The 56,382-nt window shown below is 75.1% G+C and carries 47 protein-coding genes (3 of these 47 only partly in view); 27 read left to right on the forward strand and 20 right to left on the reverse strand.

The features are described from left to right. Positions 1-33, forward strand: partial view of an acyl-CoA dehydrogenase family protein gene (locus ACFYUZ_RS15805; RefSeq protein ID WP_389309220.1) — the end only. It extends 1,140 nt beyond the left edge of the window; 33 of the gene's 1,173 nt are visible here — the last part of the coding sequence; the start codon falls outside the window, past its left edge; the stop codon is at positions 31-33. Here the strand turns inward: ACFYUZ_RS15805 and ACFYUZ_RS15810 are convergent. After that, positions 1-418 carry the 5' portion of a hypothetical protein gene (locus ACFYUZ_RS15810; protein ID WP_389309222.1) on the reverse strand. Its footprint begins 5 nt before the window's first position, so only the first 418 of its 423 coding nucleotides appear in the window; it begins with the start codon at positions 416-418; the stop codon falls past the left edge of the window. The genes ACFYUZ_RS15805 and ACFYUZ_RS15810 overlap by 38 nt on opposite strands. A gap of 144 nt (positions 419-562) precedes the next feature. On the opposite strand from ACFYUZ_RS15810, the gene ACFYUZ_RS15815 reads away from it, so the two are divergent. Together ACFYUZ_RS15815 and ACFYUZ_RS15820 are read left to right on the forward strand one after the other, a co-directional pair. After that, the gene (locus ACFYUZ_RS15815) at positions 563-1,684 is read left to right on the forward strand and encodes a hypothetical protein (protein WP_389309224.1); all 1,122 of its coding nucleotides are present in this window, start codon (positions 563-565) and stop codon (positions 1,682-1,684) included. A 10-nt stretch (positions 1,685-1,694) separates the two neighbouring features. Further along, on the forward strand, positions 1,695-2,786 hold the full coding sequence (locus ACFYUZ_RS15820) for a phosphotransferase family protein (protein WP_389309226.1): 1,092 nt from the start codon (positions 1,695-1,697) through the stop codon (positions 2,784-2,786). A gap of 9 nt (positions 2,787-2,795) precedes the next feature. Here the strand turns inward: ACFYUZ_RS15820 and ACFYUZ_RS15825 are convergent, their stop codons facing one another. Next, entirely contained in the window at positions 2,796-3,167 is a 372-nt protein-coding gene (locus ACFYUZ_RS15825; RefSeq protein ID WP_389309227.1) for a hypothetical protein, read from the reverse strand. Between the two features lie 225 nt (positions 3,168-3,392). Here ACFYUZ_RS15825 and ACFYUZ_RS15830 point away from each other — a divergent pair, with 225 nt between their 5' ends. The 4 genes from ACFYUZ_RS15830 (at position 3,393) to fxsA (ending at position 7,447) form a co-directional block, all read left to right on the forward strand. Beyond that, the gene (locus tag ACFYUZ_RS15830; RefSeq protein WP_030691308.1) at positions 3,393-3,833 is read left to right on the forward strand and encodes an Lrp/AsnC family transcriptional regulator; all 441 of its coding nucleotides are present in this window, start codon (positions 3,393-3,395) and stop codon (positions 3,831-3,833) included. Positions 3,834-3,900: 67 nt separating this feature from the next. Next, the gene (locus tag ACFYUZ_RS15835; protein WP_389309229.1) at positions 3,901-5,538 is read left to right on the forward strand and encodes an amidohydrolase; all 1,638 of its coding nucleotides are present in this window, start codon (positions 3,901-3,903) and stop codon (positions 5,536-5,538) included. Between the two features lie 465 nt (positions 5,539-6,003). Further along, a complete protein-coding gene (locus ACFYUZ_RS15840) occupies positions 6,004-6,780 on the forward strand; it encodes a polyprenol monophosphomannose synthase (protein ID WP_389309231.1) in 777 nt (258 codons plus the stop codon). A 73-nt stretch (positions 6,781-6,853) separates the two neighbouring features. After that, positions 6,854-7,447: an FxsA family membrane protein gene (gene fxsA, locus ACFYUZ_RS15845; RefSeq protein ID WP_389309233.1), complete on the forward strand. Its 594-nt coding sequence runs from the start codon at positions 6,854-6,856 to the stop codon at positions 7,445-7,447. 114 nt (positions 7,448-7,561) lie between these two features. Here the strand turns inward: fxsA and ACFYUZ_RS15850 are convergent, their stop codons facing one another. The 4 genes from ACFYUZ_RS15850 to ACFYUZ_RS15865 all read right to left on the reverse strand — a co-directional run bounded on the left by ACFYUZ_RS15850 (position 7,562) and on the right by ACFYUZ_RS15865 (position 11,152). Continuing rightward, positions 7,562-7,936, reverse strand: coding sequence for an RNA polymerase-binding protein RbpA (locus ACFYUZ_RS15850; RefSeq protein ID WP_015032218.1), 375 nt, complete (start codon positions 7,934-7,936; stop codon positions 7,562-7,564). A 255-nt stretch (positions 7,937-8,191) separates the two neighbouring features. Then, entirely contained in the window at positions 8,192-9,562 is a 1,371-nt protein-coding gene (locus ACFYUZ_RS15855) for an MFS transporter (RefSeq protein ID WP_389309235.1), read from the reverse strand. A gap of 43 nt (positions 9,563-9,605) precedes the next feature. After that, complete coding sequence (locus tag ACFYUZ_RS15860; RefSeq protein WP_389309236.1) at positions 9,606-10,370, reverse strand: glycerophosphodiester phosphodiesterase; 765 nt, start codon at positions 10,368-10,370, stop codon at positions 9,606-9,608. After that, a complete protein-coding gene (locus ACFYUZ_RS15865; RefSeq protein ID WP_389309238.1) occupies positions 10,367-11,152 on the reverse strand; it encodes a YitT family protein in 786 nt (261 codons plus the stop codon). The genes ACFYUZ_RS15860 and ACFYUZ_RS15865 overlap by 4 nt, the downstream gene beginning before the upstream one ends. A gap of 64 nt (positions 11,153-11,216) precedes the next feature. On the opposite strand from ACFYUZ_RS15865, the gene ACFYUZ_RS15870 reads away from it, so the two are divergent. Beyond that, the gene (locus ACFYUZ_RS15870; RefSeq protein WP_389309240.1) at positions 11,217-12,719 is read left to right on the forward strand and encodes a PLP-dependent aminotransferase family protein; all 1,503 of its coding nucleotides are present in this window, start codon (positions 11,217-11,219) and stop codon (positions 12,717-12,719) included. Positions 12,720-12,792: 73 nt separating this feature from the next. Here ACFYUZ_RS15870 and ACFYUZ_RS15875 read toward each other — a convergent pair whose 3' ends face one another. Together ACFYUZ_RS15875 and ACFYUZ_RS15880 are read right to left on the reverse strand one after the other, a co-directional pair. Continuing rightward, on the reverse strand, positions 12,793-14,736 hold the full coding sequence (locus ACFYUZ_RS15875) for a hypothetical protein (RefSeq protein WP_389309241.1): 1,944 nt from the start codon (positions 14,734-14,736) through the stop codon (positions 12,793-12,795). 37 nt (positions 14,737-14,773) lie between these two features. Continuing rightward, the gene (locus ACFYUZ_RS15880) at positions 14,774-14,968 is read right to left on the reverse strand and encodes a hypothetical protein (protein WP_030691317.1); all 195 of its coding nucleotides are present in this window, start codon (positions 14,966-14,968) and stop codon (positions 14,774-14,776) included. Positions 14,969-15,276: 308 nt separating this feature from the next. Here ACFYUZ_RS15880 and ACFYUZ_RS15885 point away from each other — a divergent pair, with 308 nt between their 5' ends. From ACFYUZ_RS15885 to ACFYUZ_RS15910, 6 genes are all read left to right on the forward strand, one after another. Then, positions 15,277-15,669: an ankyrin repeat domain-containing protein gene (locus tag ACFYUZ_RS15885; protein ID WP_389309243.1), complete on the forward strand. Its 393-nt coding sequence runs from the start codon at positions 15,277-15,279 to the stop codon at positions 15,667-15,669. Positions 15,670-15,925: 256 nt separating this feature from the next. Next, on the forward strand, positions 15,926-17,341 hold the full coding sequence (locus tag ACFYUZ_RS15890; protein WP_389309245.1) for a HEAT repeat domain-containing protein: 1,416 nt from the start codon (positions 15,926-15,928) through the stop codon (positions 17,339-17,341). A 297-nt stretch (positions 17,342-17,638) separates the two neighbouring features. Next, entirely contained in the window at positions 17,639-18,760 is a 1,122-nt protein-coding gene (locus ACFYUZ_RS15895; RefSeq protein ID WP_389309247.1) for a glycosyltransferase family 4 protein, read from the forward strand. Beyond that, a complete protein-coding gene (locus ACFYUZ_RS15900) occupies positions 18,757-19,941 on the forward strand; it encodes a glycosyltransferase (protein ID WP_389309248.1) in 1,185 nt (394 codons plus the stop codon). The genes ACFYUZ_RS15895 and ACFYUZ_RS15900 overlap by 4 nt, the downstream gene beginning before the upstream one ends. Beyond that, a complete protein-coding gene (locus ACFYUZ_RS15905; protein WP_389309250.1) occupies positions 19,938-20,891 on the forward strand; it encodes an SGNH/GDSL hydrolase family protein in 954 nt (317 codons plus the stop codon). Before ACFYUZ_RS15900 ends, ACFYUZ_RS15905 begins: the two co-directional genes overlap by 4 nt. Further along, positions 20,888-24,481 carry a hydantoinase B/oxoprolinase family protein gene (locus ACFYUZ_RS15910; RefSeq protein ID WP_389309252.1) on the forward strand — a complete coding sequence of 1,198 codons (3,594 nt, stop codon included), beginning with the start codon at positions 20,888-20,890 and terminating at the stop codon, positions 24,479-24,481. The genes ACFYUZ_RS15905 and ACFYUZ_RS15910 overlap by 4 nt, the downstream gene beginning before the upstream one ends. Before the next feature lie 3 nt (positions 24,482-24,484). Here ACFYUZ_RS15910 and ACFYUZ_RS15915 read toward each other — a convergent pair whose 3' ends face one another. The 4 genes from ACFYUZ_RS15915 to ACFYUZ_RS15930 all read right to left on the reverse strand — a co-directional run bounded on the left by ACFYUZ_RS15915 (position 24,485) and on the right by ACFYUZ_RS15930 (position 28,187). Continuing rightward, positions 24,485-25,348 carry a biotin-dependent carboxyltransferase family protein gene (locus tag ACFYUZ_RS15915; RefSeq protein WP_389309254.1) on the reverse strand — a complete coding sequence of 288 codons (864 nt, stop codon included), beginning with the start codon at positions 25,346-25,348 and terminating at the stop codon, positions 24,485-24,487. Further along, positions 25,345-25,965 carry an allophanate hydrolase subunit 1 gene (locus ACFYUZ_RS15920; protein WP_389309256.1) on the reverse strand — a complete coding sequence of 207 codons (621 nt, stop codon included), beginning with the start codon at positions 25,963-25,965 and terminating at the stop codon, positions 25,345-25,347. Before ACFYUZ_RS15920 ends, ACFYUZ_RS15915 begins: the two co-directional genes overlap by 4 nt. Then, positions 25,962-26,726, reverse strand: coding sequence for a LamB/YcsF family protein (locus ACFYUZ_RS15925; protein WP_389309258.1), 765 nt, complete (start codon positions 26,724-26,726; stop codon positions 25,962-25,964). The genes ACFYUZ_RS15920 and ACFYUZ_RS15925 overlap by 4 nt, the downstream gene beginning before the upstream one ends. 180 nt (positions 26,727-26,906) lie before the next feature. Beyond that, positions 26,907-28,187 carry an MFS transporter gene (locus ACFYUZ_RS15930; protein ID WP_389309260.1) on the reverse strand — a complete coding sequence of 427 codons (1,281 nt, stop codon included), beginning with the start codon at positions 28,185-28,187 and terminating at the stop codon, positions 26,907-26,909. Positions 28,188-28,368: 181 nt separating this feature from the next. Between ACFYUZ_RS15930 and ACFYUZ_RS15935 the strand changes: the two genes are divergently transcribed. The 5 genes from ACFYUZ_RS15935 to ACFYUZ_RS15955 all read left to right on the forward strand — a co-directional run bounded on the left by ACFYUZ_RS15935 (position 28,369) and on the right by ACFYUZ_RS15955 (position 36,849). Further along, positions 28,369-29,079 carry a GntR family transcriptional regulator gene (locus ACFYUZ_RS15935; RefSeq protein WP_389309261.1) on the forward strand — a complete coding sequence of 237 codons (711 nt, stop codon included), beginning with the start codon at positions 28,369-28,371 and terminating at the stop codon, positions 29,077-29,079. Between the two features lie 88 nt (positions 29,080-29,167). Then, complete coding sequence (locus ACFYUZ_RS15940) at positions 29,168-30,712, forward strand: hypothetical protein (protein ID WP_389309263.1); 1,545 nt, start codon at positions 29,168-29,170, stop codon at positions 30,710-30,712. After that, complete coding sequence (locus tag ACFYUZ_RS15945) at positions 30,709-31,239, forward strand: hypothetical protein (RefSeq protein WP_389309265.1); 531 nt, start codon at positions 30,709-30,711, stop codon at positions 31,237-31,239. The genes ACFYUZ_RS15940 and ACFYUZ_RS15945 overlap by 4 nt, the downstream gene beginning before the upstream one ends. Then, the gene (locus tag ACFYUZ_RS15950) at positions 31,236-32,138 is read left to right on the forward strand and encodes a hypothetical protein (protein WP_389309267.1); all 903 of its coding nucleotides are present in this window, start codon (positions 31,236-31,238) and stop codon (positions 32,136-32,138) included. Before ACFYUZ_RS15945 ends, ACFYUZ_RS15950 begins: the two co-directional genes overlap by 4 nt. A 43-nt stretch (positions 32,139-32,181) precedes the next feature. Next, positions 32,182-36,849 (forward strand): hypothetical protein, encoded by a 4,668-nt coding sequence (locus tag ACFYUZ_RS15955; protein WP_389309269.1) that lies wholly within the window; start codon positions 32,182-32,184, stop codon positions 36,847-36,849. 78 nt (positions 36,850-36,927) lie between these two features. On the opposite strand, the gene ACFYUZ_RS15960 is transcribed toward ACFYUZ_RS15955, so the two are convergent. Then, complete coding sequence (locus tag ACFYUZ_RS15960; protein WP_389309271.1) at positions 36,928-37,296, reverse strand: hypothetical protein; 369 nt, start codon at positions 37,294-37,296, stop codon at positions 36,928-36,930. Between the two features lie 437 nt (positions 37,297-37,733). Between ACFYUZ_RS15960 and ACFYUZ_RS15965 the strand changes: the two genes are divergently transcribed. The 4 genes from ACFYUZ_RS15965 to ACFYUZ_RS15980 are packed head-to-tail and all read left to right on the forward strand — an operon-like array spanning position 37,734 to position 42,075. Continuing rightward, entirely contained in the window at positions 37,734-40,607 is a 2,874-nt protein-coding gene (locus tag ACFYUZ_RS15965) for a nitrate- and nitrite sensing domain-containing protein (RefSeq protein WP_389309273.1), read from the forward strand. Next, the gene (locus tag ACFYUZ_RS15970) at positions 40,604-41,053 is read left to right on the forward strand and encodes a roadblock/LC7 domain-containing protein (protein ID WP_030691332.1); all 450 of its coding nucleotides are present in this window, start codon (positions 40,604-40,606) and stop codon (positions 41,051-41,053) included. The genes ACFYUZ_RS15965 and ACFYUZ_RS15970 overlap by 4 nt, the downstream gene beginning before the upstream one ends. A 10-nt stretch (positions 41,054-41,063) precedes the next feature. Further along, the gene (locus ACFYUZ_RS15975; protein ID WP_389309275.1) at positions 41,064-41,489 is read left to right on the forward strand and encodes a DUF742 domain-containing protein; all 426 of its coding nucleotides are present in this window, start codon (positions 41,064-41,066) and stop codon (positions 41,487-41,489) included. Then, a complete protein-coding gene (locus ACFYUZ_RS15980) occupies positions 41,470-42,075 on the forward strand; it encodes an ATP/GTP-binding protein (protein WP_389309277.1) in 606 nt (201 codons plus the stop codon). Before ACFYUZ_RS15975 ends, ACFYUZ_RS15980 begins: the two co-directional genes overlap by 20 nt. Positions 42,076-42,149: 74 nt before the next feature. Here the strand turns inward: ACFYUZ_RS15980 and ACFYUZ_RS15985 are convergent, their stop codons facing one another. From ACFYUZ_RS15985 to ACFYUZ_RS15995, 3 genes are all read right to left on the reverse strand, one after another. Next, complete coding sequence (locus ACFYUZ_RS15985) at positions 42,150-43,337, reverse strand: lipid-transfer protein (RefSeq protein WP_389309279.1); 1,188 nt, start codon at positions 43,335-43,337, stop codon at positions 42,150-42,152. Continuing rightward, positions 43,334-43,807, reverse strand: coding sequence for a Zn-ribbon domain-containing OB-fold protein (locus ACFYUZ_RS15990; protein WP_389309281.1), 474 nt, complete (start codon positions 43,805-43,807; stop codon positions 43,334-43,336). Before ACFYUZ_RS15990 ends, ACFYUZ_RS15985 begins: the two co-directional genes overlap by 4 nt. A 65-nt stretch (positions 43,808-43,872) precedes the next feature. Next, positions 43,873-44,694, reverse strand: a complete 822-nt coding sequence (locus tag ACFYUZ_RS15995) for a M15 family metallopeptidase (protein ID WP_389309282.1) — start codon at positions 44,692-44,694, stop codon at positions 43,873-43,875. Here ACFYUZ_RS15995 and ACFYUZ_RS16000 point away from each other — a divergent pair. Continuing rightward, on the forward strand, positions 44,693-45,253 hold the full coding sequence (locus ACFYUZ_RS16000) for an NUDIX domain-containing protein (protein WP_389309283.1): 561 nt from the start codon (positions 44,693-44,695) through the stop codon (positions 45,251-45,253). The genes ACFYUZ_RS15995 and ACFYUZ_RS16000 overlap by 2 nt on opposite strands. Before the next feature lie 28 nt (positions 45,254-45,281). On the opposite strand, the gene ACFYUZ_RS16005 is transcribed toward ACFYUZ_RS16000, so the two are convergent. Beyond that, positions 45,282-47,702: a glycoside hydrolase family 31 protein gene (locus ACFYUZ_RS16005; RefSeq protein ID WP_389309284.1), complete on the reverse strand. Its 2,421-nt coding sequence runs from the start codon at positions 47,700-47,702 to the stop codon at positions 45,282-45,284. Positions 47,703-47,917: 215 nt separating this feature from the next. On the opposite strand from ACFYUZ_RS16005, the gene ACFYUZ_RS16010 reads away from it, so the two are divergent. Further along, complete coding sequence (locus tag ACFYUZ_RS16010) at positions 47,918-49,891, forward strand: acetoacetate--CoA ligase (RefSeq protein WP_389309287.1); 1,974 nt, start codon at positions 47,918-47,920, stop codon at positions 49,889-49,891. 57 nt (positions 49,892-49,948) lie between these two features. On the opposite strand, the gene ACFYUZ_RS16015 is transcribed toward ACFYUZ_RS16010, so the two are convergent. Further along, a complete protein-coding gene (locus ACFYUZ_RS16015) occupies positions 49,949-51,037 on the reverse strand; it encodes a CU044_5270 family protein (RefSeq protein ID WP_389309289.1) in 1,089 nt (362 codons plus the stop codon). After that, positions 51,034-52,032: an RNA polymerase sigma factor gene (locus ACFYUZ_RS16020; protein WP_389309291.1), complete on the reverse strand. Its 999-nt coding sequence runs from the start codon at positions 52,030-52,032 to the stop codon at positions 51,034-51,036. The genes ACFYUZ_RS16015 and ACFYUZ_RS16020 overlap by 4 nt, the downstream gene beginning before the upstream one ends. A gap of 131 nt (positions 52,033-52,163) precedes the next feature. Between ACFYUZ_RS16020 and ACFYUZ_RS16025 the strand changes: the two genes are divergently transcribed. Next, positions 52,164-53,795: a serine protease gene (locus ACFYUZ_RS16025; RefSeq protein ID WP_389309293.1), complete on the forward strand. Its 1,632-nt coding sequence runs from the start codon at positions 52,164-52,166 to the stop codon at positions 53,793-53,795. A gap of 70 nt (positions 53,796-53,865) precedes the next feature. Here the strand turns inward: ACFYUZ_RS16025 and ACFYUZ_RS16030 are convergent, their stop codons facing one another. Further along, on the reverse strand, positions 53,866-55,185 hold the full coding sequence (locus tag ACFYUZ_RS16030; RefSeq protein WP_389309295.1) for an aminotransferase class I/II-fold pyridoxal phosphate-dependent enzyme: 1,320 nt from the start codon (positions 55,183-55,185) through the stop codon (positions 53,866-53,868). 45 nt (positions 55,186-55,230) lie between these two features. Here ACFYUZ_RS16030 and ACFYUZ_RS16035 point away from each other — a divergent pair, with 45 nt between their 5' ends. Then, positions 55,231-56,382, forward strand: the 5' portion of a protein-coding gene (locus tag ACFYUZ_RS16035) for an MFS transporter (RefSeq protein WP_389309298.1). The gene runs 138 nt beyond the window's last position; only the first 1,152 of its 1,290 coding nucleotides appear in the window; the start codon lies at positions 55,231-55,233; the stop codon falls past the right edge of the window.

Here is a 56,382-nt window from a genome sequence, read left to right on the forward strand (position 1 = left end):
GCCCGTCACCTGGTCGGACCAGAGTCCCGCTGACGCGTACGGTGCGGTCCGCCCAGACCGGTCCGGCGGCGAGCCTGGCCCACTCCTGGTCGCGGTGGCCGGGCAGCGTGCGGCCCTGGCTGGCCCAGAGGGAGAGCACGTCCCGGTAGATGGGCGGGTCGGCGGGGGCGGGGGGCTTCACCTGCGGCTGTCCCTGCGTCGGCAGGGGAACCGGGACGGGCGCGGGGGCCGGCGCGGCCACGGGGGCCGGCGCGGACGCCGGGGCGAGCGCGGGTGCCGGGGCGAGCACCGGGGCCGGGGCGGAGGCCGGGGCCGGGGCCCGCTCCGCCGACGGCGACTGATGAACCGATTCTTCACCGCGCGGTTCGGCCTGCCGGTGCCGACCGTAACCGCTGGGAGTGGTGTACAGCGTGGTCATGCCCGGACCAACGCGCCCCGGCGGCCGGGGTCACCGCCGAGCGGATTCGAGCGGCAGTTCACCCGGTACCCGGTGCACGGCCCTGGCCCCCCGGGCAAGACCTGACGTACCGTCAGATCCCACTCGCCGCTCAGGAGGTCAGCCGTGGACGACGACCGGCCCGTCGCGCTCGACGAATACCCCGTGCACCAGGCACCGCTCTCGATGAAGCACCACGTCAGCGGCGACCGGAACGCCTACGACCGGTGCATCTTCCACGTCTTCGACCACGACGGCCGGGCCCTGCTCATCGCCGGCCTCGGCGTCTACCCCAACACCGGGGTCGTCGACGCCTACGCCACCCTGCGCACCGGCGACCGGCTGCACGCCGTCCGCGCCTCCGACGCCCTCGGCGACGACCGGACGAACCTCTCCGTAGGCCCGTTGACCATCACCGTCGACGAACCCCTCCGACGCCTCTCCCTGCACTGCGCGGCCGACCCCGGCGACCCGGACGGGCTCTCCTTCGACCTCACCTGGACCGGTGACTTCCCCGCCGTCTGGGAGCCCCACCACATCCAGCGCCACGGCGGCCGGCTCACCCTCGAAGGCCGGCGCTTCGTCCAGGCCGGACACTGCTCGGGCACCATCAGGGCCGGCGGCGAGGAGTTCACCGTCACGGCGGGGGAGTGGACCGGCACCCGCGACCGCAGCTGGGGCGTGCGCCCCCTCCCCGGCGAGGAACCCGGCCGCGCCGCCGAGTTCCGCCCCGAGGGCTTCCACTGGCTCTGGATCCCGATGCGCTTCGAGGACCGCTTCCTCATGGTCATCGCCCAGGAGGACGCCGACGGCTACCGCACCCTCAACGAGGCCCTGCTCGTGCGGAACGGCCACCGTGACGCCCAGCTCGGCTGGCCCCGCACCGAGATCACGTACCGCCCCGGCACCCGTCACCCCGAGCGGGCCACCGTCCACCTCGTCGACCCGGCCGGAAAACCCCTGGAGATCGGCGTCGAGATCCTCGCCTCCTCACCGCTCGCCGTCGGCGCCGGCTACCCGCCCGCCACCGACTGGCAGCACGGGACCTGGCAGGGCCGAGGCTGGACCGACCGCCGCGTCTACGACCTCTCCGACCCCGCCGCCCACCCCATGGCCGCCTACGGCGTCACCGACCACGCCGCCCGCTTCACCCTCGACGGCCGCATCGGCCACGGCGTCTTCGAGCACGGCTCCTTCGGCCGCCACGACCCCAGCGGCTTCGCCGACCACACGTCAACCGCCCCCTGAGGAGCGCCCCTTGGCCACCGCCCCGCGCCCCCGCACCACCACCCGCGACCCCGAGGAGCTCGGCCGGCGGCTCACCGCCTGGCTGGACCGGCACCTGCCCGGCGCCGGGATCACCGGCCTCGCCGTCCCCGGCTCCAACGGCATGTCCAGCGAGACCCTGCTCTTCGACCTCGACCACCCGGACGCCCCCGTGCGCGGCTGCGCCCTGCGGCTCGCCGCCGACCCCGCCGCGTACACCGTCTTCCCCGTCTACGACATGGCGCGCCAGCACCGGGTGATGCGTCTCGTCGGCGAGCACACCGACGTCCCCGTGCCGCGCGTGCTCTGGCTGGAGGAGGACCCGGAACCGCTCGGGGCGCCCTTCTTCGTGATGGCCCGGGCCGAGGGCCGCGTCCCGCCGGACGTCATGCCCTACACGTACGAGGGGAACTGGCTGCACGCCGCCACGGACGCCGAACGCGACCGCCTGGAGGCCGAGTCGGTCTCCGTACTGGCCAGGCTGCACGACCAGTTCCCCGCGAAGGAGGCCGAGTTCCTGCTGCCCGAAGGCGCCGGGAGCCCGCTGCGCCGGCACGTCGACGCCCAACGCGCCTACTACGCGTGGGTCGTGGAGGGGCTCGCCCCCTCACCGCTCATCGAGTCGGCCTTCGACCGCCTGGAGGAACTCTGGCCGGCCGACGAGGGGCCCGCCGTCCTCGGCTGGGGCGACGCGCGCATCGGGAACATCGTCTACGACGGGTTCACCCCCGCGGCCGTCCTCGACTGGGAGATGGCGGCGTACGTCCCCCGCGAGGTCGACCTCGGCTGGACCGTCTACCTGCACCGCTTCTTCCAGGACCTGACCGTCGGCTTCGGCCAGCCGGGGCTGCCCGGCTTCCTGCGGCGCGACGCGGTCGAACGGCGGTACGCGGAACTGACCGGGCACACCCCGCGCGACATGGAGTTCCACACGCTCTACGCGGCGCTGCGGCACGCGATCGTGATGCTCAGGATCGCGTACCGCCAGGCCCACTTCGGCGAGGTCGAGGTGCCCGGCGACCCGGACGGCCTGATCCTGCACCACGCCACGCTCGCGGCGATGGTGCGGGGGGACTACTGGTAGCCGGAAGGCTCAGGCGGCGCGCCGCATCTGCGGCACCCGGATCGGACGCGAGCCCGGACCGCCGACGTGCGAGAAGGGCTGCGTGCGCCAGTCGAGTCCCTGGGGGAGCGTCAGGAGCAGTGCGGTGTCCTGCTCCTGGACCCCCAGGACGTCGTCGTCGGCGGGGCGGGCGTCGGCGGCCGGGAGGCCCGTGCCCGGGCAGACCGTCAGGACGAAGGGGTTCCACGGCGACGGGCAGAGCGCGTGCTCCGGCAGCGCGTCCTCGTCCGCGAGCAGCGCGATGGGCTGCACGCACTCCGGGCAGACGACCCGGAACATCTCAAAGGTGTCGTACGCGTCGAGCTCGTCGGACGTGTCGACCGAATCAACAGGCTCCTGCATTGGGAATCTCCCCCTCGGCTGGGTCGGCCGGATCTGTGCGGCCTCGACCACAGCAAGCACTTCCCATGCGGAACTCCGCATAACCGTGAGGCGGCACCTCGGGCCGGACGCAAACCTGTGGCGTTCGTCACATGCCCGTCGCAGGTGCCCCGTGACGGCCCATAGCGCCCCATACGGGCCGCCCCCGGCTGTGCCCCCGGCCCCGCGGAGCAATAGGGTCACCGCATGGAGGAGCTGGATCGTCAGATCGTGGAGTTGCTCGTCAAGGACGGGCGCATGAGCTACACCGACCTGGGCAAGGCCACGGGCCTGTCCACGTCGGCGGTGCATCAGCGCGTCCGCCGGCTGGAGCAGCGCGGGGTCATCCGCGGCTACGCCGCCGTCGTCGACCCGGAGGCCGTGGGCCTGCCGCTCACCGCGTTCATCTCGGTCAAACCCTTCGACCCCAGCGCCCCCGACGACACCCCCGACCGGCTCGCCGACATCCCCGAGATCGAGGCCTGCCACAGCGTCGCGGGCGACGAGAACTACATCCTCAAGGTCCGCGTCGCCACCCCGCTGGAGCTGGAGCACCTGCTCACCCGCATCCGCTCCCAGGCCGGGGTCTCCAGCCGCACGACCGTCGTCCTGTCCACCCCGTACGAGGCCAGACCCCCGCGCATCTGACGCGCCGAGGCCGCACAGGAGGGACCTGCCGGACAAACCGCGTCCCGGCAGGTCCTAGCCTGGTGCCATGAGTGAGTCCATGCCGCTTGCGTCTCCCGGCGAACACCGCACCGTGCTGCTGCGCGGTGGAGAAGTCCACAGCCCCGCCGACCCCTTCGCCACCGCCATGGTGGTGGAGCGCGGTCACGTCGCCTGGGTGGGCTCGGAGGGCGCGGCCGACGCCTTCGCGTCCGGCGTGGACGAGGTCGTCGACCTGGAGGGCGCGCTCGTCACCCCGGCGTTCGTGGACGCGCACGTGCACACCACCGCCACCGGCTTCGCCCTCACGGGGCTCGACCTGTCCTCCGCCGCCTCGCTCGCCGAGGCCGCGGAGCTGATCCGGGCGCACGCCGCCGCCCGCCCCGAGGACCGCATCCTCATCGGCCACGGCTGGGACGCCTCCCGCTGGCCCGAGCGCCGCCCGCTCACCCGCGCCGAGCTCGACGGGCTCACCGGCGGCCGTCCGCTCTACCTGACCCGCATCGACGTCCACTCGGCCGTCGTCACGACCGCCCTCCTCGACCTCGTGCCCGGCATCCGGGACCTGGACGGCTTCCACGACGGGCAGCGCCCGCTCACCGGCGACGCCCACCACGCCGTGCGCGCGGCCGCCTTCGCCGCCGTCTCCCCGCTCCAGCGCACCGAGGCGCAGCGCGCCGCCCGGCTGCGGGCCGCCTCCCTCGGCATCGGCACCCTGCACGAGTGCGGCGGTCCGCGGATCTCCTCCGAGGAGGACTTCACCGGACTCCTGGACCTCGCGCGCGAGGAGGCCGGCCCCCGGGTCGTGGGCTACTGGGCCGACCTCGACGTCGAGCGGGCGAGGGCCCTGGGCGCCCTCGGCGCGGCCGGCGACCTGTTCGCCGACGGCTCCCTCGGCTCCCACACGGCCTGCCTCCATGAGCCGTACGCCGACCACGCCGGGCACAGCGGCTCGGCCCACCTGGACGCGGCCACCATCGCCCTGCACGTCGTCGCCTGCACCGAGGCGGGCCTCCAGGCCGGTTTCCACGCCATCGGGGACGCGGCGGTGACCGCGGTCGTCGAGGGCGTCAGGGCCGCCGCCGAGAAGCTCGGCCTGGCCCGCGTCCGGGCCGCCCGGCACCGCGTCGAGCACGTCGAGATGCTCACCCCCGAGACGATCGCCGCCTTCGCCGAGCTGGGACTCACCGCCTCCGTCCAGCCCGCCTTCGACGCCCTCTGGGGCGGCGAGGAGGGCATGTACGCCGACCGGCTGGGCGCCGAGCGGGCCCGCACCCTCAACCCGTACGCCGCGCTGCTGCGCGCCGGGGTGCCGCTGGCCTTCGGCTCCGACAGTCCGGTCACCCCGCTCGACCCGTGGGGCACCGTCCGGGCCGCCGCCTTCCACCGGACCCCCGAGCACCGGATCTCCGCCCGGGCCGCCTTCACCGCCCACACCCGGGGTGGCTGGCGGGCCGTGGGCCGGGACGACGCGGGGACGCTGGTCCCCGGAGCCCCCGCCGACTACGCGGTCTGGCGCACCGAGGAACTCGTCGTGCAGGCGCCCGACGACCGGGTCGCCCGCTGGTCCACCGACCCGCGCTCCGGGACGCCCGGTCTGCCCGATCTGTCGCCCGGTGTCGATCTCCCCGTCTGTCTGCGGACGGTGGTGTACGGGCAGACGGTCTTCGTACGGCCGAACGACTGATACAGGGATATTTCGGACTCGGGCGGCCGTCCCGCACGCCTGTCCCCGACCTGCGGATTCTCCCCTCCGGCCTGGCCTTTTGAAGGGTTTCCGCAGGTCAAGAGGGTATTGACAGTCGCCCGCAGGGGGCGGGTAGGTTCACCGCGTCCACCACAGGACGTCCGACCGGACCGCCCCCACGCCGTAGCCGAACGCCGCCCGCGCCTCGGCCGCGAGGGAAGGCTCCTCCGGCGGAAGGTGCGACCCGGGTGGGGCCCGGACGTTCAGTAGACAACGGCTCTCGGTCGACCCGCAGCCAGCGGATCCCAGGTCGGACCGAAGGACGCCGGGCCCCGCACCGCACGTCACCCGTCCCCGTGGCCCCTTCCGTCCGGCCCGTCACCCGGACCATCCGACCCGCCGCGCCGGAGCACGCGGGGGACCTCGCTATGGTGGGGTCCTGCGTATGTATCCGAAGGGGCAGTAGTGAACGACGGTGGCCAGAGGCGTTACGGCCCGCTCGGCAAGGCCTTGGTGATCATTCCGACCTACAACGAGGCGGAGAACATCAAGCCGATCGTGGCACGGGTGCGGGAAGCCGTGCCCGAGGCGCACATTCTCGTCGCGGACGACAACAGCCCCGACGGCACGGGAAAGTTCGCGGACGAGATCGCGTCCGAGGACGACCACGTGCACGTCCTGCACCGCAAGGGCAAGGAGGGGCTCGGCGCCGCCTACCTCGCCGGCTTCCGGTGGGGCATCGAGCACGGCTACGGCGTCCTCGTCGAGATGGACGCCGACGGCTCCCACCAGCCCGAGGAGCTCCCGCGGCTGCTCACCGCCCTCAAGGGCGCGGACCTGGTCCTGGGCTCCCGCTGGGTGCCGGGCGGCCGGATCGTGAACTGGCCGAAGTCCCGCGAGTTCATCTCCCGGGGCGGCAGCCTCTACTCGCGCGTGATGCTCGACGTGCCGATCCGCGACGTCACCGGCGGCTACCGGGCCTTCCGCAAGGAGACCCTGGAGGGCCTGGGCCTGGAGGACGTGGCCTCGGCGGGCTACTGCTTCCAGGTCGACCTGGCCCGCCGCGCGGTCGCCGCAGGCTTCCACGTGGTCGAGGTCCCGATCACCTTCGTGGAGCGCGAGGTCGGCGACTCGAAGATGAGCCGCAACATCGTCGTCGAAGCGCTGTGGCGGGTCACCGGCTGGGGCCTGACGGCGCGCGCGGAGAAGGTCGGCAAGCTGCTCGGCCGCAAGCCCTCCTGACGTCCGTACGGCCCCTCCCGCACTGATCCTTCCTTTACGACGTTCCGGCGGGGTGCCAGGCACACTGGGGTCCATGACGACCGGCGCAACGCCTTCCCCCGCCCCCAAGCGCTCACGCGCGCGTACGTTCCTCCCGCTCGCCGTCGCCGCCTGGCTGGTCCTGGAGATCTGGCTGCTCACGGTGGTGGCGGACGTGGCGGGCGGACTGACCGTCCTCGCCCTGCTCGTCGGCGGTGCCGTGCTCGGCGCCGCCGTCGTGAAGCGGGCGGGCCGCCGCGCCTTCCGGAACCTCACCTCGACCTTCCAGCAGGCCCAGGCGGCCGCGCGGACCGGTGCGGCGCCCTCGGCCGCCGACCGGGCCGGCGCGGACGACCGCAACGGCTTCCTGATGCTCGGCGGCCTGCTCCTGATGATCCCCGGCCTGCTCTCGGACGCGGCCGGTCTGCTCCTGCTGATCCCGCAGGTCCGCTCCTTCCTCGGACGGTACGCGGAGAAGGCCGTCGAGCGCCGGATGGGCGCCGCGCCTCCCGGCAGCCTCCAGGACGCCTTCCAGCAGGCCCGTATCCACCGGCCGGACGGAAAGGTGGTCCAGGGTGAGGTCGTCCGCGAGGAGGCGCCCCAGGGGCCCCGTCGGCCCGAAGCGCCCCGTCCGCCGCTGACGCCCTGATCCCACGCCCTGCCCCGCTCCCTCCCGGAGGGAGCGGGGCAGGGAAACGCCGCGGGGCCCGGTACACGATGTGTACCGGGCCCCGCGGCGTCGTGGTGCTCCTGCGGCGGTCCGCTAGGCGGACTTGCGGCTGTCGCGCGGATGCACGGCGATGTTCATGGCGCCGGAGCGCAGGACGGCCAGCCTCTCGGCGAGGACCTCCTCCAGCTCCTCGCGGGTGCGGCGCTCCATGAGCATGTCCCAGTGCGTACGCGCAGGCTTGCCCTTCTTCTCCTCAGGTCCGTCCCCGTCCACCAGGAGTGCCTGGATTCCGCAGACCTTGCACTCCCACTCCGGCGGAATCTCCGCCTCGACCGAGAAGGGCATCTCAAAACGATGTCCCTTCTCGCATGCGTACTCCACCGCCTGGCGCGGGGCCAGATCGATGCCGCGGTCGGTCTCGTAGCTCGTCACCACGAGGCGCGTGCCGCGAAGAGCTCGCTCACTCATGAATCGTGCCTCCCGGGCTTGTCGCCCACAGGACAGGTGTCGCTGTCGTCGTTATCCGGTCAACGTCCGGTCGGCGGTAAAGATTCCCGTGCCGGGTCATGCGTCGCCCGTCGTGCCGCCCCTTGTTGTACCCACCAGTGCCCGTTTTGTCACATCTGACGGCAGATGTGACCCGGTGTCTTCACCAAAGCAGCACGCAGTAACGGTCCGCCTGGCAGGCCAAACGCGTACACTACCGCCCTTTCATCGCCACGTCTAAATACGCTCGGGTATCGGGTTCCCCGCGGCCTCCACCGCACGCCTGACCGGGACCCGGGCGAGCAGCGCGAAGCCGACGGCGAAGAAGATCACCAGGGAGATGATGGCATCCCGGTAGCTTCCGGTCAGCTGGTACGCGAGCCCGAACACGAGCGGACCCAGCCAGCTGAGCCCCCGGTCGCTCATCTCGTAAGCCGAGAAGTACTCCGCCTCCTTGCCGCGCGGCACCAGGTGCGAGAACAGCGAGCGCGACAGGGCCTGGCTGCCGCCCAGGACCAGACCGATCGCGGCCGCCAGACAGTAGAAGAACACCGGTGAGCCGGCCGGCAGGAAGTACCCCGCCGCCAGGATCAGCGTCCAGACCGCCAGCGAGCCCAGAATCGTTTTCTTGGCGCCGTACGACCGGGCGAGTCGCCCCATCCCGAGGGCGCCCGCCACCGCCAGCACCTGGACGAGCAGGACCGCCGTGATGAGCGTCGTCTGGTCGAGGCCCAGCTCCTCCGAGCCGTAGATCGAGGCCTGCGAGATCACCGTCTGCACGCCGTCGTTGTAGATGAGGTACGCCAGGAGGAAGGAGAGCGTCAGCGGATGCCGGCGCATGTCCTTCAGCGTGGCCCGCAGCTGGCCCCAGCCGCTGCCGACCGCGCCCTCGCCGGGCCGCTGGGACCCCTCCGGCCGGGCCCGCCGGTCGCGCAGCCGGCGCAGCGGCACCAGCGTGAAGGCGCCCCACCACAGACCGGCCGAGGCCAGACAGACGCGGACCGCCTCGCCCTCCGTGAGGCCGAAGGAGTCGTGCCCCGAGTAGAGGACCAGGTTCAGGACGAGGACCAGCGCGCCGGACGTGTAGCCGAAGGCCCAGCCGCGCGAGGAGACCGCGTCCCGCTCGTCGGGCTCCGCGATCTGGGGCAGATAGGCGTTGTAGAGCACCATCGAGACCGACAGCGAGGCGTTCGCGACGATCAGCAGGAAGGTGCCGAGCAGATACCGGTCGCCCGCGAGGAAGAACATCCCCGTCGTGGCCGTGGCCCCCAGGTACGCCGCCGCCGCGAGCAGCGGCTTCTTCCGGCCCGTGCGGTCGGCCGCCGCGCCCGCCAGGGGCATCGCCAGGATCGCGACCACCAGCGAGGCGGACACGGCGTACGCGAAGAGCGAGCCGGCGCGCACCGGGATCCCCAGCGGGTGCACGAACCCCTCGGCGTCGGCCGCCGCCCGTGCCACGGACGTCAGGTACGGGCCGAGGAACACGGTGATCACGCTCGTCGAGTACACCGAGCACGCGAAGTCGTAGAAGTACCAGCCCCGCTGCTCGCGCCGCCGCTCGGCGGGGCCGGCGGCGTACTCCTCCGGCTCGGTGGTGTCAGCGGTCACGGCCGCGCCCTCCTCGTTCGTCCCCCCGTGGCCGGGACGCGGCTCAGATCCACGCTCCCCGATCGATGAGCACGCCGCGCAGCGTCTCCAGGTGATCGGTCATGATGCCATCCACCCCCAGGTCGAGGAGAGAGTTCATCCGGGCCGGATCGTTCACCGTCCACACGTGGACCTGGAGCCCGCGCGCGTGCGCCTCCCGGACGAACCGGCGGTCGACCACGGGGACCCCTGCCTGGCGCTCCGGGACCTGCGCCGCCACCGCCCCGGCCCGCAGCGCCGCCGGGATGCCCCAGGAGCGCAGCCGCAGCCCCACGACCCCGCGCACCCCGTACGAGGTGGCCAGCTCGGGGCCGGCCGTCCGCTGGGCCCGCGCCACCCGGGACTCGGTGAAGGAGCCCACGCAGACCCGGTCCCAGGCCTTCTTCCTGCGGATCAGGTCGATCAGCGGGTGCAGGGCCGACTCCGTCTTGAGGTCCACGTTCCAGCGGGCCTCGGGGAACTCCTCCAGGAGGTCCGCGAAGAGCGGCAGCGGCTCCTCGCCGGCCACGCGGGCCTCCCGCACCGCCGACCACGGCAGGTCGCGGATCCGGCCCGAGGCGTCCGTCACCCGGTCGAGGGTCGCGTCGTGGAACGCGACGAGCACCCCGTCGGACGTGGTGTGCACATCGGTCTCGAAGTAGCGGTAGCCCGCCGCGGCGGCCTGGCGGAAGGCGGCCGCGGTGTTCTCCAGGCCGTTCGCCGTGCCGCCGCGATGGGCGAACGCGAGGGGGAAGGGGTGGTCGAGGTAGGGGTGGCGTACGCGAGTCACGGCCGCAGTATGGCGCCTTCCGGTGTCCCGGCGGCGACCGAGGGGGGGACGGGGCCCGGCTCGGGGGTGAGCACGGGGCCGCCGGAACCGGACCCGGGGGCGGTCTCGGAGGAGGATGTCGTGCCGGCGGGGCCCGGCTCCGGGAGGGCGAACCGGCGCAGGAAGAACTGGGCCAGCGGGCCGATCGCCAGCGCGTACAGGACCGTGCCGACGCCGACCGAACCGCCGAGCAGGAAGCCGGTGGCGACCACCACGACCTCGATCGCCGTCCGCACCAGCCGGATGGACCGGCCGGTGAGCCGGTGCAGACCGGTCATCAGGCCGTCGCGCGGGCCCGGACCGAACCGCGCCGCGATGTACAGGCCGGTGGCGACGCCGTTGAGGACGATGCCGAGCACGAGCAGCGGCACCTGCCCGGCCAGGCCGTGGACGTCCGGGACCAGGGCCAGGGCGCCGTCCATCGCCAGACCGATCACGAACACGTTGGAGACCGTGCCCAGCCCGGGCCGCTGCCGGATCGGGAGCCACAGCAGCAGCACCACCGCGCCGACGACGATCGACACCACGCCGATGGACAGCCCGGTCTTCTCGGCGAGGCCCTGGTGCAGGACGTTCCAGGGCTCCAGGCCGAGCCCGCTGCGCACGAGCAGCGCCGAGCTGACCCCGTACAGCGTCAGTCCGACGTACAGCTGGACGAGCCGACGGGCGAGGTGCCGGCCGTGGAGGCCGGAGGCGATGGACAAGGGACTGCCCCCCAAGGTGGTGGTAGTGGACTGACCCATGACACTCTGTGGCGGGAGATCGGATGTCAACCATGGCCAATTCGAGGAAGGTGGACTGATTTCCATGGCTCAGTGGACTTCGGCGGTGGGACCGGCCCAGCTCGCCCGGCAGCTCCAGGCGCAGCAGCCCCGGCCCGCCGGACCCGGCACCCGCAAGCCGCCCGCCTACCGCGCCCTGGCCGACGGCATCCGGCTGCTCGTCCTGGAGGGCCGCGTCCCGGTCGCCGCCCGCCTGCCCGCCGAGCGGGAACTCGCCCTCGCGCTCACCGTCAGCCGCACCACGGTCGCCGCGGCCTACGAGGCGCTGCGCACCGAGGGCTTCCTGGAGTCGCGGCGCGGCGCCGGCAGCTGGACCGCCGTGCCCGCCGGGAACCCGCTGCCCGCGCGCGGCCTCGAACCGCTGCCCCCCGAGTCCCTCGGCTCGATGATCGACCTCGGCTGCGCGGCGCTGCCCGCGCCCGAGCCCTGGCTCACCCGGAGCGTCCAGGGCGCGCTGGAGGAGCTGCCGCCCTACGCCCACACGCACGGGGACTACCCGGCCGGACTGCCCGCGCTGCGGCAGATGCTCGCCGACCGGTACACCGCGCGCGGGATCCCCACCATGCCCGAGCAGATCATGGTCACGACCGGCGCCATGGGAGCCATCGACGCCATCTGCCACCTCTTCGCCGGGCGGGGCGAGCGGATCGCCGTCGAGTCTCCCTCGTACGCCAACATCCTCCAGCTGATGCGCTCGGCCGGTGCCCGGCTCGTGCCCGTCGCCATGGCCGAGGGCCTCGGCAGCTGGGACCTGGGCCGCTGGCGGCAGGTGCTGCGGGACGCGGCACCCCGTCTCGCGTACGTCGTCGCCGACTTCCACAACCCGACCGGCGCGCTCGCCGACGAGGACCAGCGGCGGCAGCTCGTCGAGGCGGCCCGCTCGGCCGGCACGGTCCTCGTCGTCGACGAGACCATGGCCGAGCTGCACCTGGACGAGGACCTGGAGATGCCCCGGCCGGTCTGCGCCTTCGACCCGGCGGGCGCCACCGTCCTCACGGTCGGCTCGGCCAGCAAGGCCTTCTGGGCGGGCATGCGCATCGGCTGGGTCCGGGCCGCCCCCGACGTCATCCGTTCCCTGGTGGCCGCGCGCGCGTACGCCGACCTCGGCACCCCCGTCCTGGAGCAGCTCGGCGTGAACTGGCTCATGGGGACGGGTGGGTGGGAGGAGGCCGTGAGCCTGCGCCGCGAGCAGGCCAGGGAGAACCGCGACGCGCTCGTCGCCGCCGTCCGCCGGGAGCTCCCGGAGTGGGAGTTCGCGGTCCCGCGCGGCGGTCTGACCCTCTGGGTCCGCACCGGCGGTCTGTCCGGCTCCCGGCTCGCCGAGGCGGGGGAGCGGGTCGGCGTCCGGGTTCCCTCCGGCCCCCGCTTCGGTGTCGACGGCGCCTTCGAGGGCTTCGTCCGGCTGCCCTTCACGGTCGGCGGCCCGGTCGCCGACGAGGCGGCCGCCCGGCTGGCCGCCGCGGCCCGCCTGGTCGAGTCCGGCGTCGGCAGCGGGGGAACGGAGCCGCCGAGGTCGTTCGTGGCGTAGCGGTCCGCACGTACGTCGGGAGGGCTCCACGCGCGCGTGGAGCCCTCCCGACGTACGCGGTCCGTCCTCCTCCTCAGCCCTCCGCCGGGACGGGCGTGTGGAACGGGGCGGGGCCGGAGTCCGGTTCGGCGCGGGGCGCCGGCGCCGGTTCGGGGGCCGAGCCGGGGAGCGTCTCCACCGCGGCGGCCGAGATCGCCACCGCGTCCTGGGAGGTGACCGCCACCGGGGCCGGGGCCTTGACGGTGGCCGTCTCGTGGGTCGGGACCGGGGCGGTCGCGACCGTGACCGTCTCGTGGGACGTGACCGGGGCCGGCGTCCTGACCGTGACCGGGTCCTGGGACGTGACCGGATCCTGGGACGTGACCGGGGCCGGGGCCTTGACGGTGACCGTGTCCTGAGCCGCGACCGGAGTCGGCGCCCTGACCGCGACCGCGACCGGATTGGCCGCGACCGCCACCGGGGTCTTGGTCGTGACCACGGGCGGGTGCGCGGGCGGGGCCGGGGCCGTGATCGCGCGGCGCTCCGGGAGCAGGGCCAGGACCGCCTGCCGGTGCGCCTCGCTCGTCGCGTCGTCGTACGGGTCGGGCGTCGCCGGCACCTGGAGCCGCAGGACCGGCCCGGTGCCCAGGCGCGCGTAGCCGCGGCCCGCCGGGACCTCGGGCGTCGGGGTGGTGTGCGGCCGGGCGCCGAGGACGGCCGCGATCTGCTCCGGGGCGGCGGGGCCGAGGACGATCCGGGCCCGGGTGTGGGTCAGCACCGCCTCGCTCAGCGTCTCCGTGCTGTCGAACTGCTCGGCCACCACCACCGTGACCTGCGCCGTGCGCCCGTGCCGCAGCGGCACCTGGAGCAGCTCCTGCGGGTCTGGGCGGCCGTCGGCGGCGGCCAGGTGGCCCAGGACGCTCGGCCGGTCGAGCAGGATCCACAGCGGACGGCGGGTGTCCTCGGGCGCGGGCTGCCCGGCCTGCCGGGCCCGGTTCGCGGCGATCAGCCGCCGCTCCGTCTCGTGCGCCGCCCACTCCAGGGTGGCGAGGGCCCCGGAGAGCCCGCACTCGACCGCGAGGACGCCGGCGCGGCCGGTCAGGCAGGCGTACTCGCCGGTGCCGCCGCCCTCGACGATCAGCACGTCCCCGTGGGGGAGGGCCTGGAGCGCGATCGAGCGCAGCAGGGAGGTGGTGCCGCTGCCGGGCTGCCCGACGGCGAGCAGGTGGGGCTCGGCGGAGCGGGGGCCGGTGCGCCAGACGACGGCCGGCGCGTCCTCCGTGCCGTCCGCCGAGACGACCGGCACGGTCCGCTGCACGGCGTCGGCGTCGGTGAACCCGAGGACGGTCTCGCCCGGCACGGTGACGAAGCGCTGGGCGGCGATGGTGGTGGGCAGGGCGGGCAGCACGCTCATGACGAGCCGGTTGCCCTCCTCGTCCCAGTCGAAGCGGTACTCGCGGCCGCGCCCCGACTTGGCGTGCAGCAGCTGCTCGATGCGGGCGCGGGCGGCCGGTTCGCCGTCGGTGAAGTACGGGGGGTAAGCGATCTGCAGCCGGGTCAGCCGCCCGTCCTCGTCGAAGGCGTACTCCCCGAAGGCGCCGCTCCACTCGCCGCCGTGGGCGAAGAGCGGTGCCGGGTCCTCCGGCACGGAGAAGTACGGCACCAGCGCCTCGTACAGGCCCTTGAGCCGGGCGATCTCCGCGTCGTCGGGTCCGGTCTTCACGACCGGGCGCTCCCGGCCCAGCCAGGCGGCCACGGCCATGAGCAGGACGAGCGCGAGGAGCGGCCCGTACGGCATGAGGGCGACGACCAGGACGCAGGCCGCGACCAGGAGCAGCGTGGGACCACGCCGCTCCTTGGGGGTCGCGGCCCACCTGGCGCGCGCGGTCGCGGCCAGCTTCCGCAGACCACGGGAGACCGTGATCAGCGGATGGAGCACGTCGGTGGCGCTGTCGGCGGCCGTGCGCGCGATCTCTCGACTGCGAGCGATCTGTGCGCTGCCGCTGCTCAGAATGCGGGGGAGTGGTCGCCGGGCCACGAAGTACTCCTGAATCGGTGGAAGGGACTGAAGGGCGTCAGAACTTGATCCCGCCCAGGAGGCCGGCGAGGCTCTGGCCGCCCGCCGTGATGCTCGGGGCGATGGCGGTGCCCGCGAGGTAGAAGCCGAACAGCGAGCTGACGAGGGCGTGTGAGGCCTTCATGCCGTCCTTCTTGAAGAACAGGAAGCAGATGATGCCGAGCAGGACCACGCCTGAGATGGACAGGATCATTGGTTGTTCTCCTGGTTGAGGGGACAGTCACCATGAGTTCTTCCAGGTTCACGGGAAGTATCTATGTGATAAAAGGTGCATTAGAGTGAAAAACTGCCGATTTCACTTGACCGGCGGACGGCGGACGCCTCGCCGGGTGGCGAAATGCCCGGCGTGCGCTAGGGGCGGATCCCGGGGCGGGACGACGTGATCTTTGCCTCGGTCGGGCGCGGTCATGTCGCCGGACGGGCAGTACCCTGTCGATTCACTCGTACGGCCGCGCTTGCCGTGCACAGGCCGACAACGCAGGAGAGAGGCGGTTCCACCCGATGAGCGAGACTCCGGACCCCGAGGTCGTCGAGCTGGCGTCGAAGGTCTTCGACCTCGCGCGCACGGGTGACGCCGACGCCCTCGCCGCCTACGTCGACGCGGGCGTCCCCGCGAACCTCACCAACGACAAGGGCGACACCCTCGTCATGCTCGCCGCCTACCACGGCCACGCCGCCGCGGTCGCCGCCCTCCTGGAGCGCGGCGCCGAGGCCGACCGCCCCAACGACCGCGGCCAGACCCCGCTCGCCGGCGCCGTCTTCAAGGGCGAGGACGCCGTGATCCGCGCCCTCCTCGCCGCCGGCGCGAATCCGGAGGCAGGGACTCCGTCCGCGCTCGACACCGCCCGCATGTTCGGCAAGACCGAACTCCTGGAGCTCTTCGGAGCCAGGTGAACGGCGGCTGAACCCCAGGTGGGAGCAGGGTCGTAAATGTGGTCGCGGTGGCGAAATGGGTGGGTCATCATGACGTCGGGCCCGGCAAAACGGGCCACCGACGAGAGGCTGAGGAAGATGGTCACTGGCAGGCGAACGACGACGGGCGGCCCCGAATGTTGCCGCGCGGCCTAGGCGTACGGGCGATGTACCGCCCGACCGGGTTCCCCCCGGTATCCCCCGGTCGTGTCGACAGCTTGATGTGAGGCGTCTTCCCATGTTCGATCCAGTCATAGCGCCGAGCGGCACCCTGCTCGGCCTGCTGCAGCGGGGCCGCGGCGACGGCACCCTGCACGCGCTCGCCGCGCCACGCGCCGAGGCCCTCGCGGCCCTCAACCACTGCGTTCTCGACGACCCCCGCCACGACTGGCAGGTCGAGAACCGCTCCCTCTACTACGCCCGTCTCTACCTGGACCTCCACGGAGGCCTCGACGAGATCGAGGCGCACCTCCTGGGTGCCGAGGACCACCTCGACACCGAGGAGTCCCGGACCGGGCTCGCGCTCGCCGTCCTGGGGCACCTCGCCTCCTACGGCCGTCAGGACGCCCTGCTGCTGCTCCGGCGGTACGCGGCGACCGGCGCGAACTGGGCCTGGGCCCTGGACGAGCTGGCCCTCCGCGACGACGACGCCGGACTCCGCGCGCTCGCCCTGCCCGTACTGGCCCGCTTCCCGGCCGACGCGGACGGCGACGCCGAGCTGGCGCGCACCGTCCGCGACGCCTTCGAGCCCCGCCCCTGGCGGCTGTGGGCCGAGGACCCGCGCGAGGCCGTCGGCGCCCGGGTCAGGGCCGCCCGGGAACAGGGCTCCTTCGACCGCTGGCAGCGCCAGATGCGCCCCGCAGGGCCCCGCCCCGGCTGGAGCGTCCGGGCCGTCCTCGACTGGGCGCAGGAGGGGTACGAGCGCGGAGCCGTCCTCTACGGCCCCGCCGCCCGCTGCCTGACCGCCGTCGCCGGACCCGAGGACCGGCCCGAGCTCCTCGCCGCCGCCCGGCACGGCGCCACGGGAGCCCGCGGCGCCGCCCTGCACCACCTCGCCGAGTCGCAGGACCCCGCCGTCCTCGACCTCGTCGAGGCCGCGGCCGACGGCGACTCCCGCGAGGTCGCCGACGCCGCCGTCGCCGCCTACCGGCGGATGTGCGGCGAGGACGCCGTGGCCCGCGCCCGCGCGTGGGTCCGGCGCGCCGACGCCCTCGGGACGGCCGCCGCCGAGGTCCTCGCCTGCCGCGGCACCGCCCAGGACGTCGGCCTCGTCCTCGGCGCCCTGCGCGACACCGTGCGCTCCGCGGGCCCCGACGCCCCCGAGCTCGCCTGCCTCGTCGACGGCGCGGGACGCCTCGGCATCGTCTGCGCGGCACCCGTGCTGCGCCACGTCTACCGCGAGACGACCTCCTCCCGGCTGCGCGGCCACGTGGCCCGCGCCCTCGCCGTCACCGACCCCACCTTCGCGACCGGCTTCGCCGTCGAATGCCTCTGGGACTGCGAGGAGACCACCCGCGAGATCGCGGCCCAGCACGCCGAGACCGGTGACGTGCGCGTCGCCGAGCGATTGCGCCGCCTCGCCGCCGACCCGGCCGAAGAGGTCGAGGTCCAGGCGGCGGTACGCAACCGGATAGGGCCGGACCTCCAGGTCTGACCCCGGCTCCGGGGCAGCGACAGGTCCGACCAACCCCTCCCGGCCCGACCTCGCGCACCCGAGCCACCCGCCACCCGGCCCCCGGGGCGGCGCGGCCTGCGGCGGAGACCCCGCCGACCGTGGCCCCGCCCCGGGGGCCGGGGCGTCCCCGGGCCGGGGCGGGGGCCCGTGTTCGAGCCCGGCCTTCTCCGGGCCCGGCCCCCGCCCCACGCTCCCGGGGGAAACGCTCACGGGACGTTCCCTCCCCGTCCAGATCCACGTCGGCGGGGGCACGCCGAGCGCGACGACAACACCCGTATGCGTGTCGTCATCGTCACCGAATCCTTCCCTCCCGACGTCAACGGTGTGGCGCACTGCGCCCTGCAGACCGCGCGCCACCTCGTCCGGCGGGGGCACACCCCGCTCGTCATCGCCCCCGCCGTCGCCGACCCGGCCGCGGACGCCGACGCCCCCTGCGCCGTCGTCCGGGTGCCCTCCCTCCCCCTGCCCGGCTATCCGCAGGTGCGCGTCGCCCTGCCCAGCCGCCGGGGCGCCGCCGCCATCGCCGCCCACCGCGCCGACCTCGTCCACCTCGCCGGGCCCTTCGTGCTCGGCGTGCGGGGGATGACCGCCGCCGCCCGGCTCGGCATACCCGCCGTCGCCGTCTACCAGACCGACCTCGCCGGCTACGCGCGCACGTACGTCGGGACCGGCGAGGGCGCCGCCTGGCGCCGCCTCCGCGCCGTGCACGGCGCCGCCGACCGCACCCTCGCCCCCTCCTCGGCCGCCGCGCGCGACCTGGAGGCCCACGGCATCGGCCGCATCCGGCTCTGGGGACGCGGGGTGGACACCGCCCGCTTCCGCCCCGGACTGCGCGACACCGCCCTGCGCCGGGAGCTCGCCCCCGACGGAGAACTCCTCGTCGGCTACGTGGGCCGCCTGGCGCCCGAGAAGCGGGTGGACCTGCTCGCCGGAGCCCGCGCGCTCCCCGGCGTCCGGCTCGTGGTCGTCGGGGACGGGCCGAGCGCGCCCGCCCTGCGCGCCGCCCTGCCGGACGCCCGGTTCCTGGGCCGCCGCACCGGCACGGACCTGGCCCGGATCTTCGCCTCGCTCGACGTGTTCGTCCACACCGGCCCGTACGAGACGTTCTGCCAGACCGTCCAGGAGGCCATGGCGAGCGGGGTCCCCGTCGTCGCCCCGGCCGCAGGCGGGCCCCTGGACCTGGTCGACCACGGCCGCACGGGCCTGCTCGTCCCGCCGGGCGACCCGGACGCGCTGCGCGAGGCCGTCGCCGCGCTGGCCGCGGCGCCCGGGACGCGCGCCGCCCTCGGCCCGGCCGGGCGTGCCGCCGTGGAGGGACGCACCTGGGAGGCGCTCGGCGACGAACTGATCGGCCACTACCTGGAGGTGCTGCGCGAGCGGACGGCGGTGGCGGCGTGAACGGCGCCCGTACGGCGGACCGCACCGGGCTCCGGATCGTGCGGCTCGCGAACTTCGTGACGCCCACCTCGGGCGGCCTGCGCACCGCCCTCGACCAGCTCGGCCGCGGCTACCTGGCCGCCGGGCACGAGCCCGTCCTCGTCGTCCCCGGCGACGCCGCGAGCGACCGCCGCACCGAGCAGGGCCGGGTCGTCACGCTCCCCGGCCCCGTGCTGCCCGGCACCGGCGGCTACCGGGTCCTCGCCGACCGGCGCCGGGTCCGCCGGCTCCTCGACGAACTCGCCCCCGACCGGATCGAGGTCTCGGACCGCACCACGCTGCGGTGGACGGGGGAGTGGGCGCGACGCGCGCGCGTGCCGTCGGTCATGGTCTCCCACGAGACCGCGGACGGGGTGCTGCGCACCTGGGGCGTGCCGCCCGCGCTCGCGGCCGGCGCGGCGGACCGGCTCAACCGCCGCACCGCGTGGGCCTTCGCGCGGATCGTGTGCACGACGGAGTGGGCGGAGCGCGAGTTCGTGCGGATCGGGGCCCGCAACGTCGTACGGGCCCCGCTCGGCGTGGACCTGGACCGCTGCCGGCCCGGCCGCCGCGGCGCCGTGCCGCGCGCCCGGTACGCCGGCGGGGAGCGGGTGCTGCTCCTGCTGTGCTCGCGCCTCTCGGTCGAGAAACGGCCGGGCACGGCCCTGGACGCCCTGGAGGAGCTGCGGGCCTCGGGGACCGCGGCGGCGCTCGTGGTCGCCGGGGACGGGCCGCTGAGGGGCGCCCTGGAGCGGCGGGCGCGCGAGCGGCGGCTCCCGGTGCGGTTCCTCGGCCACGTCGCCGACCGGGAGGACCTGGCGGACCTCCAGGCGGCGGCCGACGTGTGCCTGGCGCCGGGACCCGCGGAGACGTTCGGCCTCTCCGCCCTGGAGGCCCTGGCCTGCGGGACCCCCGTCGTGGTCAGCGCCTCCTCCGCCCTGCCCGAGGTCGTCGGCACGGCCGGGGCGGCCGCCGCCGACACGCCGGGCGCCTTCGCCGACGGGGTGCGGAGCCTTCTCGCGGTCCCGGAGGACGTCCGCCGGCGGGCCGCACGCACGCGTGCGGAGCTCTTCTCCTGGGACCGCGCCGTCACCGCCTTCCTCCGCGCCCACGACGCCCTCCCGGCAGTCCGGCCGCGCCTCCCCGAGGAGGCCCGCCGATGACCGGGGAGAGGGCGGGGGCGGGGACGGCCACGAAAGCCGCCGGGGCCGTTCCGGGGACCGCGCCCGGGGGCCCGGCCGCGCGGGGCGGTGCCACCGTCCCGCGCGGCTCCGCCGGCCCCCTCCGGTTCGCCGTGGTCGGGGACTCGTTCAGCGAGGGCGTCGGGGACCGGGTCGGCGGGACCTGGCGGGGGTGGGCGGCGCTGCTCGCCGAAGGACTCACGGCCGAGGGACGGGGGACGGCCTTCCTGAACCTCGCCGTCAGCGGGGCGCTCAGCGCGGACGTCGCCGACGAACAGGCGCCCCGCGCCCTCGCGTTCCGGCCGCACCTCGCCTCCGTCGTCGTCGGCGTGAACGACACCCTGCGCCACACCTTCGACATCGGGCTCCTCGCCCGCTGCCTGGACCGGGTCTGCGCCGACCTCGACGCCGTCGGAGCCGTGCTCCTGACGGCCTGTCTTCCCGATCCCGGCCGGATGCTCGGCCTCCCACCGCCCCTGGCGCGCCCGCTCGCCCGCCGCCAGCGCTCCGTCAACGCCGTCGTGCACGCGCTGTCCGACCGGTACGGAGCCGTCCACCTTCACCTGGCCGATCCCGTCTGGACCGAGGACCGCGCCCTGTGGAGCGCCGACCGCCTGCACCCCGGCGAACGCGGCCACCGGGCCGTCGCCGCCGGCTTCCACCGGCTCCTCGCCGCACGGGGACTCGCCCACGGCGCACCGCCCCGGACGGAGCCCGCCCAGCCGTCGCCGACCCGTAGCGAGGCCCTGCTCTGGCTCGCCACCGCCGGCACGGGCTGGGTCCTGCGCCGCAGCCGCGACCTGCTCCCGCAGCTCCTCCTGCTCGCGGGCGCCGAACTGCGCCATTGGGCGGACGGAACCGGCACGGAACCCCTCGACGCGCGCGCGGACGCGGCCCTCACGGCCGCGCTCGCGGCCACAATGGGGAGATGAGCGGGCGCTGGGAGTTCTGGATCGACCGGGGCGGCACCTTCACCGACGTCGTCGGGCGACGGCCCGACGGCCGGCTCGTCAGCCGCAAGGTGCTCTCCCACGACCCAGCCCGCGGCCAGGACGCGGCCGTCGCCGGCATCCGCCTCCTCCTCGGCCTGGACCCCGGCGAACCCGTCCCCGCCGACCGCGTCGCCCTCGTCAAGATGGGCACCACCGTCGCCACCAACGCCCTCCTGGAGCGGCGCGGCGAGCCGACCGTGCTCCTCATCACCGAGGGCTTCCGCGACGCCCTCCGCATCGCGTACCAGAACCGGCCCCGGCTCTTCGACCGGCACATCGTGCTGCCCGAGGCGGTGTACGCGCGCGTGATCGAGGTCCCCGAGCGGGTCGACGCCCGGGGCCGTGTCGTCCGTCCGCTGGACGAGCCCGCCGTCGCCGGAGCGCTCGCCGCCGCGCACCGCGACGGCTTCCGCGCCGCCGCCGTCGTCCTGCTGCACGGCTACCGGCACCCCGAGCACGAGGCCCGGGTCGCGGCGGCGGCCCGCGCCGCCGGCTTCACCCAGATCAGCTGCTCGCACGAGGTCAGCCCGCTCATCAAGCTCGTCCCGCGCGGCGACACCACCGTCGTCGACGCCTACCTCTCGCCGATCCTGCGCCGGTACGTCGACGAGGTCGCCCGCGAACTCGCCGGAATCCGCCTCATGTTCATGCAGTCCAACGGGGGCCTCCGCGAGGCGGCCCACTTCCGAGGCAAGGACGCGGTCCTGTCGGGCCCGGCGGGCGGCGTCGTCGGCATGGCCCGCACCTCGGCGCAGGCGGGGCACGACCGTGTCATCGGCTTCGACATGGGCGGCACCTCCACCGACGTGTCGCACTACGCGGGCGCCTTCGAGCGTGAACTCGGCACACAGGTCGCCGGGGTGCGGATGCGGGCGCCCATGATGAGCATCCACACCGTCGCGGCGGGCGGCGGCTCCGTCCTCCACTACGACGGGCGCCGCTACCGGGTCGGCCCCGACTCGGCCGGCGCCGTCCCCGGACCCGCCTGCTACCGCCGCGGCGGCCCCCTGACGGTCACCGACGCCAACGTCATGCTCGGGCGCGTCCAGCCCGACCACTTCCCCGCCGTCTTCGGCGAGACCGGCGACCGTCCGCTCGACGCCGAGGTCGTACGGGAGCGGTTCACCGCCCTCGCCGAGGAGGTCGGCGGCGGCCGCACCCCCGAGGAGGTCGCCGCGGGCTTCCTGGAGATCGCCGTCCTCGACATGGCCAACGCCGTCAAGAAGATCTCCGTGGAGCGCGGCCACGACGTCACCCGGTACGCCCTCACCAGCTTCGGCGGCGCCGGCGGCCAGCACGCCTGCGCCGTCGCCGACGCCCTGGGCGTCGACACCGTCCTCGTGCCCCCGCTGGCCGGAGTGCTCTCGGCGTACGGGATCGGGCTCGCCGACGCCACCGCCATGCGGGAGCGGTCCGTCGAGGCCGAGCTCGACGCCGCCGGCACCCCCGAGCGCGTGACCGCCCTCTGCGCCGAACTCGCCGACCGCACCCGCGAGGAGCTCCGCGCCGACGGACTGCCGGACGAGGCGATCACCACGCACGCCCGCGTGCTCCTGCGGTACGCGGGCACGGACGCGAGCCTCCCCGTCGACCTCGCACCGCCCGACGAGCTGAGAAGCGCGTTCACGGAGGTCCACCGGGCGCGGTACGCCTTCACCCTGGACCGGCCGCTCGTCGTCGAGACCGTCACCGTCGAGGCCGTCGGAAGCGCCGGCCCGCACGGACCGGTCCTCGTCGACACCGCGGAGCGGAGCGGCCCCCTCGCCCCCGTGGCCACCGTCCGGATGCACAGCGCCGGCACGCCCCGCGACGCCCCGCTCCACCGGCGCGAGGACCTGCGGCCGGGCGACGCCGTGGACGGGCCCGCGATCCTCGCCGAGGCCGACGCCACGACCGTCGTCGACACCGGCTGGCGGGCCACCGCGACCGACAGCGGCCACCTCCTGCTGCGCCGTGTCGCCCCCCGCCCCGCGCGCACGGCCGCCGGCACGGACGTGGACCCCGTCCTCCTGGAGGTCTTCAACAACCTCTTCATGTCCATCGCCGAGCAGATGGGCGTCCGCCTGGAGAACACCGCCCAGTCGGTCAACATCAAGGAACGCCTCGACTTCTCCTGCGCCCTCTTCGACGCCGAGGGCAACCTGATCGCCAACGCGCCCCACATCCCCGTCCACCTCGGTTCCATGGGGGAGTCCATCAAGGAGGTGCTCCGCCGGCGCGGGGACGACCTGCGCCCCGGCGACGCGTACGCGATCAACGACCCGTACCACGGCGGCACCCACCTCCCCGACGTCACCGTCGTGACCCCGGTCTTCGACGACACGGGCGAAGAGCTCCGCTTCCTCGTCGCCTCCCGCGGCCACCACGCCGAGATCGGCGGCATCACCCCCGGCTCCATGCCCGCCTTCAGCCGGACCGTCGACGAGGAGGGCGTCCTCTTCGACGACTGGCTGCTCGTCCGCGACGGACACCTCCGCGAGACCGAGACCCGCGCCCTGCTCACCGGCGCCCGCCACCCCTCCCGCGACCCGGACACCAACCTCGCCGACCTGCGCGCCCAGATCGCCGCCAACGAGAAGGGCATCGAGGAACTGCGCCGCACGGTCGAGGAGTTCGGGCTCGACGTCGTCCAGGCCTACATGCGGCACGTCCGCGCCAACGCCGAGGAGTCCGTACGGCGCATCGTCGCCCGCCTCCACGACGGCGAGTACCGCTACGAGACCGACGGGGGCGCGGTGATCCGGGTCGCCGTCCGGATCGACCGCGAACGGCGCTCCGCCCTCGTCGACTTCACCGGCACCTCCGCCCAGCTGCCCGGGAACGCCAACGCGCCCACCGCCGTCGTCATGGCCGCCGTCCTGTACGTCTTCCGCACCCTGGTCGACGAGGACATCCCGCTCAACAGCGGCTGCCTGGAGCCCCTGGAGGTCCGCGTCCCGCCCGGCTCCATGCTCGCCCCCGTCCACCCGGCGGCCACCGTCGCCGGGAACGTCGAGACCTCCCAGGCCGTGACGGGCGCGCTCTACGCGGCCCTCGGCGTCCAGGCCGAGGGCTCCGGCACCATGAACAACGTCACCTTCGGCAACGCGCGCGTGCAGTACTACGAGACCGTCGCGAGCGGGTCGGGCGCGGGCGACGGCTTCGACGGCGCCGACGCCGTCCAGACCCACATGACCAACTCCCGGCTCACGGACCCCGAGATCCTGGAGTGGCGCCACCCCGTCCGGGTCGACGCCTTCGCAGTACGGGAGGACAGCGGCGGGCGCGGCCGATGGCACGGCGGCCGCGGCGTGGAGCGGCGCCTGCGCTTCCTGGAGCCGATGACGGTGGCCCTCCTCACCGGCCACCGCAGGGTCCCGCCGTACGGGATGGCCGGCGGCGAGCCGGGCGCCCTCGGCGAGAACCTCGTGGAACGCGCCGACGGCACCGTCGAGCACCTCGAAGGCGCCGCCACCACGGAGGTGGGCCCCGACGACGTCCTGGTCCTGCGCACCCCCGGCGGCGGGGGCTACGGCCCGCCGCCCCCGTGACCCTCACCGCACCGGCACGAACCGCACCGGCGTCCCCGGCACCGCCTGCGCCGCCGCGCCCAGATCGGCCTCCCGCACCACCGCGACCACCGGATAGCCCCCGGTCGTCGGATGGTCCGCCAGGAACACCACAGGGCGCCCGTCCGGCGGCACCTGCACCGCGCCCAGGACCATGCCCTCGCTCGGCAGCTCGCCCGGCACGGCCCGCTCCAGGGCCGGGCCCTCCAGACGCAGCCCGATCCGGTTGCTCGCCGGCGACACCCGGTACGCGCGCGTGGAGAAGGTCCGGACCGCGTCGGCGGTGAACCAGTCGTCACGGGGACCGAGCCGGACACGCAGGACGAGCTCGGCCGCCGGGCCCGGCCACGGCGGGGCGTCGACCGGCACCCGTACGCCCGTGTCCGCCCCCAGCGGCAGCACCGCCCCCTCCGCGAGCGGCGCGGGACCGAGGCCCGACAGCAGGTCGGAGGAGCGGCTGCCGAGCACCGGCGCGACGGCGATCCCGCCGCCGAACGCCACGTACGAACGCAGTCCGCGCACGGCCGCGCCCACCTCCAGGACCGACCCGGCGCCGACGCGGACCGTCGTCCCCCAGGCGGCCGGGCGGCCGTCGACCCGGACCGGGCACGGCGCGCCGCCCACCGCCACGGTCACCGCGCACCGGGGCCGCAGCGCGCACCCGCTGACGGTGGTCTCCAGGACCGCCGCGTCCTCCGCGTTGCCGACGAGCCGGTTGACGAGGCGCCCGGCCGCCGGGTCGAGGGCGCCCGAGCGGGGCACGCCGAGGTGCGCGTACCCCGTGCGCCCCAGGTCCTGGACGGTGGTCAGCGCCCCGGCCCGGACCACGGCGACGGCCCGGTCGCTCATCGCCCGCCCTCCGCCGTGAACCGGACCCGGGTTCCGGGCGCGAGCAGCGCGGCCGGGTCCCGTCCGGAGTCCCACAGCACCACGTCCGTGGTGCCGATCAGCTGCCAGCCGCCGGGGGAGGAGCGCGGGTACACCCCCGTGTACGGGCCGGCCAGGGCGACCGACCCGGCCGGGACGGCCGTCCGCGGGGTGGCCCGGCGGGGCACCCCGTACCGCTCGCCGAGCCCGGTCAGATAGCCGAAGCCGGGCGCGAACCCGCAGAAGGCGACCCGGAACTCGGCCGCCGTGTGGATCCGCACCGCCGCCTCCACGGACACCCCCCAGAGCGCGGCGACCTCCGGCAGGTCGGGCCCGTCGTAGCGCACCGGCACTTCGACGGCCTCGCCCGCGCGCGCGTGGAGCGGTCCCGGCTCCCAGCCGGTCAGCTCGGCCGCCAGCCGCTCCGGGTCGTCCACCCCGTCGAGGAGCACCGTCCGCGCCGCCGGCACGATCTCCCGTACGGCGGGCAGCGCACCGGCCGCCCGCCGCCGCAGCAGCTCGGCGTGGAAGGCCTCGGTGGCGTCGCCGCCCTCCAGCTCCACCAGGAGGGCCCGGTCGCCCGCCCTCAGCACCCTCACGCGAAGGCCTCCACGCGCACGCCGGAGGCTTCGAGCCGCTCCCGGACCCGCCGGGCGAGGCCCACCGCCCCCGGGGTGTCCCCGTGCAGGCAGAGCGACCGGGCCCGCACGGCGACGGGGCTCCCGCAGTGCGCCGTGACGACCCCGGACCGGGCCATGGACACCGAGCGTTCGACGACCTCGTCCGGGTCCGTGACGACGGCTCCCTCCTGCCCCCGTGGCAGCAGGGAGCCGTCCGCCCGGTAGGCCCGGTCGCCGAAGGCCTCGGTCACGACCGGCAGTCCGGCCGCAGCGGCGGCCTCGTGCAGCCGGGACCCCGGCAGCCCGAGGACGGGCAGCGTCCGGTCGGCGAGCAGCACGCCCTCGACGACCGCCGCCGCCTGCTCCGCGTCCCGGACCACCCGGTTGTAGAGCGCCCCGTGCGGCTTCACGTACGAGACCCGCGAGCCGGCGGCCCGGGCGAAGACCTCCAGGGCGCCGATCTGGTACGCCACCTCGGCGGCCAGCTCCGCCGCCGGGACGTCCATCGCCCGCCGTCCGAAGCCGGCCAGGTCGCGGTAGGACACCTGGGCCCCGATCCGTACCCCGCGGGCCGCCGCGAGCTCGCAGACCCGCCGCATGGTGACCGCGTCCCCGGCGTGGAAGCCGCAGGCCACGTTGGCGCTGGTGACGACGGACAGGAGCTGCTCGTCGTCGGTCAGCGTCCAGCGGCCGAAGCCCTCTCCGAGGTCGGCGTTGAGATCGATCGGGACCGGGGTCATGCGGTGCTTCCTCTCCCACCCGGTGGTGCGGTGGTGCTCAGGGACGCGCCGTGCGGTTCACACGGCGACGCGGTAGTGGTCGTCCCGGACGCCGGTGACGGACGTCCGGTCCGGGGGCGTGGGTGAGCGCGAACGGCGGGCACGCGCGCGCCTCGCGCGGATCGAGAACCGCCGTCCCGCTCATACGAGTTCCCTCCCCCGGGTCTCGGGCAGTCCGAACAGCGCGAGCACGGCCAGGCCGTAGCCGACGGCGCCGAAGACCAGCGCCCCGCCCACGCCCCAGCTCCCGGCGAGGAAGCCGACCAGGGTCGGGAAGACGGCTCCGACCGCGCGCCCCGTGTTGTACGTGAGCCCCTGCCCCGTGCCGCGCACCGGCGTCGGGTACAGCTCCGCGAGGAAGGAACCGAAGCCGCTGAAGATGGCCGACATGCAGAAGCCGAGCGGAAAACCGAGCAGCAGGAGGAGGGTGTTCGCCCCGGCGGGGAGGTGGGTGTAGGCGAGGACGGACACCGCGGACAGCACGGCGAAGAGGGCGATGTTCTTCTTCCTGCCGAGCCGGTCGGTGAGGTGTCCGCCGGTCAGGTAGCCGGTGAAGGCCCCGGAGATCAGCAGGGTCAGATACCCGCCGGTGCCCACCACGGTCAGGCCGCGCTCGGTCTTCAGGAAGGTCGGGACCCAGGTGGCGAGCGTGTAGTAGCCGCCCTGGACGCCGGTCGAGAGCAGGGTCGCGAAGAGCGTGGTGCGCAGCAGACCGGGCCGGAACACGGCCCCGAGCGAGCCCCGTCCGGCGTCGGCCCTGCGGGCCTCGGCGGCCCGCGGGGCGTCCTCCACGTTCCGCCGCACGTAGACGACGAGGAGAGCGGGCAGCGCTCCCGTCCAGAAGAGGATCCGCCAGGCGAGGTCCGGGTCGGCCCACCGGAACACCAGGGTGTAGGCGAGCACGGCGAGCGCCCACCCGGCCGCCCAGGCGCTCTGGACGGCGCCGAGCGTCCGGCCCCGGTGCCTCGCGGAGGCGTACTCGGCGACCAGGATCGCGCCGACGGCCCACTCGCCGCCGAAGCCCAGGCCCTGGAGGGCCCGGAAGACCAGCAGCGTCTCGTAGTTCGGGGCGAAACCGCACAGGACGGTGAAGACCGCGTAGGTGACGACCGTGATCATCAGCGCCCTCACCCGCCCGACGCGGTCGGCCAGGACGCCGGCGAGGACGCCGCCCACCGCGGAGACGACGAGGGTGACGGTGGTCAGGAGGCCGGTCCGGCCCTTGTCGAGGCCGAAGTGGGCGGCGATGGCCACCATCGACAGCGGCAGGGTGAAGAAGTCGTAGGAGTCCAGGGCGTATCCGCCGAAAGCGCCGCCGAAGGCGCGCCGGCCGCGGGGCCCGAGGCCGCGCAGCCAGGCGAACGCGCCCGTGTCGTCGGGCCGTTCGCCCTGGGAGTGCTGCCGGGTCTGTGTCGTGCTCATCTGCACCTCGCAGGAGTGGGAGGCGTGCCTGAGAGACGTACGAGGGAACCGTGCGGTGCCGTCAAGGTAGAGGATTGTTCAACGATCCGACAAGAGGCGTGTTGTCGCCTCCCCGTTTCTGCGGTTGACTCGGCCGTTCCGCGGTCGACCCGGCCGCGGGCGACGGAAGGGGCGAGGCGCTGTGGACGTGAGCGGGACCGGCGGGCTGACGGACGACCGCGTGCTGCTCGGACGCACGAGCACGGCCGAGCGGGTCGCGGACATCCTGCGCACCCGGATCGCGGAGGGCTACTTCCCGCCCGGCGTCCGGCTCTCCGAGGAGAACATCGGCGGTGCCCTCGGTGTGTCCCGCAACACACTCCGCGAGGCCTTCCGGCTCCTCACCCACGAGCGCCTGCTCGTGCACGAGCTCAACCGGGGCGTCTTCGTCCGCGTCCTGGCGGTGGGTGACGTGGACGACATCTACCGCACCCGGCGGCTCGTCGAGTGCGCCGTCGTACGGGGTCTGGGGCAGCCGCCGTTCGCCGTCGAAGGCCTCGCCGCCGCCGTGGCCGAGGGCGAGGCCGCGGCCCGCGCCGCCGACTGGACGGGCGTCTCCACGGCCAACATCCACTTCCACCGCGAACTCGTCGCCCTCGCCGGCAGCGCCCGTACCGACGAGCTGATGCGCGGCGTCCTCGCCGAACTCCGCCTCGCCTTCCACGTGGTCGACGACCCGCGCGCCCTGCACGAGCCCTATCTCCGGAGGAACCGGGAGATCCTGGACGCCCTGCGCGCCGGTGAACGGGCCTCGGCGGAGCGACTCCTCGCCCGCTACCTCGACGACTCCCGCACCCGGGTCGCCGCCGCCTACGCCCGGGCCGTCGACGACCCGTCGGGCTCCGCCGGCTGACGGCAGAGGCCGTACGAGGCTACCGAGGGGGCCGGTCGTATCTGCGCCGTTTCGACCGTTGTCAGGGTGAGGACCTAATCTGTGCACCGTGACTTCGCCTGCCTCGACGGACCTCGCTCCGCCCCAGCTCAGCGCGGGGCCGCGCCCCGCGCAGGGCCCGGCCGCCGACGAAGGGCTCGCGCGGCGGCTCCGCGCGCTCGCGTGCACCGCCCCGCTGCACGACCTCGACGCGCGCAAGGCGAACCTGGCCGGCGAGTACACGGTCTACGCGATGGCCGAGGTGGCCCTCGCCGCGATCGACCTCATCACGCTGAACATGGACTTCGACACCGGCGCCGACCACGAGCAGATCGTCGCCCGCCTGCTGCCCCGCGTCGCCGCCCAGGCACCCGCCCGCCCCGCCGCCGAGCACGAGCGCGTCGCCCGCTGGGTCCTGGAGAACCTGATCAACGTCGGCAGCGTCGACCGCGGCTTCCGCGCCGTCTACGGCACCTTCGGCACCGACGGCGTCTACGTCCGCCGGGACTACGACTTCAAGCTCATCGAAGAGGTCCCGGGCTACGGCGGCGGGGTCTACCTCCGCACCACCGACGAAGCGGTCAACGTCCTCGTCGGAGCCCTCGACACCGACGTCACCAGCGCCCAGATCGCCGCCGAGGTGAAGCTGGAGGTCCTCATCAACCGGGGCCGCCTGGCCGACGCCCAGCTCGCCGCCGAGCAGGCGCGCTACCGGACCGTGCAGTACGCCGAGACCCTCCGCAAGACCCTGGAGGCCACCCGGCGCAACGTCCGCGCCGTCGACTGGCTCCACACCGTCCCCGACATGATCGCCGAGGCGCTCGACCACGTGGCCGACCGCTACCGCCACGAGAACGCGATCCTCACCAACATCCGCAAGGCCCGCGACGAGGCCGAGGCCACGAACGACGCGAAGACCGCGGAGCACAAGCGGCGCGCGGCCGAACTCGTCGACATAGTCAAGGACTGCATCCGCCGTCACACCCAGCTCCAGTCCCGCCTCCTCGAGGCCGGGCCCCTCTTCCGCGCCGAGCAGGACCGGCAGGCCTTCGCCGCCCCCACCGCGTACACCGGACTCGACCTCTACGGTCAGCTGGTCGCCCCCGTCCTGCCGCTCCCCGTCGAACAGGCCACCCGCGTCACCGACGCCTTCTTCGCCCGCGGCACCGGACTGCGCACCCCCGCCTCCGTCCGCCTCGGCGACCTCGTCGACCTGCTCCTCACCCCGCCCGTCGAGCGCGAGCACCTCGGCGCGGAGATGCCCGAGCCGGACCTCATCGCCACCCCCGACGACTCCCGCTTCAGCGAGGAGCAGCTCGCGAGCGCCATGCGCCTGCTCGACCTGGAGCACGACGCCCCGCGCCGCCTCTCCGGCCTGCTCGCCGAGGCCCGCCGCCTCGACCCCGACCTTCCGTACCTCGTCGCCCTCCTCGCCGTCCACGCGGCGAGCCCCCCGGTCGGCACCGCCTACCGCCAGGGAGAGGAGCGGCTCCTCTTCGCCGTCGACGACGGCACCCCGCTCGACGACCCCGAGTTCGGCGGCGCCGACCTCATCGTCGGTACGGCGATGCTCGACGCGGCGGGCATGGCCGCGGACCGCACGGAGGCCTCGTGACCCTCGTCCCCCAGGCCCCGGCGACAGCCACCGACCCGACCCTCCCCGACCCGCCGGCGACCGCCACCGACGGGGCCGCTCCGGTGCCGGAGCCGCTGCCGGAGTCCGAGCCCGTACGACCGGAGTCCGAGCCCGTACGAGAGGCCGGACCCGTACGCGCGTCGGTGCCGGCGCCCGCGCCGGAGTCCGAGCCGGTACGAGAGCCCGCACCCGAGCCCGTGCCCGTGCCCGTCCCCGTGCCCGAGCCCGTACGAGAGGCCGAGCCCGGCCGGGAGGCGCCCGCGGCCGTCGGGCGGCCGCGGTTCGGGACCGTGTCGGTGCCGGAGCCGGCCCGCACCCCGCCCGCGCGGCGCCGGGACCTGCCGTCCGTGCGCGCCGTGCGGCTCACGGACGAGCCGTCCGCGCCCGCCGACCGCCCCGGCCCCGCCGCCGCGCCGGCGTCCGTCACCCCCGTCCCGCTGCCCGTACCCCGACCCGCCGCCCGCGCCGTACCGACCGAGAGCCGTACCGAGGAGCCCCAGCCGTGAGCGAAACCCACGCCGAGTACACCGACGCGTGGAGCGAGCAGGAGCCCCCGCAGCCCCCGGCCGCGTCCGCCGCCTCCGCCGTCACCCCCGCGGACGCCGCCGACGCGGCCCGGCTCGTCTCCTTCGGCCTCCAGCCCAAGCTGCTCCCGGCCCGCGACGCCGAGTACACCGATCTCCTGCGCCGCTACCGCGAGGACCCCGCCTTCGCGCGCCTCGCCGACGCCGTCGCCACCGGCCTCGGACTCGTCGTCCTGGAGGTGTCCCCGCGCGCGGGGATGGCCGTCACCGCGGGCGAGGACTCCGTCTTCGCCGTCCGCATGGGCGACTACGCCCGCCGCGCCTCCACGGACTCCGCCGACCGGTTCCTGCACGGCCTCGCCCACCTCGCGGTCGCCGCCATGGCCTTCCCCCGGCCCGAGGACCTCGCCGACGACGCGTACATCGGCCGGCTCACGGTCAACGGCGTCGACGCCTTCGTGCGCCAGGCCTGTCTGCGCCTGGAGCAGCGCGCCGAGGAGCAGGGCGAGAACACCGACCCGGCCTCCGACGCCCCCGGCCTGGAGGCCGCCTGGCGGACCTACGCCCGCCGCAGCGCCACCGGAGCCACCAAGGACGCCCGCCGCCTCGCCGGTTCCACCACCGGCATCGTCGGCAAGGCCGCCGCCTTCCTCACCGACTCCGGTTTCCTCCAGCGCACCGGCGACGAGGGCGGCGGCTCCTACCGCACCACCGCCCGCTACCAGCTCCAGGTCCGCGACATGGCCGGCTCCGCCGCCATGGCCGAGCTCCTCGACCTCGGCGTCGTCCCCGTCAGCGACGGCTCCGCGACCCTCCTGCCGCCGCCCGAGGGCGACGACCTGGAACTCGCCGCCGACGCGGGACTCCCGTTCCACGCGTAACCGCCCCGCGCCACCGACCACTTCCAGTACGAGAGTCCGCCGCATGTACGAGCTGTCCCGGGTCCGCCTCTACTCCATCGGTCCCGCCGGTGCGCGCTACGCCGACACCGTCCTGGACCTGCGCGGAGTCGGCGCGCCCGTGCCCCACCCCGCCCCCACCCAGGCGGAGTTCTTCGAGGAGGAGCCGGTCGGCCCGCCGCGCCGCCCGGCCCCCGCGGGCGTGCTCTTCCTGGAGAACGGCGGCGGCAAGTCCGTCCTCCTCAAGCTGATCTTCTCGGTCATGCTCCCCGGCCACCGCAACACCCTCGGCGGCGCCAGCTCCGGCGTGCTGCGCAAGTTCCTCCTGGCCGACGACTGCGGCCACGTGGCCCTGGAATGGCAGCACACCCTCACCGGCGAACTCGTCGTCGTCGGCAAGGCCAGCGAGTGGCGCGGCCGCCAGGTCTCGAACGACCCGCGGAAGTTCGCCGAGGCCTGGTACTCCTTCCGTCCCGGCCCCGGACTCAGCCTGGACAACCTCCCCGTCGCCGAGGCGACCTCCGTCCGCCCGCCCGTCGAGGGCGCCTCCGGCGCCACCGGCCGCCGCCGCACCATGAAGGGCTTCCGCGACGCGCTCACCGAGGCCGGGAAGGCGTACCCGCACCTGGAGGTGGTCTGGGAGGAGATCCACGACCGCTGGAACGAACACCTCGGCGACCTCGGCCTCGACCCCGAACTCTTCCGCTACCAGCGCGAGATGAACGCCGACGAGGGCGAGGCCGCCGGCCTCTTCGCGGTCAAGAAGGACTCCGACTTCACCGACCTGCTGCTGCGCGCCGTCACCGACACCCGCGACACCGACGGCCTCGCGGACCTCGTCGGCGGCTTCGGCAACAAGCTCGGCCGCCGCGCCGAGCTGACCGCCGAGCGCGACTTCACGGCCGGCTCCGTCGACCTCCTCGGCCGGATCGTCGAGGCCGCCGGGACCCGTGCCCACGCGCGCGAGGTCCACACGGGCGCCGAGCGCCGCACCCGCACGCTCGCCCGCCGGCTCTCCGCCCGCGCCGCCGAGGAGCGTGGCCGCGCCGCCGAACTCGCCCAGCAGGTCACCTCGGCCGGGCACGCCGTCGCCGAGGCCGAGACCGCCCGCGGCCGCAGCTCCCTCATCGCCGCCGAACTCGCCTACCGCCACGCCTCCCTGGCGCTGACCGCGGCCGAGAAGGGCGCCGCCGCCCAGCGCCGCGAACTCACCGACGCCCGCACCCTGCACTCCGCCTGGCAGGCGGCCGAGGCGGTGCTGCGCCACCGGGCCGCCGGCGACCGCTCCGCGCGCGTGGCCGCCGCCATCCGCGAGGCCGAGCGCGACGCCGCCCCCGCCCTGGCCGCCCGCGCCAAGGCCGCCGCCGACCTCGTACGGGCCCTCGCCGCCGCCGCCGAGGAGGGCGAGCGCCACGCGGCGGAGGAGGAGGAACGCTCCACCGCCCTCCAGGACGCGAGCGAGACCGCCCACCGGGACGCCACCGCCGCCGCCACCGAGGCCCAGCGGGCCCGCAGCGAGGCCGGCCACCTGCGCCAGCGGCTCGCCGAGGTCGAGCAGGAGACCGCCGAGGCCGTCCGCGCCGGCTGGCTCGACGACACCGCCCCGGACGCCGACCCGGCCCGCGCCGCCCTCGCCGCGAGCGACGCCGAGAAGACCACGGTCGCCGCCTGGGACACGGCCCGCGAGGCCGCCCGCACCGCGGCCGAGCGCGCGCGTGAGGCGGCCGGCGCCGAGTCCCGCGCCGAACTCGCCGCCGCCCGCGCCGCGGACGCCGCCGAGGCCGCGGGGAACGCCTACGACGCGGAGCGCCGCGCCGCCGAGTCCCTCGCCTCCGAGGAGCGCCTCGCCGAACTCCTGAGCCTGCCGTCCTCCGGCTCCCCGCTCCCGGGACAGCGCGCCGCCGGTCCCGGCGCCGAGGCCCCCGAGGAGGACACGGGCGCCGGGAGCACGCCCCAGGGCCCGCTCACCGTCACCGACTTCGACCGGTACGCCGACGAGCTGCGCGGCCTGCTCGACCAGGCCGTCGCCTCCGCCGAGAGCCGGCTCTTCGAGCTGCGCACCGCCGCCGCCGACGACTCCCGCATCCTCGGCGCCCTCGGCGACGGCGGCCTGCTGCCGCCCGGTCCCGACGTCCTCGCCACCGTCGAGTACCTCGGCGAGCACGGCATCCCCGCCCTCCCCGGCTGGCGCTACCTCGCCCAGGCCGTCGACCCGGCCGACCACGCGCGCGTGCTCGCCGCCCGCCCCGAGCTCGTCGACGGCGTCGTGATCACCGACCCCGTCTCGTACGGCCGCGCCCGCGAGGTCCTCGGCACCGCCGCCCTGCTGCCCCGCTCCGCCGTCGCCGTCGGCACCGCCGCCGCCCTGCTCGCCCCCGTACCCGCGCAGGAGGCGGCCGACGACACCGGCGTCTTCCTGGTGCCGCCGAACCCGGCCATGCACGACGAGCACGCGGCCGACGAGGAGCGCCACGCGCTGCGCGCCCGCGCCACCGCCCGCGACGAGGAGATCCGCACCCTCGCCGCCCGCCTCGCCGGCGACCGCTCCCTCGCCTCCCGGATCGGCGCCTGGCGCGCCGACTGCCCCTTCGGGATGCTCGCCGAGCTCGCGTCCGTCGCCGCGACCGCCCGCGAGACCGCCGAGGCCGCGGCCGCCGCCCTCGACGCGGCCCGCACGGCCCGTACGGAGGCCGACGAGGCCGCCTCCGAGGCCGCCCGGCTCCGGGACGAGCGCCAGGAGGCCGCCCAGCGGGCCCGCCGGGTCGCCGACGCGCTCGCGGGTCTCGCGTTCCGGCTGCGCGAGCGGTCCGCCTGGCAGGCCAAGCTCCGCGAGCTCGCCGACGACGCCACCGAGGCCGAGGCCCGCGCCCAGACCTGCCTGGAGCGCGCCCGCGCCGCCGACGAGGACCGCCGCGCCGCCCAGCGCGCCGCCGACGACGCCCACCGTACCGCCCGTGCCCTGCGGGCCGAGCGCGCCGAGATCGCCGGCGCCCCCGATGCCCTCCCCGAGGAGGACCCGGCCGCGCCCCGCGCCGCGCTCCCCACCCTCCGCGAGGCCTACCGGGCCGCGTCCCAGCTGTACGAGAAGGTCGGCGTCGGCGCCGACCTGCGCGCCGAGCAGGCCCGTGCCGAGAGCGACGAGTCCGCCGCCCTCGCCGAGCTCGACCGCCTCACCAACAAGGTCCGCACCCGCGCCGAACAGCTCCTGGAGTCCACCGACGGCGCCGACGGCCCGTCCCGGCAGGCGGCCGTCGCCCGCGCCGAGGCCCTGGTCCAGATGCTGGAGACCCGCGCCTCGGAGGCGAGCGAGAAGCTCGGCCGGCTCCGCGGCGAGGCCGAGCGCCTGGCCCCCGAGGACGGCGAGGCGCACACCGAGCTGCCCGAGGAACTGGTGCCCGCCGACGCCGAGCGGGCCCAGGCCCTGCTCCGTACCGCCACCGCCGAACTCGCCTCCCGCACCGACGCCCTGGAGGCTGCACGGGCCGCCCACGCCGGCCTGCTCCGGGACCACCGGACCGCCGAGGACGCGGCCGGCGGCTTCGACGAGACGGCGGCCCTGCTGCGCGACCTGCTCCGCGACCACGCGGACGAGGAGCGGGAGGAGACCGAGCCGTACCCGGGCAGCCTGGAGGAGGCCCGCACGACGGCCGCCGAGGCACGCCGCGCCCTGCGCGCCTGCACGGCCGAGCTGTCCGCCGCCGACGCCGCGGTGCGCGAGGCGAGCGACATCCTCGTCCGGCACGCCAACTCCACTCGCTACGAGCAGGTCCGCACCCCCGCCCGCCAGCAGATCCGCGAACTGCCCGCGTCCGCGCTGCCCGAGCACGCCGCCAAGTGGGCCGAGGCCTTCGCGCCCCGGCTGCGGGTCCTCACCGACGAGCTGGAGCAGCTGGAGCGCAACCGGGACTCGATCGTGGACCGGCTGAGGGGCCTCGTGGAGTCCTCGCTCGCGACGCTCCGCTCCGCCCAGCGGCTCTCCCGGCTCCCCGAGGGCCTCGGCGAGTGGTCGGGCCAGGAGTTCCTCCGCATCCGCTTCGAGGAGCCCGACCAGGCCACGCTCGCCGAGCGGCTCGGCGAGGTCGTCGACGAGGCGACCCGTGCCGCCGTCAGGAAGAACTCCGACCTGCGGCGCGACGGCATGTCCCTGCTCCTCAGGGGCGTCCAGGCGGCGCTCGAACCCAAGGGCGTCTCGGTCGAGATCCTCAAGCCGGACGCGGTGCTGCGCGCCGAGCGGGTCCCCGTCGGGCAGATGGGCGACGTCTTCTCCGGCGGCCAGCTGCTCACCGCGGCCATCGCCCTGTACTGCACGATGGCGGCGCTCCGCTCCAACGACCGGGGCCGCGACAAGCACCGGCACGCGGGCACGCTGTTCCTCGACAACCCGATCGGCCGCGCCAACGCCACGTACCTCCTGGAGCTCCAGCGGGCCGTGTCGGACGCGCTGGGCGTCCAGCTCCTCTACACGACGGGCCTGTTCGACACGACCGCGCTCGCCGAGTTCCCGCTGGTGATCCGGCTGCGCAACGACGCGGACCTGCGGGCCGGACTGAAGTACATCAGCGTGGAGGAGCACCTGCGCCCCGGGCTGCCGCAGCCGGCCGCGGAGGGGGAGACGATCCACGGCGAGATCACGGCGACGCGGATGTTCCGCCGCCACCAGTCCGACGACGCGGCTCCGGCGGACGAGGCGTAGTCCCCGGTCGTACGCCGTGCAACGGCGAGCGGCCCGGCCCCCTCTCGGGGGCCGGGCCGCTCCTCTTCGCCGCTCTGCTCACGCCGCTTCGGACAGCGGCGCCGTCTCCGTCCGGCCCTCGTCGTGCCGCGCCCGGATCTGCGGACGGGCCGCGCTGCTCGGCTCCGACACCACGCCGTTGCGCTGGCGCCACACCTGACGGGTGATCCAGACGTCGAGGACGCTCCAGGTGGCCACGACCGTCGACGCCACCGCGGTGACCGTCACCGGAAACGCCAGCCACGCGCCCGCGACCGTGCAGAAGAAGGCCACCACGGCCTGAATGAGTGTCACCGACGTGATCATCACGGCCCGCACGGCGGCGTTGCGCACCGGATCGGGCATCCGCCGTCGGCCCCGCTCCTCCTCCACCCACAACTGCCGCGCCGACCGCGCCTCGTGTTCCATTGTCCCGTCACTCCCCACCACTGAACGACCTCAGGGACGGCTGCCCGTCTTGAGCGCCTTTACACGGACAGGACCCTCCCCGTACTCATTGACGCACGAGAGAGGGAAAAGGTTTCGCCCGGGTGGGGGCGAGCGGGACCCACGCACCGGCGGAACGGACAGTTCCAGCCATCTGCGCAGGCCGGAGAAATGGCACGCCATCAGGTGTCCTACGCCACAGTGGTCAATCCCAACTCCAGCAATACCAGGACATCTCATGATCAAGACTCACTCGACAGGCTGAAAATCGCTCGGACACGCCTTCGGAATGGCCGTGATGCAGTAGTAGGCTCGCGCCGCCGTTTGTTGAAATTCAAGGTTGACGCCGCGTGTTGACGCCGGCGGTCACGAACGTGAAGGTCCCCCGTGGCGCAACGGGGGCCGAGCTGGGGGAGGCCATGCGCTTTCGCGGGAAGTCCATCCGCAGGAAGATCGTGGCGTTGCTGCTCGTACCGCTCGTCTCCCTCACCGGCCTGTGGGGCTTCGCCACGGTCCTGACGGGCCGCGAGGCCGACCAGCTCCTCGACGTCGGCTACATCGTCGACAAGGTCGGCTACCCCCTGGAGGACACCGCCCGGGTCATCCAGATCGAACGCCGCCAGTCGCTCATCTACCTCGCCGACCCGCGCGGCTCCAACGCCCTCGCCTCCCTGCGCGAGACCCGCCGCGCCACCGACCGGCAGATCGCCCGCATCCGCGCCAACGCCGCCGACCCCGGCGTGCGCGAGGAGATGCGGCCCGTCACCACCCAGCGGCTCAACTCCCTCCTCGACGCCCTCGACGGCCTCGCCTCGCTGCGCCGCTCCGTCGAGGGCCGCGACATCGGCCGCATGCAGGCCCTCGAGTTCTACAACCGGCTCGTCGACCCCTGCTACAGCTTCCTCATCACCCTCCACGCCCTCGAGAACGTGGAGATGGACAAGCAGGGCCGCGCCCTCGTCGGCGTCACGCGCGCGCGGGAGCTGCTCTCCCGCGAGGACGCCCTCGTCCTCTCCGCGCTCGTCGCGGACCGCGTCACCTCCGAGGAGATACGCGCGATATCCGACCTCGTCGCCAACCGCGTGGCGTTCTACGAGGTCAACCTCGAACTCCTGCCCTCCGCCGAGCGCGAGCGCTTCGAGAAGTACTGGCGCAGCCCCGACACCCAGCCGCTGCGCACCGCCGAGAACGCGCTCATCGAAGAGGGCCCCACCGACCACCCCCGCGCCATCACCGCCGAGCGCTGGCAGGACCAGGCGAGCCCCGTCCTCGACGACCTCGCCCGCGAGAACACCGCCGCCGGCGACCGCTACCAGGAACGCGTCCAGCCCGCCGCGTACAGCGTCCTCCTCAAGGTCGGCGTCGCCGGCGTCCTCGGCTTCCTCGCCCTGCTCGCCTCGATCGTCATCTCCGTCCGCGTCGGCCGCGAACTCGTCCGCGACCTGCGCCGCCTGCAGAAGGAGGCCCAGGAGGTCTCCGGCGTCCGGCTGCCCAGCGTCATGCGCCGCCTCGCCGCCGGTGAACAGGTCGACGTCGGGACCGAGGTGCCCCACCTGCGGTACGGGGAGGACGAGGTCGGCCAGGTCGGCCAGGCCCTCAACACCCTCCAGCGCGCCGCCGTCGAGGCCGCTGTCAAGCAGGCGGAGCTGCGCCGCGGGGTCTCCGAGGTGTTCGTCAACCTCGCCCGCCGCAACCAGGTCCTGCTCCACCGCCAGCTGACCCTCCTCGACACCATGGAGCGGCGCACGGAGGACACCGACGAGCTGGCCGACCTCTTCCGCCTCGACCACCTCACCACCCGCATGCGCCGGCACGCCGAGGGCCTCGTCATCCTGTCCGGCGCCGCCCCCTCCCGCCAGTGGCGCAAGCCCGTCCAGCTCATGGACGTGGTCCGCGCCGCCGTCGCCGAGGTCGAGGACTACGAGCGGATCGAGGTGCGCCGTCTGCCCCGCCTCGGCGTGGGCGGCCCCGCCGTCGCGGACCTCACCCACCTCATCGCCGAACTCCTCGAGAACGCCACGGTGTACTCGCCCCCGCACACCGCCGTCCAGGTCCTCGGCGAGCGGGTCGCCAACGGCTTCACCCTGGAGATCCACGACCGCGGCCTCGGCATGAACCCCGACGCCCTGCTCGACGCCAACCTCCGGCTCGCCGAGACCCCCGAGTTCGAGCTCTCGGACACCGACCGGCTCGGCCTCTTCGTCGTCAGCCGGCTCGCCCAGCGCCAGAACGTCCGGGTCTCGCTCCAGACCTCCCCGTACGGCGGGACCACCGCGGTCGTCTTCATCCCGGCCGCGCTGCTCACCGACGCGCCCGAGACCCAGGGCGCCGGATTCCGGCTCGACCGCAAGACCCTGGAGGGCCCGGGGCGGACCGACGACGCGTCCGCCGCCGGCGCCCTGCCCACCCGCAGGCCGGCCCTCACGAAGGTCCCCGACGTGACCGAGGCGCCCGGACCGCTGGACGGCCCCGTCGAGCTGGAGGCGCCGCTCGGCACCGAGGACTTCGACGTCCTCCTCGACCGGTCCGCGGACCTCCTCGACAGCGACAGCGAGCGCGGCGGCCTCTTCCGGCCCCGCGACCGGCGCCGCACCGGACTCGCGCCCGCCGGCGAGCAGCACGAGCAGGCCCCGGACCGGACGACGGGCCGCGGCGAGCAGGACGCGCCCGCCGACGGCACGCTCCGCGGGCCCGCGCAGCTGCCGCGCCGCCGCACCCCGACGCTCGTCGTGGACCACGGCCGCCGCCTCGACGAGCCGGACGGCGCCCACGCCCAGGCCGACCGCGCGCACCCGCAGCCGGGCCGCGCCCACGCCCAGGCCGACCGCACCCAGCCGCAGCAGGACCGCGCGCATCCGCAGGAGCACCGGGCGGACCTCCCGCAGGACGACCGGCGCGGAGTCCGCCCGGGACACCCGCACGGCGACGGGCGCGCCACCCCGCCGGGGCCGGGCGCCGGTCCCGTCCTCGTCCCCGTACCACCGGAGGGGCCCGTGCCGCCGGAGAACCCGGAGCCGTTCGGCGGCCTGCCCCGCCGCGTCCGCCAGGCCAGCCTCGCGCCCCAGCTGCGCGAGGCCGAGGGCCCGGCCGGCCGCGGTGCGGGAACCCGCGCCGAGGCCCGTACGGGCACCGGAGCGCGGTCCGAGGGGCCCGACTCCTTCGAGCGCGACGCCGAGGAGGTACGCGCCCGCATGGCCGCCATGCAGCGTGGCTGGCAGCGGGGCAGGCGGGACACCACAGAGCCGGACGACCCGACAGCACCAGGAACGACACCCGAGGGGGACGGTCGATGACCGCACCGAACGCCGCAGCACCCAGCACGACCTCCGGACCCGGACGCGGAAACGGCGAGCTGAACTGGCTCCTCGACGAGCTCGTCCAGCGCGTCGGCTCCATCCGCAAGGCCCTGGTGCTCTCCAGCGACGGACTCCCCACCGGTGCCTCCCAGGAGCTCACCCGGGAGGACGGCGAGCACCTCGCCGCCGTGGCCTCCGGCTTCCACAGCCTCGCCAAGGGCGTCGGCCGCCACTTCGAGGCGGGCAAGGTCCGCCAGACGGTCGTCGAGCTGGAGGACGCCTTCCTCTTCGTCACGGCCGCCGGCGACGGCAGCTGCCTGGCGGTGCTCGCGGACGCCGACTCGGACGTCGGCCAGGTCGCCTACGAGATGACGCTGATGGTGAAGCGGGTGGGGGCCCACCTCACGACGGCTCCCCGGACCGGCCTGCCCTCGGGAGGGTGAGTGGGACGGCATGAGTGACGAAGCCGAGCGCGGCCGGCGGGAAGCGGGCCAGACCCCCGGCCCCCACCACTGGTTCGACGACGAGGCCGGCCCGGTGGTCCGTCCGTACGCGATGACCCGCGGCCGGACGAGCGCCGCCGGCCGCCATCGGCTCGACCTGATCGCGGTGGTCGTTCCCGAGCCCGCCGCCGACGACCCCGGCCGGGACCAGACGCTCTCCCCGGAACACGTGGAGATCGTCGAGCGCTGCTCCGAGCAGCCCCAGTCGATCGCCGAGCTCGCCGCCGGACTCGACCTCCCCGTGGGGGTGGTACGGGTCCTCGTCGGCGACCTCGTCGAGGACGAACTCGTCCATGTGACCCGCCCCGTTCCGCCGGCCGAGCTGCCGGACGTGAGCATCCTTCGCGAGGTGATCAATGGCCTTCGGGCGCTCTAGCCGCAAGAAGCCCTTCGTCGAGCCGGTGACCCTGAAGATCCTCGTCGCGGGCGGGTTCGGGGTCGGCAAGACGACGCTGGTGGGCGCGGTCAGCGAGATCAGGCCCCTGCGGACCGAGGAGATCCTCAGCGAGGTGGGGCGGCCCGTCGACGACCTGCACGGCGTGGAGACCAAGACGACCACCACGGTCGCCATGGACTTCGGCCGGATCACCCTCCGCGAGGACCTCGTCCTCTACCTCTTCGGCACCCCGGGGCAGGACCGCTTCTGGTTCCTGTGGGACGAGCTGGCCCAGGGAGCCCTGGGCGCGGTCGTCCTCGCGGACACCCGCCGCCTGGAGGACAGCTTCGCCGCCATCGACTACTTCGAGCGGCGCGGCATCCCGTTCACGGTGGCCGTCAACTGCTTCGAGGGCGCCCAGCGGTTCCCGGCGGAGACGGTGCGCGGCGCGCTCGACCTGGACCCCGAGGTGGAGCTGCTGATGTGCGACGCCCGGGACCGCGAGTCCGTGAAGAACGTCCTCGTGGCGGTCGTCCAGCACGCCCTGGTCCTCGCGGACCGCGGCCCCGCCGCCGTCACGACCTGACGGCGGGGCGCCCGGCCCGCTCGCCGGGGGCCCTGCCGAGCGGGCCGGGCCCGCGGGGCACGGTCCCGGCCGGCTCAGCGCACCGCCACCACCGCCGAGCCGTGGCCGAACAGGCCCTGGTTCGCGGTGATCCCGACCCGTGCCCCCGGCACCTGCCGGTCGCCCGCCGTGCCGCGCAGCTGCCGGGTCAGCTCGCAGACCTGCGCGATCGCCTGGGCGGGCACCGCCTCCCCGAAGGAGCCGAGGCCGCCGCTGGTGTTGACCGGCAGGCGCCCGCCGAGGGCCGTGGCGCCCTCCCGCAGCAGCTTGGCGCCCTCGCCCCGCGGACAGAGCCCGATGTCCTCGTACCACTCCAGCTCCAGGGCGGTGGACAGGTCGTAGACCTCCGCGAGGGACAGGTCCTCGGGTCCGATCCCCGCCTCCTCGTAGGCGGCGCGGGCGATCGAGGCGCGGAAGGCGTGCGGGGCGGGGGAGACGGCCGCCGCCGAGTCGGTCGCGATGTCGGGGAGGTCGAGCACCGCCTTGGGGTACGTGGGGGAGACCGTGGACACCGCCCGTACCCGGACCGGGTCGGGCTGCCCGTGCCGACGGGCGAACTCCATGCTGGAGAGCACGAGCGCGGCGCCCCCGTCCGAGGTGGCGCAGATGTCGAGGAGCCGCAGCGGATCGGCGACGACGGGGGAGGCCGCGACCTCCTCGGCGGTCACCCGCCTGCGGTAGCGGGCCAGCGGATTGAGCGCGCCGGCCGCCGCGTTCTTCACCTTCACCCGGGCGAAGTCCTCGGCCGTGTCGCCGTACAGCGCCATCCTGCGGCGCGCGTAGAGGGCGAAGTACGCCGGGTTGGTCGCCCCCAGCACCCGGAACCGCAGCCAGTCCGGGTCGCCGGGCCGCTCGCCGCCGGCCGGGGCGAGGAACCCCTTCGGCGTCGAGTCCGCCCCGACGACCAGGACCGCGTCCGCGAGCCCCGCGAGGATCTGGGCCCGGGCGGTGCCGATGGCCTGGGCGCCCGAGGCGCAGGCGGCGTACACGCTGGTGACCCGCGCCCCCTGCCAGCCGAGGGCCTGCGCGAAGGTCGCCCCCGCCACGTATCCCGGGTATCCGCACCGCATGGTGTCGGCGCCGACGACCGAGTCGATGTCGGACCACCGCAGACCTGCGTCGGCGAGCGCGGCGCGGGCGGCGGCCGTCCCGTACGAGACGAAGCTCCGGCCCCACTTCCCCCAGGGGTGCATCCCGGCCCCGAGCACGGCGACGTCGTTCACGACCGCTCCTCCCGCCGCTCCCCGGCCACCGGCCGCCAGTTCCAGGTGGTCCAGGTGTGCCGCTCGTCCTCGTCGAGGACGCCCGGCACCACCTCGACCTCGGTCCCGACGGCGAGGTCGGCCGTCGTCACGCCCGGCGCCGCCTGCCCGAGGACCACCATCGCCTCGGCCGCGAGCTCGACGGCGACGAGGGTGTACGGCTCCCAGGGGGCGTCCGGGTCGGAGACGTACGGGGCGGGCGGACGGTACCGGCCGTCGGTGTACGACCAGACCCGGCCGCGCGGCGAGAGCGGGACCTCGGCCAGCTCCCTGCCGCCCGGGCAGCCGGGGTTGCGGCACCAGTCGTCCTCCCGCGGGAAGAAGACCGACGCGCAGGCCGTGCAGCGGGTGCCGAGCAGCCGGAACTCCGCCTCCGGCACGGTGTCGTCGGTGAACCATCCGGCCACCACCGGTCTGCGCGTCCGTGCCATCGGGACCTCCCGTGATCTGACGAAGCGTCAGAAGTCTGCCACGGGTGCCCGGTGCTGAGAAGGGCTCAGTGCCCGGCCACCGACCTCCGCGCCACGGGGAAGTCGAAGAACGTGCCCGGGAACGGCTCCGGCTTGAAGGTGAAGTGCCACCACTCCTCGGGCAGGTTCACGAACCCCTGCTCGGCCAGCGCCCCCTTGAGCAGCTGCCGGTTCGCCCGCTGCGCGCCCTGGATCCGCGGGTCGTCGGTGTGCGAGCGCGTGTCGAAGCAGTCGTACCCGGTCCCCATGTCCACCGAGTTGTCCGGGAACCGCTCCGCCTGCGGCGCCCAGCACTCCACCAGCTCCTCGCCCGGCACGTACGCGCGCGTGGGCGCCGCCGGCAGCCGCACGATCGTGAGGTCCACCGTCGAACCCCGGCTGTGCCCCGACTTCTCCGCGATGTAACCGTCCGCGAACAGCCTCGACTTGTCGACGAGCGGATAGAACTCCTTCTTCATCCGCTCGTCCTCCAGGTCCTTCGCCCAGCGCCCGAAGTGGTCCACGGCCCGCTGCGGCCGGTAGCAGTCGTACACCTTCAGCGTGTACCCCCGGGCCAGCAGCCGGAGCTGCGCGCGGTGCAGCGCCTCGGCCGCAGGACGGGTCAGGATGCACAGCGGCTGCCGGTAGCCGTCCACCGGTTCGCCGACGAAGTTGTGCCCGGTCGTGTAGCGCATCTCCTGGAGGATCGTCCGGTCCACGGAGCTCAGGGCCACGAACTCCCGCGGCGCCTTGGGCTCCGGCGCGGCCGAGGCCGGGGGAGCGGGCGCGACGACGGAACCGGTGACGGCGAGGAGTCCGGCCGCGGCCACGACGGCGAGGGTGCGGAAAGCGGTTGCGAGTCCAGTCATGCGCACCGTCTATCAGTTCCGGCAGCGCCGGGAAAGGGCGATCGCATACCGTCGGGCCGTGAAGGACTCCCACTGCTCCTCCTGCGGCGCCGCCCACCTCCCCGGCGCCGGCTGGCCCCGCACCTGCCCGGCCTGCGGCCACACCGCCTACCGCAACCCGCTGCCCGTCGCCGTCGCCCTCCTCCCCGTCACCGACGCGGAGGGCACGGGCCTCGTCGTCGTCACCCGCACCATCGAGCCCGCGCGGGGCGGGGTCGCCCTGCCCGGCGGCTTCATCGACCACGGCGAGGACTGGCGCGCCGCCGTCGTCCGCGAACTGCGCGAGGAGACCGGCATCCCCGCCTCGGCCGAGGAGGTCCGCCTCGCCGACGCGCTGAGCTCCCCGGCCGGCCACCTCCTCCTCTTCGGCCTCCTTCCGCCCCGCCCGGCCGCGCAACTCCCCCCGTCGGCCCCGACGGACGAGACGAGCGGCCACCACGTGCTCAGGGCACCCGGGGAGCTGGCCTTTCCGCTCCACACGGAGGCGGTACGGAAGTGGTTCGACGGGGCTTACGGGTGATCGGGTGCCGGAGGCTGGAGCCACCCCCTCACAGCCCCCGCACCCGCACCGGCAGCCCCGGCTCCTCCACCCCGTCGTCCGTGACGCGCTCCACCACCACCCGGCCGTCCACGAGCCGCGACTGGTACCGCTCGATCGAGGCCGACTCCCAACCGTCCCCGGTGTCCCGCACGACGAGCCCGCCACCGGTCCGCCCGGCGGCGGGCGCCCACACCTCCAGGACGAGCTCGTCCCCCTCGCCCCGCACGGGCAGCACGGCCCCCGCCCGGGCCAGGACCGGCAGCCGGGAGAGCGGCGCGTCGAGCAGCCCCTGCCCCGGGCCCTCGTACGCCCGCCCCGTCGCCGTGTCGTACCAGCATCCGCGCGGCAGCCGCACCGCCCGCCGGTCCGCGCCCCGCGTCAGCACCGGCGCCACCAGCAGCCCGTCGCCGAGCAGGAACGCGTCCTCGCAGTCGCGCAGCGCCCGGTCCTCGGGCGTCCCCCACCACACCGGGCGGACGTACGGCGCGCCCGTCATCCGGGCCAGCCGGGCCAGCGTCGTGAAGTACGGCCGCAGGCGCTCCCGTTCGGCCAGCGCCACGCGCGCGTGCTCCAGGACCTCGGGACCGAACTCCCACGGCTCCCGCCGCCCGGCGTCGATCGCCGCGTGCGTACGGAAGAGGGGGAGCCACGCGCCCAGCTGGTACCAGCGCAGGAACAGTTCCGGCGAGGGACTGCCGTCGAAACCGCCCACGTCCGGCCCCGAGTAGGGCACCCCGCACAGCCCCAGGCCCAGGACGAGGGCGAGCGAGGCCCGCAGCCCCGGCCACCCCGTCGCCACGTCGCCGGACCACGTGCCCCCGTACCGCTGCATGCCCGCCCAGCCGGAGCGCGAGAAGAGGAAGGGCCGTTCGTCGGGGCGCAGCCGGCGCAGCCCCTCGTACCCGGCCCGGGCCATCGCGAGCCCGTACACGTTGTGCGCCTCCCGGTGGTCGCCGCCCCGGCCCTCCAGCGCGTGCCGCGCCGAGCGGGGCAGCGTCGGGTCGCCGAAGGGGACGAAGGACACCGGCTCGTTCATGTCGTGCCACACCCCGGCGAAGCCCTGCCGGAGGCGCTCCTCGTACAGGCCGCCCCACCACTCCCGCACCGCGGGGTCCGTGAAGTCCGGGTAGGCGCACTCGCCGGGCCACACCACCCCGCGCACCTCCTGGCCGCGCGCGTCCTTGACGAAGGCGTCCACCGCCGCACCGCCGTCGTACACCGGGTCGCCGGGTTCGGCCCTCACCGCCGGGTCCACGATCGACACCAGGCGCACGCCCTGCTCCCGCAGCTCCTCCGCGAGCCCCGGCAGGTCGGGGAACCGCTCCCGGTCGACCGTGAACACCCGGTGCCCGTCGTAGTGATCGATGTCCAGGTGCACGGCGGACAGCGGCAGCCCCCGCTCCCGGTACCCGGCCACCACCCGCCGCACCTCCCGCGCGCTGCCGAAGCCCCACCGCGCGTGCTGCGGCCCGAGCGCCCAGGACGGCGGCAGCGCGGGCGCGCCCGTCAGCGCCGCCCAGCCGTGCAGGACGCGCGCGGGGGTGCCGACGACCACCCAGCAGCGCAGCGGCCCGCCCGACATCCGCACCTCACTGGCCCCCGGCCGGTCGTGCCCGGAACCGGCCCCCTCCTCGCCCTCGGTCAGGGTGACCCGGCCGTCCCAGGAGTTGTCGTGGAACGCCAGGTGCGTGCCGGCGTCCGAGACCACGAACTGGACGGGCATGGTCAGGTAGAGCGGATCGTCCCCGGGGTCGAAACCCCTCTGGGGGTCGGTGTTCCACAGCCGGTACGAGCCGTCCCGCAGGCGCGGCCCGCCCGCCCGCCCGCCGAGACCGAAGAAGCGGGCGTCGGCCGGCACCTCGCTGCGCTGCACCCACCGCGCGCCCCCCGCCCCCGCCGACCCGGTGCTCCCCGCCCCCGCCGACCCGGTGCTCCCCGCCACCACCGGCCCGGCACCCTCGTCCGCCACCGGCTCCCACCAGCGCGGCGGCAGGTCCCGGCGGAGCAGCACCCCGCCCGGGGTCCGGAGCTCCACCGCCCCGTGCCGGGAGACCGTCACCGTCACCCGCTCCGACACGATCCGCCACCCGCCGTCGGTGTCCGGTTCGAGGGAGGCCCGCGGATCCGCCTCGGGCGCCTCGCCCGCCAGGGCGTACGAGGGAAGCGGCTCGGCCCCGTCCCACCCCCAGAACACCGTGCCGCCCGACGACACGCGGATCCGGAGCGAGGACCGGGCGAACCGGACGGTCCCCCCGCCCGGAGCCGGCTCCGCCTCCACCGCGAGCCCCGGCACCCTGGCCCGCTCCGCCCCCCTGGGCGGCATTCCCCACGCGTCCGTACGGCGCTGCCGCCACGCCGACCACACCGCCCGCAAGCCCTGTACCGAACCGAACACCTTCATCGAACGCACCAGTTCACGACCGTCCATGCAGCTCACCCTGCCATCCGCCGCAGCGCGAACCGGCTCCGTTCAGCTGCCGTTCACCCGTGGTGGGAGCACATGTTCAACTGCCCGACCATGTGCCGGCAGACCTGGTGCGAAAGACGATCACATGGCATCGTCCTGTCAGCCGCGTCACGCGCACACCCCCGCACGTGCGCGAGACACACGCAGACCCGCGTACAGCCAGGGAGCCGCCCCAAATGACATCCGCAGCGCCGACCGAGCCGCTCTGGCAGCCGGACGAGGAACGCATCGCCACGGCCGCCGTCACCCGCTTCCAGGCCTGGGCCGCCGAGCACCACGGAGCACCCGCCGAGGGCGGGTACCCGGCGCTCCACCGCTGGTCGGTCGAGGACCTCGAAGCCTTCTGGCAGGCCGTCGTCGAGTGGTTCGACCTCCGCTTCTCCACCCCGTACGAGCGGGTCCTCGGCGACCGTTCCATGCCCGGCGCCGACTGGTTCCCCGGAGCCACCCTCAACTACGCCGAGCACGCCCTGCGCGCCGCCGACGAGCGCCCCCATGACACGGCCCTGCTCCATGTGGACGAGACACATGAGCCCACGCCGGTCACCTGGGGCGAGCTCCGCCGCCAGGTCGGCTCCCTCGCCGCCGAGCTCCGCGCCCTCGGCGTGAACCCCGGCGACCGCGTCAGCGGCTACCTGCCCAACGTCCCGCAGGCCGTCGTCGCCCTCCTCGCGACCGCCGCCGTCGGTGCCGTGTGGACCTCCTGCGCCCCCGACTTCGGCGCCCGCAGCGTCCTCGACCGCTTCCAGCAGGTCGAGCCGGTCGTCCTCTTCACCGTCGACGGCTACCGCTACGGCGGCAAGGAGCACGACCGCCGCGACACCGTCGCCGAGCTGCGCGCCGAGCTGCCCACCCTCCGCGCCGTCGTCCACATCCCGCTCCTCGGCACCCCCGCCCCCGAAGGCACCCTCGCCTGGTCCGACCTGGTCGCCGCGGACGTCGAGCCGGTCTACGAGCAGGTGCCGTTCGCGCACCCGCTGTGGGTCCTGTACTCCTCCGGCACGACCGGCCTGCCGAAGGCGATCGTGCAGTCCCAGGGCGGCATCCTCGTCGAGCACGTCAAGCAGCTGGGCCTGCACTGCGACCTCGGCCCCGAGGACGTGTTCTTCTGGTACACCTCCACCGGCTGGATGATGTGGAACTTCCTCGTCTCCGGCCTCCTCACCGGCACGACCGTCGTCCTGTACGACGGCAGCCCCGGCTACCCCGACACCGCCGCCCAGTGGCGGGTCGCCGAGCGCACCCGCGCCACCCTCTACGGCACCTCCGCCGCGTACGTGATGGCCTGCGCCAAGGCGGAGGTCCACCCCGGGCGGGACTTCGACCTCTCCGCCGTGAAGTGCGTCGCCACCACCGGCTCCCCGCTGCCCCCCGACGGCTTCCGCTGGCTCCACGACGAGGTCCGCGAGAACCTGTGGATCGCCTCCGTCAGCGGCGGCACGGACGTCTGCTCCTGCTTCGCGGGCGCCGTCCCCACCCTGCCGGTCCACATCGGCGAGCTCCAGGCCGCGGGCCTCGGCACCGACCTGCAGTCCTGGGACCCCTCCGGGAAGCCCCTGATCGGCGAGGTCGGCGAGCTCGTCGTCACCAACCCCATGCCGTCCATGCCGATCCACTTCTGGAACGACCCCGACGGCAGCCGCTACCGCGACAGCTACTTCGAGATGTTCCCGGGCGCCTGGCGCCACGGCGACTGGATCACGATCACGGACCGCGGCTCGGTCGTCATCCACGGCCGCTCGGACTCCACCCTGAACCGCCAGGGCGTCCGGATGGGAAGCGCCGACATCTACGAGGCCGTCGAGCGCCTCCCCGAGATCCGCGAGTCCCTGGTCATCGGCCTGGAGGAACCGGACGGCGGATACTGGATGCCGCTCTTCGTGCACCTCGCGGACGGCGCCACCCTGGACGAGGAGCTGGTCGACCGCATCAAGCGGACGATCCGCAGCGAACTCTCCCCGCGCCACGTCCCCGACGAGATCATCGAAGTCCCGGGGATCCCGCACACCCTCACGGGCAAGCGCATCGAGGTCCCGGTCAAGCGCCTCCTCCAGGGCACCCCCCTGGCCAAGGCCGTCAACGCAGGCTCGGTGGACGACCTCGGTCTCCTCCACTTCTACGAGACCCTCGCGGCCGACCGCCGGGGCTGAGCACACGACCGGGGCCCGCCGATCCGACCGGATCGGCGGGCCCCGGCCCTTTCCCGGTCAGCCCTTCGGCAGCTCGCCGCGCACGGGGGCGGACGCCTTGGCGAGCACGGCCGAGACCCCGAGGACCGTTCCCGCCCGCCCGGCCGACGTGTCCTCGGTGAGCACCGTGCGCTCGCCGAGGAACGCCGACGTCGTCCGGTCGAAGATCCACTGGGTCTGCTCGCCGTGGGAGGCACGGGCCACGGCGACGCCCTCGCGACCGGCCGCGTCCTTCGCGGACGGCAGCACGGTCACCCCGGGGATCCGGGCCGCCGCCCCGTACAGCGCGGCGGTGACCTCCGGCGGTGCCCAGGTCTCGGCGAGCAGGGTCCCGATCGCGGTGAACGCCCGCTGATCGGCGTCACCCCCGTCCGTGCGCGTCTGGTCCCGGATCAGGCGCAGCAGCACCGCCGGATCCGTGGGAAGGGTCGCCACGTACGCGTGCGTCGGGTTCGTGACGGAGGGCGGCGCCGTGGCGGCGGTGGTCCTCCGGGGCGTGGCGCCGCGATGCTCCAGCTCGTACACGGGCAGCTCGGCGCCGAGCTCCGTGTCGGCGGCGCCGGGCTCGCGCAGCAGACCGGGCCGGCTGCCGTCGGCGGAGAGCCACACCTCGCGCTGGTGCGCGGGCGGAAGCGCGGCGGGACCTCCGGCCGCGTCGCGCCCCGCGTGGGCGACGAGGCTCTTGACGTAGACGTACTCACCGGGCCGGGCGTCCGGCGCGGGGGCGGCGGCCGCGGCGAGCGCGGCGCCGGACAGGACCCGCACGGCCTCGGACGAGGCGGGCTGCCCGGTCGAGACGCGGCCCGGGGAGCCCGCAGGCCCGTCCTGGGGCGCGAGCACGGCGACGCCGGCGACGACCGCGCAGGCGGCCATCGGCGCGGCGATCCAGCCGAGCCGGAGCCCCTGGCGCGGCCGGCGCGCGCGCACCGGACGGGCGGCCGCGCCGTCCTGGGCGGCCAGGGCGGTCCGCAGGACGGCGTGCCTGAGGTGCTGGTTCCGCTCCGCCGTCAGATCGGGCACCGGAGGCGGGGGCAGCAGCTCGGTGAGCTCGGCACGCAGGAGCTCGTCCGCGTCGGCGTGCGGCGGGCGGGGGGCGAAGGCGTTCATGCCTGGTTCTCCGAGGTGGGTCGGGGCGCGAGGGCCGGGCGGACGGTCGAGCGGACGGAGGGGGAGCCGGGTGGGGCGGAGGGGGACGCCGGCCCCGCGAGGGGGCGGAGCATGTCCTGCGGCGAGGACGCCGACACCGCCGAGGACGCGGGCCCCGCCGAGGGGGCGGGCACCGGTCCCGGCATGGACACGGACACGGGCAGGGTCAGGGGTCCGGGCACGGCGCTCGGCGACGGCACCGGCACCACGGGGGATCCGGACGCCGCGGGGGATCCGGGCACTGCGGGGGACCCGGACGCCTCGGGGGCCCCAGACGCCGCAGGAGCTCCGGGCCCGGCGACGGATCCGCGTGCCCCCTCGGCGGCGTCGGACCAGCCGCCCGTCCCGGCCGGGACGCCGCCGGGGGCGGGCCGTCCGGTCGAGCGGACCGCCGCGGCGGCGGACCGTTCCCGGCGCCGCGCCGCGCGCAGTTCGGCCTCGGCGAGCTTCCGGAGCCGTTCGCGGGCCCGGGACAGCCGGGAGCGGACGGTGCCCACCGGGATCCCCAGCGCCTCCCCGGCCGCGGCGTAGTCCAGGCCCGCCCACACCACGAGCGTGAAGACCTCGCGCTCACGCCGCCCGAGCCTGCCGAGCGCGGCACGGGCGGCGCGGATCTGCTCGCCGTCCGTCATCCGGGCGAGGACGTCGTCGGCGAAGTCCGGCAGGACGCCGCGTTCGGGGATCCTGGCGAGCGCGGCGTCCCGCCTGCGCGCCTCGCGGGCCGCGCCGCGCATGATGTTGGTCGCGATGCCGAGCAGCCACGGCCGCAGGCTGCCGCCGTCGGCGTGCACCTTCCCGCGGCAGCGCCAGGCCTCCAGGAACGCGGCGGACACGACGTCCTCCGCGGCCGCCCGGTCCCCGCACACCCGGTAGGCGTAGTGGTACAGCACGCGTGCGTGCTCGTCGTACGCCTCGCCGAGCGCCGTGGGGTCCCCGGCACGGAAACGATCTCTCATAGGTGATTCCACATCTGGCACTGGGCGGTGGTTCGGCAGGGTTCCCGTGACCTGGACCACAGGCCCCGCCGCGCCCCGCCGATGTGGCCCAGGTCACGGGAACGCCCCGCCCGCGGCGAGCAGTGCTGGGCATGAACGATTCCTCCGCATCCCGCAGCACGTGCAGCACGTCCTGCGTATCCGGCCCCCGCGCCATCGGCCGCCGCACGGTCCTGCGCGGCCTCGCCCTCGCCGCGGTCCTCGCCGGAACGGCCTTCTCGGCCCTGCCCTCGGCCGCCGTGGCGGCGTCCGCCACCCCGGAGACCTACACCCTGACGATCCGGCACCTCGACCGCGCGGGCACCGCCACCGGCGGATACAGCACCCACGTCACCGGCATCTCGGGCCCGGGCGCACAGGAGGAGGCCACGCCGTACGACGCGTCCGGCACGGTCACCGTCCGCCTGCCCAAGGGCCGCTACCTGCTCGACTCCACGCTGTACGGCTCCGGTCCGGCCACCGGAACCGACTGGGTGGTCCAGCCCCGTCTGGACCTGGACGGCGACACCACCGTCACCGTCGACGCCCGGACGACCGCCCCGGTGGACGTCCGCCCGCCGGAGTCGGGCGCCCGCTACCTGAACGGCATCGGCTTCGTCGAGGTCACCCACGAGGGGAGGACCCGCTCCGCGAACATCATCACGGCCCGCGAGGGCCTGCGCGTGGCCCATCTCGGCCCGGCCTCCGAACCGGGTTCGGTCAAGGAGTGGTTCGACACCTACTGGTCGGGCGCCCGCAAAGACTACGGGCTCGGCTACACCTTCACCTCGGACCGCGCCCTGACCGGCCTCGTCCGGCACCCGGCGGCCGGCGGTCTGGCCACCCTCAAGATCCGTGGAGCCGTCGCCGAGGGCGCGACCGGGACCGGGTTCGTCTCCGTCCAGCCGAGCGCGGGCCCCACCGTCGGCCTCGCCCAGTCCCTCGATCTGCCCGCCACCGCGACCGTCCTGGTCACCCCGGAGCGCGGCCGCTGGGACGTCGAGTACACGGGCCCGGCCGCCCCGGAGACGCCGCCCAACCGCTACGTCGCGGACGGAATCGCGGTCCACGCGGGCGCGACCAGCACCCACACCTTCGGCAACGCCGTCTTCGGCCCCGCCCTCGACACCGCGCCCGGCGCCCGGCCGGCCGGTGTCCGCGACGGCGACCGGATCGCGCTCGACATCCCGCTCCTCGCCGACGGCGACGGCCACGCCCCGAGCGCGCCGCGCTTCCACGCCGCGACCACCACGCTGCACCGCGACGGCGTCCTGATCGGCACCCGCCGGGGCGCACCCGGCCGCGCCGAGTTCACCACCACCCCCGGAGCGGCCTCGTACCGGCTGACCGCCTCGGCGACCCGGGGCGACGGCTCGGCGTCGAGCGGGCGCGTCACCGCCGCCTGGACCTTCGCCTCGGCCGCCGCGGCCCGCCCCGAAGCCCTTCCCCTCAGCACCGTCCGCTTCACCCCGGACCTCGCCCTCGACGGCACCGCCCCGGCCGGCACCACGCTCCGCGTGCCGGTCGGCGTCCAGGGCGCGGCCGTCGAGACCGGCGTCCGGTCCCTGACCGTGTCGACGTCCGTCGACGACGGCACCACCTGGACCCGGGTCCCCGTCGTCGACGGCCGGGTGAGCTTCCGCACCCCCGGTCCCGGCCGGGCCGTCTCGCTCCGCGCCGAACTCACCGACGCCCAGGGCAACACCCTGACCCAGACCCAGCGCAACGCCTTCCGCACGCGCTGAACCGCCCCCGCCGGACGCCCCCGGGGAAGGCCGACGCCTTCCCCGGGGGCGTCCCCGCGTCAACCGGCGGTCATCCGCCGTACGTCGCCTGGGCGTCCCCCAGGACCTCGGCGAAGTCCGCCGCGAGGCGCGGGGCGTCCGCGGGCGCGAGCCTCGCCGTGGTGATCCGTACCGCGGGCGGGGCCGCCACACGGAAGCGCGCCCCGGCCGCGACCCACCAGCCTTGCGTCCGCAGCCCGTTGACCACCGCCGACTCGTCCCGCACGGGCACCCACACGTTCAGGCCGCTCGCCCCGACCGCACGGACGCGGTACGCGCCGAGCGCGTCGATCAGCGCCGTGCGCCGCTCCGCGTAGGCCTCCTCGCCCGCCGCCACCAGGTCCCGTACGTCCTCGTCGGCGAGCAGGCCGGCCACCGTCTCCTGGAGGACGTGGCTGACCCAGCCCGAGGTCATGACCATCCGACGGTCGTGCCGCGCCAGCGTCACCGCGTCGCACGCGACCCCGGCCCAGCGCAGGTCGATGCCGAGGTGCTTCGACACGGTCCGCACCTGAGCCCACCGGTCGAGCCCCGCCGCCGCGAGCGTGTGCGCCGCGGCGCCGCCGACCTCCGCGTTGTGGTCGTCCTCGACGACGAGCACCTCGGGGAAATCCCTGAGCACCGCCACCAGTTCGTCCCTCCGCGCGCGCGTGAAGAACGCCCCCGTCGGACACTGTCCGCGCGGGCTGCACACCACCGCGCGCACCCCGCCCCGCAGTGCGGCCCGCAGCGACTCCGGTACGAGCCCCTCGCCGTCCACGGTCACCGGGACCGCCCGCAGCCCCAACGCGGGGACCAGGTCGAGCACATGGTGGAAGCCGGGATCCTCCACCGCCACGGCGTCGCCGGGCCGCAGCTCCGTCGAAAGGAGCCGCGCGATGCAGTCCAGGGCGCCGTGCGCGAACGTCACGTGCTCCGCCGCCACCCCGTCCCGCTCGAACCAGGCCCGGGTCAGCGCCTCCAGACGCGTGAGCCGGGGCGCGGCGCGATGGGAGCCGTACACCGGGTCGACGGCCGCCGGGGGCCGCAGTACGGGGAGGAAGGCGGGGTCGGGGAACCCGGCGGACAGGTCCACCAGGCCGGCGGGCACGCGCGGGGGGCGCCGGGAGGCCGCCGACGGCACCTCCGCGACCACGGTCCCGCCCCGGCCCCGGGTGACGATCAGCCCCCGCTGCCGCAACTCCTTGTAGGCCGTGGCGACGGTCCCCGGACTCACCCCCAGCTCGTCGGCGAGCCGTCGCACCGGGGGGAGGGCGTCGCCCGGGGCGAGCCCGCCCTCGGACACGCCCCGCTCCACGGACGCGGCAATCCCCTTGGCCGTCGCCCCTTCGATCGCATATTGTGCTGCCACGTAATCAATTATGTATCAATACAAAGCAGTTCGCAAGGGGGACCCATGAGCCGCAGCACCGCACGACCCGCCCGTCCGCCCCTCAAGGACCGCATCCCCGGCGGCACCGACGGCCGCCGCATGCTCCTCGTCGGCTTCATCGACAAGTGCGGCACCGGACTCTGGTCCACGGCCATGGCCCTCTACTTCACCTACGTCACCGGCCTCGGCCTCGGCCAGGTCGGCCTGCTCATCGCCCTCTCCGGCGCCGCGGGCATCGCGGGCGCCCCCCTCGGCGGCCGCCTCGCCGACCGCTTCCCCCTCGTCCGCGTCATCATCTGCACCCAACTCCTGCGCGCCGCCGCCCTCCTCGCGCTCCTCACCACCGACGACTACCCGCTGCTCGTCCTCTTCTCGGCCGCCGGCGCCCTCCCCGACCGCGCCACCAACGTCCTCACCAAGCTCTACGCGGCCCGCGTCGCCGGCCCCGACCGCGTCCGCTACCAGGCCGTCAACCGCACCACCTCCAACATCGGCTGGACCCTCGGCGGCCTCGGCGCCGCCGCCGCACTCGCCGTCGGCTCCACCACCGCCTTCCAGCTCCTGCTCGTCGGCGACGCGCTGTCCTACCTCGTGATGGCCGCCCTCACCCTCCGCTGCGCCGAACCCCCCGCCCCCGCGGCCTCCCGCGTCGCCGCCGCCTCCACCGACCCGGCCCCCGCCACCAAGCCCTCCAACCCCTGGCGCGACCGCGGCTTCCTCGCCTTCACCGCCGGCGAGGCCGTCTTCTTCCTCCACGACTCGATCCTCCAGGTCGCCCTGCCCCTCTGGATCGTCCACGCCACCGACGCCCCCGTCGGCCTCGCGCCCCTCCTCATGGTGATCAACAGCGCCCTCGTCGTGCTCTTCCAGGTCCCGCTCTCCCGCTTCGGCACCACCACCGACGCCGCCCGCCGCCTGCTCCGCCCCCTGGCCGGCCTCTTCGCCGTCGGCACGCTCGCCCTCGCCGTCTCCGCCCTGGGCGGCCGCGTCCTCGCGATCACCGCCCTGATCACCGCGGCCGTCGTCCTCACCTTCGCCGAGATGATCCACACCATCGCCTCCTGGGAGATCTCCGTCGCCCTCGCCCCCGACGACGCCCAGGGCGCCTACCTCGGAGTCCACGGCCTCGCCCAGTCCACCCAGCGCTTCGCGGGCCCCCTCCTCATGACGGGCCTC

The sequence above is a fragment of the Streptomyces sp. NPDC004266 genome, from assembly GCF_042874095.1.
Classification (GTDB): domain Bacteria; phylum Actinomycetota; class Actinomycetes; order Streptomycetales; family Streptomycetaceae; genus Streptomyces.

Excerpts from the sequence above, each read along its gene's own strand:
- ACFYUZ_RS15925 (WP_389309258.1), bottom strand. The coding sequence starts at position 26,726 with ATGACCCCGGTCCCGATCGATCTCAACGCCGACCTCGGAGAGGGCTTC.
- ACFYUZ_RS16000 (WP_389309283.1), top strand. The coding sequence starts at position 44,693 with ATGCGCACCGTCTATCAGTTCCGGCAGCGCCGGGAAAGGGCGATCGCA.
- ACFYUZ_RS15990 (WP_389309281.1), bottom strand. The coding sequence starts at position 43,807 with ATGGCACGGACGCGCAGACCGGTGGTGGCCGGATGGTTCACCGACGAC.
- ACFYUZ_RS16005 (WP_389309284.1), bottom strand. The coding sequence starts at position 47,702 with ATGGACGGTCGTGAACTGGTGCGTTCGATGAAGGTGTTCGGTTCGGTA.
- ACFYUZ_RS15895 (WP_389309247.1), top strand. The coding sequence starts at position 17,639 with ATGCGTGTCGTCATCGTCACCGAATCCTTCCCTCCCGACGTCAACGGT.
- ACFYUZ_RS15905 (WP_389309250.1), top strand. The coding sequence starts at position 19,938 with ATGACCGGGGAGAGGGCGGGGGCGGGGACGGCCACGAAAGCCGCCGGG.
- ACFYUZ_RS16020 (WP_389309291.1), bottom strand. The coding sequence starts at position 52,032 with ATGAGAGATCGTTTCCGTGCCGGGGACCCCACGGCGCTCGGCGAGGCG.
- ACFYUZ_RS15825 (WP_389309227.1), bottom strand. The coding sequence starts at position 3,167 with ATGCAGGAGCCTGTTGATTCGGTCGACACGTCCGACGAGCTCGACGCG.
- ACFYUZ_RS15910 (WP_389309252.1), top strand. The coding sequence starts at position 20,888 with ATGAGCGGGCGCTGGGAGTTCTGGATCGACCGGGGCGGCACCTTCACC.
- ACFYUZ_RS15880 (WP_030691317.1), bottom strand. The coding sequence starts at position 14,968 with ATGATCCTGTCCATCTCAGGCGTGGTCCTGCTCGGCATCATCTGCTTC.
- ACFYUZ_RS15980 (WP_389309277.1), top strand. The coding sequence starts at position 41,470 with ATGGCCTTCGGGCGCTCTAGCCGCAAGAAGCCCTTCGTCGAGCCGGTG.
- ACFYUZ_RS15865 (WP_389309238.1), bottom strand. The coding sequence starts at position 11,152 with ATGGGTCAGTCCACTACCACCACCTTGGGGGGCAGTCCCTTGTCCATC.
- ACFYUZ_RS15830 (WP_030691308.1), top strand. The coding sequence starts at position 3,393 with ATGGAGGAGCTGGATCGTCAGATCGTGGAGTTGCTCGTCAAGGACGGG.
- ACFYUZ_RS15915 (WP_389309254.1), bottom strand. The coding sequence starts at position 25,348 with ATGAGCGACCGGGCCGTCGCCGTGGTCCGGGCCGGGGCGCTGACCACC.
- fxsA (WP_389309233.1), top strand. The coding sequence starts at position 6,854 with ATGACGACCGGCGCAACGCCTTCCCCCGCCCCCAAGCGCTCACGCGCG.
- ACFYUZ_RS15995 (WP_389309282.1), bottom strand. The coding sequence starts at position 44,694 with ATGACTGGACTCGCAACCGCTTTCCGCACCCTCGCCGTCGTGGCCGCG.
- ACFYUZ_RS15960 (WP_389309271.1), bottom strand. The coding sequence starts at position 37,296 with ATGGAACACGAGGCGCGGTCGGCGCGGCAGTTGTGGGTGGAGGAGGAG.
- ACFYUZ_RS15835 (WP_389309229.1), top strand. The coding sequence starts at position 3,901 with ATGAGTGAGTCCATGCCGCTTGCGTCTCCCGGCGAACACCGCACCGTG.
- ACFYUZ_RS15955 (WP_389309269.1), top strand. The coding sequence starts at position 32,182 with ATGTACGAGCTGTCCCGGGTCCGCCTCTACTCCATCGGTCCCGCCGGT.
- ACFYUZ_RS15885 (WP_389309243.1), top strand. The coding sequence starts at position 15,277 with ATGAGCGAGACTCCGGACCCCGAGGTCGTCGAGCTGGCGTCGAAGGTC.
- ACFYUZ_RS15965 (WP_389309273.1), top strand. The coding sequence starts at position 37,734 with ATGCGCTTTCGCGGGAAGTCCATCCGCAGGAAGATCGTGGCGTTGCTG.
- ACFYUZ_RS16010 (WP_389309287.1), top strand. The coding sequence starts at position 47,918 with ATGACATCCGCAGCGCCGACCGAGCCGCTCTGGCAGCCGGACGAGGAA.
- ACFYUZ_RS15850 (WP_015032218.1), bottom strand. The coding sequence starts at position 7,936 with ATGAGTGAGCGAGCTCTTCGCGGCACGCGCCTCGTGGTGACGAGCTAC.
- ACFYUZ_RS15930 (WP_389309260.1), bottom strand. The coding sequence starts at position 28,187 with ATGAGCACGACACAGACCCGGCAGCACTCCCAGGGCGAACGGCCCGAC.
- ACFYUZ_RS15970 (WP_030691332.1), top strand. The coding sequence starts at position 40,604 with ATGACCGCACCGAACGCCGCAGCACCCAGCACGACCTCCGGACCCGGA.
- ACFYUZ_RS15870 (WP_389309240.1), top strand. The coding sequence starts at position 11,217 with ATGGCTCAGTGGACTTCGGCGGTGGGACCGGCCCAGCTCGCCCGGCAG.
- ACFYUZ_RS15975 (WP_389309275.1), top strand. The coding sequence starts at position 41,064 with ATGAGTGACGAAGCCGAGCGCGGCCGGCGGGAAGCGGGCCAGACCCCC.
- ACFYUZ_RS15890 (WP_389309245.1), top strand. The coding sequence starts at position 15,926 with ATGTTCGATCCAGTCATAGCGCCGAGCGGCACCCTGCTCGGCCTGCTG.
- ACFYUZ_RS16025 (WP_389309293.1), top strand. The coding sequence starts at position 52,164 with ATGAACGATTCCTCCGCATCCCGCAGCACGTGCAGCACGTCCTGCGTA.
- ACFYUZ_RS16015 (WP_389309289.1), bottom strand. The coding sequence starts at position 51,037 with ATGAACGCCTTCGCCCCCCGCCCGCCGCACGCCGACGCGGACGAGCTC.